This is a genomic window from Pseudomonas sp. AC169, from assembly GCF_979258515.1.
The window spans coordinates 5,986,525-6,044,195 of the sequence record NZ_OZ409866.1 but is presented as its reverse complement, the minus strand read 5'-3'; the positions used below and the strand labels follow the sequence as shown (position 1 = coordinate 6,044,195).

At 54.6% G+C, this 57,671-nt stretch carries 47 protein-coding genes (2 of these 47 only partly in view); 29 read left to right on the top strand and 18 right to left on the bottom strand.

From position 1 onward, the window contains the following. A protein-coding gene (locus ACZZ0G_RS26920) for a hypothetical protein (protein WP_463558249.1) crosses the window boundary here: on the bottom strand, window positions 1-586 show its 5' portion. It extends 14 nt beyond the left edge of the window; only the first 586 of its 600 coding nucleotides appear in the window; its start codon is at window positions 584-586; its stop codon lies off the left edge, out of view. 383 nt (window positions 587-969) lie between these two features. On the opposite strand from ACZZ0G_RS26920, the gene ACZZ0G_RS26915 reads away from it, so the two are divergent. The 3 genes from ACZZ0G_RS26915 to ACZZ0G_RS26905 all read left to right on the top strand — a co-directional run bounded on the left by ACZZ0G_RS26915 (window position 970) and on the right by ACZZ0G_RS26905 (window position 4,799). After that, window positions 970-3,852: a UvrD-helicase domain-containing protein gene (locus ACZZ0G_RS26915; RefSeq protein ID WP_463558248.1), complete on the top strand. Its 2,883-nt coding sequence runs from the start codon at window positions 970-972 to the stop codon at window positions 3,850-3,852. Between the two features lie 119 nt (window positions 3,853-3,971). Further along, window positions 3,972-4,619, top strand: a complete 648-nt coding sequence (locus tag ACZZ0G_RS26910; protein ID WP_463558247.1) for a DCL family protein — start codon at window positions 3,972-3,974, stop codon at window positions 4,617-4,619. 30 nt (window positions 4,620-4,649) lie between these two features. Then, window positions 4,650-4,799 carry a hypothetical protein gene (locus ACZZ0G_RS26905; RefSeq protein WP_463558246.1) on the top strand — a complete coding sequence of 50 codons (150 nt, stop codon included), beginning with the start codon at window positions 4,650-4,652 and terminating at the stop codon, window positions 4,797-4,799. Window positions 4,800-5,312: 513 nt separating this feature from the next. Here the strand turns inward: ACZZ0G_RS26905 and ACZZ0G_RS26900 are convergent. Together ACZZ0G_RS26900 and ACZZ0G_RS26895 are read right to left on the bottom strand one after the other, a co-directional pair. Next, window positions 5,313-5,960, bottom strand: a complete 648-nt coding sequence (locus tag ACZZ0G_RS26900; RefSeq protein ID WP_463558245.1) for a hypothetical protein — start codon at window positions 5,958-5,960, stop codon at window positions 5,313-5,315. After that, a complete protein-coding gene (locus ACZZ0G_RS26895) occupies window positions 5,957-7,246 on the bottom strand; it encodes an AAA family ATPase (protein WP_463558244.1) in 1,290 nt (429 codons plus the stop codon). The genes ACZZ0G_RS26900 and ACZZ0G_RS26895 overlap by 4 nt, the downstream gene beginning before the upstream one ends. A gap of 709 nt (window positions 7,247-7,955) precedes the next feature. Between ACZZ0G_RS26895 and ACZZ0G_RS26890 the strand changes: the two genes are divergently transcribed. Continuing rightward, window positions 7,956-8,660: a hypothetical protein gene (locus ACZZ0G_RS26890; protein WP_463558243.1), complete on the top strand. Its 705-nt coding sequence runs from the start codon at window positions 7,956-7,958 to the stop codon at window positions 8,658-8,660. On the opposite strand, the gene ACZZ0G_RS26885 is transcribed toward ACZZ0G_RS26890, so the two are convergent. Next, window positions 8,632-9,851 (bottom strand): IS3 family transposase gene (locus ACZZ0G_RS26885; protein WP_463558242.1). Its coding sequence is split into 2 segments (ribosomal slippage): window positions 8,632-9,506 and window positions 9,506-9,851, totalling 1,221 coding nucleotides; the frame shifts between segments, so codons are not numbered across the junction. The genes ACZZ0G_RS26890 and ACZZ0G_RS26885 overlap by 29 nt on opposite strands. Window positions 9,852-10,783: 932 nt before the next feature. On the opposite strand from ACZZ0G_RS26885, the gene ACZZ0G_RS26880 reads away from it, so the two are divergent. The 3 genes from ACZZ0G_RS26880 to ACZZ0G_RS26870 all read left to right on the top strand — a co-directional run bounded on the left by ACZZ0G_RS26880 (window position 10,784) and on the right by ACZZ0G_RS26870 (window position 13,847). Then, the gene (locus ACZZ0G_RS26880) at window positions 10,784-11,794 is read left to right on the top strand and encodes a hypothetical protein (RefSeq protein ID WP_463558241.1); all 1,011 of its coding nucleotides are present in this window, start codon (window positions 10,784-10,786) and stop codon (window positions 11,792-11,794) included. Window positions 11,795-11,969: 175 nt separating this feature from the next. Continuing rightward, a complete protein-coding gene (locus tag ACZZ0G_RS26875; protein WP_463558240.1) occupies window positions 11,970-12,644 on the top strand; it encodes a hypothetical protein in 675 nt (224 codons plus the stop codon). A 213-nt stretch (window positions 12,645-12,857) separates the two neighbouring features. Beyond that, complete coding sequence (locus ACZZ0G_RS26870) at window positions 12,858-13,847, top strand: tetratricopeptide repeat protein (RefSeq protein ID WP_463558239.1); 990 nt, start codon at window positions 12,858-12,860, stop codon at window positions 13,845-13,847. Between the two features lie 21 nt (window positions 13,848-13,868). Here the strand turns inward: ACZZ0G_RS26870 and ACZZ0G_RS26865 are convergent, their stop codons facing one another. Next, on the bottom strand, window positions 13,869-14,771 hold the full coding sequence (locus tag ACZZ0G_RS26865) for a DUF6685 family protein (RefSeq protein WP_463558238.1): 903 nt from the start codon (window positions 14,769-14,771) through the stop codon (window positions 13,869-13,871). A 204-nt stretch (window positions 14,772-14,975) separates the two neighbouring features. After that, entirely contained in the window at window positions 14,976-15,878 is a 903-nt protein-coding gene (locus tag ACZZ0G_RS26860; protein WP_463558237.1) for an alpha/beta hydrolase, read from the bottom strand. A 1,452-nt stretch (window positions 15,879-17,330) separates the two neighbouring features. Here ACZZ0G_RS26860 and ACZZ0G_RS26855 point away from each other — a divergent pair. Continuing rightward, complete coding sequence (locus ACZZ0G_RS26855; RefSeq protein WP_463558236.1) at window positions 17,331-17,822, top strand: KilA-N domain-containing protein; 492 nt, start codon at window positions 17,331-17,333, stop codon at window positions 17,820-17,822. A 302-nt stretch (window positions 17,823-18,124) separates the two neighbouring features. Next, window positions 18,125-18,688 carry a hypothetical protein gene (locus ACZZ0G_RS26850; RefSeq protein ID WP_463558235.1) on the top strand — a complete coding sequence of 188 codons (564 nt, stop codon included), beginning with the start codon at window positions 18,125-18,127 and terminating at the stop codon, window positions 18,686-18,688. Between the two features lie 90 nt (window positions 18,689-18,778). Here ACZZ0G_RS26850 and ACZZ0G_RS26845 read toward each other — a convergent pair whose 3' ends face one another. Then, the gene (locus tag ACZZ0G_RS26845; RefSeq protein ID WP_463558905.1) at window positions 18,779-18,898 is read right to left on the bottom strand and encodes a DUF7693 family protein; all 120 of its coding nucleotides are present in this window, start codon (window positions 18,896-18,898) and stop codon (window positions 18,779-18,781) included. 160 nt (window positions 18,899-19,058) lie between these two features. Between ACZZ0G_RS26845 and ACZZ0G_RS26840 the strand changes: the two genes are divergently transcribed. The 3 genes from ACZZ0G_RS26840 (at window position 19,059) to ACZZ0G_RS26830 (ending at window position 23,860) form a co-directional block, all read left to right on the top strand. After that, window positions 19,059-20,678, top strand: coding sequence for an RNA-directed DNA polymerase (locus ACZZ0G_RS26840; protein ID WP_463558234.1), 1,620 nt, complete (start codon window positions 19,059-19,061; stop codon window positions 20,676-20,678). Further along, on the top strand, window positions 20,675-21,430 hold the full coding sequence (locus ACZZ0G_RS26835) for a hypothetical protein (protein ID WP_463558233.1): 756 nt from the start codon (window positions 20,675-20,677) through the stop codon (window positions 21,428-21,430). The genes ACZZ0G_RS26840 and ACZZ0G_RS26835 overlap by 4 nt, the downstream gene beginning before the upstream one ends. 1,374 nt (window positions 21,431-22,804) lie before the next feature. Then, a complete protein-coding gene (locus ACZZ0G_RS26830) occupies window positions 22,805-23,860 on the top strand; it encodes a restriction endonuclease (protein ID WP_463558232.1) in 1,056 nt (351 codons plus the stop codon). Between the two features lie 230 nt (window positions 23,861-24,090). Here ACZZ0G_RS26830 and ACZZ0G_RS26825 read toward each other — a convergent pair whose 3' ends face one another. The 3 genes from ACZZ0G_RS26825 to ACZZ0G_RS26815 form a co-directional block, all read right to left on the bottom strand. Continuing rightward, window positions 24,091-24,780, bottom strand: a complete 690-nt coding sequence (locus ACZZ0G_RS26825; protein WP_463558231.1) for a tyrosine-type recombinase/integrase — start codon at window positions 24,778-24,780, stop codon at window positions 24,091-24,093. A gap of 457 nt (window positions 24,781-25,237) precedes the next feature. Continuing rightward, entirely contained in the window at window positions 25,238-26,530 is a 1,293-nt protein-coding gene (locus ACZZ0G_RS26820) for an ImmA/IrrE family metallo-endopeptidase (RefSeq protein ID WP_463558230.1), read from the bottom strand. 136 nt (window positions 26,531-26,666) lie between these two features. Further along, window positions 26,667-27,398, bottom strand: a complete 732-nt coding sequence (locus ACZZ0G_RS26815; protein ID WP_463558229.1) for a hypothetical protein — start codon at window positions 27,396-27,398, stop codon at window positions 26,667-26,669. A 202-nt stretch (window positions 27,399-27,600) separates the two neighbouring features. Between ACZZ0G_RS26815 and ACZZ0G_RS26810 the strand changes: the two genes are divergently transcribed. The 4 genes from ACZZ0G_RS26810 (at window position 27,601) to ACZZ0G_RS26795 (ending at window position 31,976) form a co-directional block, all read left to right on the top strand. Further along, window positions 27,601-28,002: an AAA family ATPase gene (locus ACZZ0G_RS26810; RefSeq protein WP_463558228.1), complete on the top strand. Its 402-nt coding sequence runs from the start codon at window positions 27,601-27,603 to the stop codon at window positions 28,000-28,002. Window positions 28,003-28,104: 102 nt separating this feature from the next. Next, a complete protein-coding gene (locus ACZZ0G_RS26805) occupies window positions 28,105-29,205 on the top strand; it encodes an ATP-dependent nuclease (RefSeq protein ID WP_463558227.1) in 1,101 nt (366 codons plus the stop codon). After that, window positions 29,198-30,265: a UvrD-helicase domain-containing protein gene (locus ACZZ0G_RS26800; RefSeq protein ID WP_463558226.1), complete on the top strand. Its 1,068-nt coding sequence runs from the start codon at window positions 29,198-29,200 to the stop codon at window positions 30,263-30,265. The genes ACZZ0G_RS26805 and ACZZ0G_RS26800 overlap by 8 nt, the downstream gene beginning before the upstream one ends. A 289-nt stretch (window positions 30,266-30,554) precedes the next feature. Continuing rightward, on the top strand, window positions 30,555-31,976 hold the full coding sequence (locus ACZZ0G_RS26795) for a Shedu immune nuclease family protein (RefSeq protein WP_463558225.1): 1,422 nt from the start codon (window positions 30,555-30,557) through the stop codon (window positions 31,974-31,976). A gap of 110 nt (window positions 31,977-32,086) precedes the next feature. Here the strand turns inward: ACZZ0G_RS26795 and ACZZ0G_RS26790 are convergent, their stop codons facing one another. The 3 genes from ACZZ0G_RS26790 to ACZZ0G_RS26780 form a co-directional block, all read right to left on the bottom strand. Next, entirely contained in the window at window positions 32,087-33,385 is a 1,299-nt protein-coding gene (locus ACZZ0G_RS26790; protein ID WP_463558224.1) for a tyrosine-type recombinase/integrase, read from the bottom strand. A gap of 1,282 nt (window positions 33,386-34,667) precedes the next feature. Further along, complete coding sequence (locus ACZZ0G_RS26785) at window positions 34,668-35,195, bottom strand: cupin domain-containing protein (RefSeq protein WP_463558904.1); 528 nt, start codon at window positions 35,193-35,195, stop codon at window positions 34,668-34,670. Window positions 35,196-35,343: 148 nt separating this feature from the next. Beyond that, window positions 35,344-35,592 (bottom strand): CsbD family protein, encoded by a 249-nt coding sequence (locus ACZZ0G_RS26780; RefSeq protein WP_463558223.1) that lies wholly within the window; start codon window positions 35,590-35,592, stop codon window positions 35,344-35,346. A 203-nt stretch (window positions 35,593-35,795) separates the two neighbouring features. On the opposite strand from ACZZ0G_RS26780, the gene ACZZ0G_RS26775 reads away from it, so the two are divergent. Further along, window positions 35,796-36,608 carry a DUF1206 domain-containing protein gene (locus ACZZ0G_RS26775; protein ID WP_463558222.1) on the top strand — a complete coding sequence of 271 codons (813 nt, stop codon included), beginning with the start codon at window positions 35,796-35,798 and terminating at the stop codon, window positions 36,606-36,608. Window positions 36,609-36,686: 78 nt separating this feature from the next. Here ACZZ0G_RS26775 and ACZZ0G_RS26770 read toward each other — a convergent pair whose 3' ends face one another. The 4 genes from ACZZ0G_RS26770 to ACZZ0G_RS26755 form a co-directional block, all read right to left on the bottom strand. Next, on the bottom strand, window positions 36,687-39,086 hold the full coding sequence (locus tag ACZZ0G_RS26770; protein WP_463558221.1) for a TonB-dependent siderophore receptor: 2,400 nt from the start codon (window positions 39,084-39,086) through the stop codon (window positions 36,687-36,689). Between the two features lie 67 nt (window positions 39,087-39,153). Next, window positions 39,154-40,104, bottom strand: a complete 951-nt coding sequence (locus ACZZ0G_RS26765; protein WP_463558220.1) for a FecR domain-containing protein — start codon at window positions 40,102-40,104, stop codon at window positions 39,154-39,156. Further along, window positions 40,101-40,610 (bottom strand): sigma-70 family RNA polymerase sigma factor, encoded by a 510-nt coding sequence (locus ACZZ0G_RS26760; RefSeq protein WP_038361341.1) that lies wholly within the window; start codon window positions 40,608-40,610, stop codon window positions 40,101-40,103. Before ACZZ0G_RS26760 ends, ACZZ0G_RS26765 begins: the two co-directional genes overlap by 4 nt. A 90-nt stretch (window positions 40,611-40,700) precedes the next feature. Continuing rightward, window positions 40,701-41,600 carry a helix-turn-helix domain-containing protein gene (locus ACZZ0G_RS26755; RefSeq protein WP_463558219.1) on the bottom strand — a complete coding sequence of 300 codons (900 nt, stop codon included), beginning with the start codon at window positions 41,598-41,600 and terminating at the stop codon, window positions 40,701-40,703. Between the two features lie 162 nt (window positions 41,601-41,762). Here ACZZ0G_RS26755 and ACZZ0G_RS26750 point away from each other — a divergent pair, with 162 nt between their 5' ends. From ACZZ0G_RS26750 to ACZZ0G_RS26715, 8 genes are all read left to right on the top strand, one after another. After that, window positions 41,763-43,121 carry a glutamine synthetase family protein gene (locus ACZZ0G_RS26750; RefSeq protein WP_463558218.1) on the top strand — a complete coding sequence of 453 codons (1,359 nt, stop codon included), beginning with the start codon at window positions 41,763-41,765 and terminating at the stop codon, window positions 43,119-43,121. A gap of 157 nt (window positions 43,122-43,278) precedes the next feature. After that, window positions 43,279-44,367: a polyamine ABC transporter substrate-binding protein gene (locus tag ACZZ0G_RS26745; RefSeq protein WP_463558217.1), complete on the top strand. Its 1,089-nt coding sequence runs from the start codon at window positions 43,279-43,281 to the stop codon at window positions 44,365-44,367. Next, on the top strand, window positions 44,364-45,665 hold the full coding sequence (locus tag ACZZ0G_RS26740; RefSeq protein WP_463558215.1) for an NAD(P)/FAD-dependent oxidoreductase: 1,302 nt from the start codon (window positions 44,364-44,366) through the stop codon (window positions 45,663-45,665). Before ACZZ0G_RS26745 ends, ACZZ0G_RS26740 begins: the two co-directional genes overlap by 4 nt. 162 nt (window positions 45,666-45,827) lie before the next feature. Beyond that, the gene (locus ACZZ0G_RS26735) at window positions 45,828-47,483 is read left to right on the top strand and encodes a PqiB family protein (RefSeq protein WP_463558214.1); all 1,656 of its coding nucleotides are present in this window, start codon (window positions 45,828-45,830) and stop codon (window positions 47,481-47,483) included. 17 nt (window positions 47,484-47,500) lie between these two features. Then, entirely contained in the window at window positions 47,501-48,052 is a 552-nt protein-coding gene (locus tag ACZZ0G_RS26730) for a PqiC family protein (RefSeq protein ID WP_463558213.1), read from the top strand. 219 nt (window positions 48,053-48,271) lie between these two features. Next, window positions 48,272-49,285, top strand: coding sequence for an iron ABC transporter substrate-binding protein (locus tag ACZZ0G_RS26725; RefSeq protein ID WP_463558212.1), 1,014 nt, complete (start codon window positions 48,272-48,274; stop codon window positions 49,283-49,285). Continuing rightward, window positions 49,286-50,884, top strand: a complete 1,599-nt coding sequence (locus ACZZ0G_RS26720; RefSeq protein WP_463558211.1) for an ABC transporter permease — start codon at window positions 49,286-49,288, stop codon at window positions 50,882-50,884. Further along, window positions 50,881-51,939 carry an ABC transporter ATP-binding protein gene (locus ACZZ0G_RS26715; protein WP_463558210.1) on the top strand — a complete coding sequence of 353 codons (1,059 nt, stop codon included), beginning with the start codon at window positions 50,881-50,883 and terminating at the stop codon, window positions 51,937-51,939. Before ACZZ0G_RS26720 ends, ACZZ0G_RS26715 begins: the two co-directional genes overlap by 4 nt. Here the strand turns inward: ACZZ0G_RS26715 and ACZZ0G_RS26710 are convergent, their stop codons facing one another. Then, window positions 51,940-52,785, bottom strand: coding sequence for a site-specific integrase (locus ACZZ0G_RS26710; protein ID WP_463558903.1), 846 nt, complete (start codon window positions 52,783-52,785; stop codon window positions 51,940-51,942). Window positions 52,786-53,232: 447 nt separating this feature from the next. On the opposite strand from ACZZ0G_RS26710, the gene arnB reads away from it, so the two are divergent. The 4 genes in view from arnB to arnD are tightly spaced (each overlapping or abutting the next) and all read left to right on the top strand, a layout consistent with a single transcriptional unit that may run on beyond the window. Continuing rightward, on the top strand, window positions 53,233-54,381 hold the full coding sequence (gene arnB, locus ACZZ0G_RS26705; RefSeq protein ID WP_463558209.1) for a UDP-4-amino-4-deoxy-L-arabinose aminotransferase: 1,149 nt from the start codon (window positions 53,233-53,235) through the stop codon (window positions 54,379-54,381). Beyond that, the gene (gene arnC, locus ACZZ0G_RS26700; RefSeq protein ID WP_463558208.1) at window positions 54,378-55,394 is read left to right on the top strand and encodes an undecaprenyl-phosphate 4-deoxy-4-formamido-L-arabinose transferase; all 1,017 of its coding nucleotides are present in this window, start codon (window positions 54,378-54,380) and stop codon (window positions 55,392-55,394) included. Before arnB ends, arnC begins: the two co-directional genes overlap by 4 nt. Then, window positions 55,391-57,382 (top strand): bifunctional UDP-4-amino-4-deoxy-L-arabinose formyltransferase/UDP-glucuronic acid oxidase ArnA, encoded by a 1,992-nt coding sequence (gene arnA / locus ACZZ0G_RS26695; protein WP_463558207.1) that lies wholly within the window; start codon window positions 55,391-55,393, stop codon window positions 57,380-57,382. The genes arnC and arnA overlap by 4 nt, the downstream gene beginning before the upstream one ends. After that, on the top strand, window positions 57,382-57,671 hold the 5' end (the start) of the coding sequence (arnD, locus tag ACZZ0G_RS26690; RefSeq protein ID WP_463558206.1) for a 4-deoxy-4-formamido-L-arabinose-phosphoundecaprenol deformylase. The gene runs 595 nt beyond the window's last position; 290 of the gene's 885 nt are visible here — the first part of the coding sequence; its start codon is at window positions 57,382-57,384; the stop codon falls past the right edge of the window. The genes arnA and arnD overlap by 1 nt, the downstream gene beginning before the upstream one ends.

The following is a 57,671-nucleotide window of genomic DNA, read 5'->3' as shown; positions in this document are numbered from 1 at the left end:
ACCAGGCAGGTATCCATACCTCTCTCTCAGTACTCGTTGCAGATTCACCGTATCTGCTCCCGAGCGTATCTTGAATCATCGCGACGTAGGCTTCAAAGGTAGGATGCTTGCGCCAATACTTGCCATGAATCGCAGCTGAAAGCGATCGATCAAACCAGCCGCGTAAAAGCATCAGAACGCCCTCGGCCCTGACCTCCACGGACTGATCAGATTCAGCCTGCGCTCGTCCATTACGTTTCATGAGCTCCCGTTGGACGAAGTTACCGGGTTGGTAGCCCAGCGCTACGCAAGCCTCGTGAAATTGCTCATGGATTTTGCGATGTGAGTGAAGATCCGCCTTGATGTCTGGAGCAAAAGTGAACTCACAGTAGGCACATTTGCTGACTCGGTCAGCATCCTCCGAAGGATGGACATGAAGCATGACCCACCTGTCGTACAGACATTGCGCTTCATGATAGTCCCGGACACCCAAATACTGCGTGGCTGCTTTGTCCAGCCGTTGGCCTAGTTTCAGAGTGGGGTAGGTGCTTTCAAGCTGTTTGGCCTGACGTTTGACCTGCTTGATATGGATAGAAGTAACTTGCATTACAGCTCCCGGAAGGGCTGTGCCTGGCGTCCACTACGAGGTCACCTGATTGGGGGTCAGGTTAGGTGTTTCGACCAATCACGATAGTGCAATTGCTTCGCCTATGTGGACGGCTGGTACCTACCGGATACCTTAAGGGCTGGAGAGTAGCATTCGGGAATAGGCGAATCAATTGATCAAAAATATCACCGTGTGTCTCCACGATCCGTGCCTGAATGATCGCTCAATGGCTTTGAATTGTGACCAAAATTGGAGGGGTGTGTGATAATGGCTCAATGGTGGCGCGTCGAGCGCTAATGTGGGAATCAGAATGGACTGAGCCTGCGGATTTGGATGACACCAGCATACGCTTATTGCGGATGCTGGCAGAGCAGGATAGCTAGATGACTCAAGAGGCGTTTTGTAGTTTTGGTTGGGTGAAGTGGCTGGGAGCCAGTTGTGCTTCGATTGATATCGCTTCCAATGGATTGATTGCGGTTGATTGGGCCGGCCAACCAACCACACTTACGGTGGCGGGGATGCCCAAACCACCTGAGTTGAATCGATGGCTGGTGCTGTCGCGTTTGAAGTTGAGTGCAGCCACGGGACCGGTAGTCGCAATCGGATGGGGCGTTAAAAAACCCTACCAGTTATGGCGTGCGGCACTGCGTGAGTGGTACGCCGACCGCATTCAATCAGTCACAAGTTCTTTGAACGCTTTCTTCGAAAGCGTGCGCAAAACTGGCTACTGTCGCCGCTCGCAATGGGAGCGCCTTCACGCCGAGTTAGTAAGACAATCCGCTCAGTGGCCTGCGCTACCAGATAGAGGGCTGGGCGTACTCTCAAGAGAAGAACGCAAGATCCTCACTCGTGCTTGGTCTTGGGTCAAGAATGGTGAGGTGTGCCTGCGCCGTTGGCGTGCACACTATGTTAAGACCAGTCTGAGCAAATACGCGGACCTTTTTGACCAAGTCGAGGCGATGCCACTGACACCTAAGCAGCGTCTGGCATGCATTATCGATGAAGACAACAATTTGGTCTTAGCGGGAGCAGGTACTGGAAAGACCAGCACGACGATAGGGCGAGTCGCTTTCCTTGTCAAAAGTGGTCAAGCACGTCCGGATGAGATCCTGCTCCTGGCATACGGAAACGACGCTGCGAAGGAAATGCGGGAGCGATTGGAGTCGCGCCTGGGCGTGAAAGGTGTAGAGGCGCTCACGTTTCATTCCTTGGGCAAATCGATATTGCAACATCCCTCCCTGTCCCCAATGGCTGACGATGAGGCGGCTCGCAAACGATTCGTACAATTGGCATTCGAGGAACTGCAAAATGAGCCAGATTACCGCAAGCAAATCCTTCACTATTTTGATCACTACCTTTACCCCATCAAGAATCCGTTCGACTTTGCATCCTTAGGCGAATACTTCCGCTATCTGGCAGAGCATGAGGTTCGCACGCTTAAGGGCGAGCGCGTCAAAAGCATGGCCGAATGTCGAATCGCAAATTTCCTGTTCAAGATGGGCGTCGAATATCGATATGAACCCGCGTACAAGGTGTCAACTCGAACGCCGGAGCGTCGCCAGTACCATCCTGATTTTTACCTTCCCGATTGCGATATTTACATCGAGCACTTCGGTGTCGATCGAAGAGGTCATACCGCGCCATATATCAATCGAGCGACTTATCAGAACGCTATGGAATGGAAGCGGCAACTGCACAAACAGCATCAGACCCGCTTGATCGAAACCTACCATTACGAGCAGCAAGCAGGCGTACTGCTCAAGGTGCTAGAGGAGCGCCTAGTCGCAGCCGGCGTAGCGTTTGAACCAATGCCCGAGGAGGCTCAGTTGGAGACGCTCCGTGAGTTTGGCGTCGTATCAGCGTTAGCCGAGCTCTTGGAGGAATTACTGACGTGCTTTAAAGCCGCGGATTTGTCGACGGTAGAGCTTGAGGCGCGCGTCAATACAGCGCCCGATCCAGATCAAATGCGCGCAGCATTGAAGCTTTTGGAGCCGATTTACCAAAAGTATCAGGCGGAGCTGGATAGCAATCAACAGATCGATTTTGATGACATGATCGTACGTGCGATTGAGCGAGTCGAAGAGGGTGGTTACACACCGCCTTGGCGCTTCATTCTCGTTGATGAATTTCAAGACACTTCAAATCCAAGGGCGCGTCTGGTCAGAGGACTTCGGCGCCTCCAGCCGGATGGATCGTTGTTCTGTGTGGGTGATGACTGGCAGTCGATCTATCGCTTCACAGGTAGCGACATCACCCTGACATCTGCATTCGACAAGTTCTTTGGTGCGACGGCGACCAGCGCACTGGATAAGACCTTCCGCTTCAACGATCGCATCAGTGAGGTCGCCAGCCGTTTCGTCATGCGTAACCCCGCGCAGCTCTTTAAGAGGATGTCCACCCATGTTGAAGAGGCGGATCCCGCAGTCTCATTGTTTCGTACGGAGCTGAAAGATGAGCAGGCATTGGACCAGGTTATGGCTCGTATTGATGCTCGAGCCGGTGCAGGCGCAAGTGTCTATATTCTGGCCAGGTTTTCCTTTGGGCTCCCGGACAAGAACAAGTTGGATCAGTTGGCGAGGCTGTATCCGAGGCTCATGATTCGCGTGGATAGCATTCACTCCTCCAAAGGCCAAGAGGCCGATTTTGTGGTGTTGCTTGGAAACAAATCAGGAAAGTTCGGCTTGCCCTCAGAGAAAATGTCCCATCCTCTGGTGGATGCGCTGCTGCCCCCGCGGGAAAGCTTCACTCATGCAGAAGAACTACGCTTGTTCTACGTGGCGCTTACTCGGGCTAAACAACGGGTCTATCTCGTCGCCGGTGAGAACAAAGTGTCCAGCTTCGTCAAGGAGCTGCTTGACGATGAATACGACCTTGAACTCAATGAGTTTGGCACTCCGGCCCCGATTGTTGAGGGGCCGCCTTGCCCTGTATGCGAAGCCGGTGAGCTAAGGTTGCGTAAACAGACTAGGAGGGATGAGTATTTTTACTTTTGCTCACTTTCTCCGCATTGCACGCACACTGAATCGGCGTGCCCAGATTGCCGCTCGCCAATGCATCAGCGTGGGCTGTACTTGATTTGTGCGCAGAACTGCGGTGGTTGGATTGCATTGTGCAAAAAATCGGGAGGTCGAATGGTTTGGCAGCAAACGGATAGACCTTTCTGGGGCTGCTCTGACTACCGAGGGACGGAGCCTGGCTCTTGCACGCACAAAGAACCGCGCATTAATCCGCCTCAAGGCTGCAAGGCGAGGGCGGTGACTCAGTAGCGTTGACAGGCAGCGGGGAAAGCACCCGCTGCACCTTGGCGATAATGCATGGGGTAACACGCGATCACGTTGCCGATGGGGGACGGATAACAGCGTCAGATGTCATGGAGACGACCAAAATGTATTGGCTGGGACCTTTCGAATACAAGTCCAAGAAAGAGCTATTGGATCGATTTAAAAGCTATTTGCAGCGTGCTCAAACTGGTGAGATTCGCGACCGACACGCAATCAAACATCTGCATTTGCTGATCACGATGCATCCTGATGCGCCAAGGAAAATCGGCGTGGGTGTTGACCATTTCAAGATCAAAAGAAACGTGTTGGGTGCTGGGCGAGGTTTTTGGCTTGTTCGTAGCGACGGGAGCGAAGACAGCTTTTCTTACGAGCAATGCATTACCGGTGTCCCGCAGTCACCTCATGGCAAGGTTTGTGAAGCCTTGCGATTTGCAGTGCGACCACAAATGCGTGCTTTTCGTGATGCTATAGGTTTGCCGGTTCAGTGTGCAGGAAGTGGTGTTGAGATCACTGATCGTAAAGATCTGCATATCGATCACAAGACACCCTTCTGGATATTGCTAGAGCGCTTCAGCCATGACATGCATGTCGACTTGAGTACCCTGGTGACGAGAGGGAATGGTGAGACATTGGAGCTCGTTGATAAAGACGTCGCACGCGCGTTTGAAGAGTATCACCAATGCCATGCTGACCTGCAGCCTACGTTAAAAGAGGTGAATGTCGCGAAGGGTGGTCGCATTGCGTTTCGCTGATAGCCAAGTTTAGATTAAAGGGAAAATAGTTTGGATATCGCAGATGTAATAAAAATCGCTTCGGGTAGTGGTGTGATCGCAGCATTGATGACTTCAGGAATAGGCTGGATTAAAGAGAAGTGGCAGCGTGAGGAGCAGCGTCGACTTGAGGCCGAGATTGAGGCAATTCATTTAATCTAGAAACTCGATGCACTTGCTGCGCAGTGTGCGCGTAATTTTTGAGAGTTTCACCGACAGTGGGGCGAGATAAGGTCCGGCGAGTCTGCTGTGCGGTTTAACGGTTGCATGCAGCCCGTGCTGGTAATTGATCCGAGCGGGCTCTCGAAAATCGATAGAGCATTAGCCTGCAGAATTGCATGGATAGAAAATGACATTAGGCTCGGAAGCGATGGTATCCGCGCTCGCTGGTAAGTCTATCTCGATTCAGATGATGCTATGGAGGCGGACGCAAATCTGGTTGGCTATTTTGGGTATGAAGCATTGCAAATATCGAAGGCCTTGATCCAATTATCACCTGAGCCATACAGGCGCTCAATGGGGTATCCCAAGAATAGAAGAGCAGTTGCGAGAGTGTTCCGAGAAAACAAGGAAATTCTTCGCCGATAATGATTGAATTGATGTTGAGGAAATCGAGATATTTTGAGGAAGTTTTCTAGTCGCAGCATTTCTCGATTTCGTATCACTTAACGAAGGTTATTGTCGTGTCAATCGGTTTTGACGTTGCATTTCACGAGCTACAAAGGGAAATCGCCGTGAGAGCCAGTTCAATTTGATATCTTCATCCCAGAATGCTTCTATATATTCTTCTCTAACATCAATACAGTCTTTGTCATTTAGTCTGAGCTCATTAATAGTGTGCTGAACGGTTTTCGCAACTGAGGCATCTAATCCGGGGCGAGGTATCACTTGAAATCCTACAAATTCGAGTTCGAACCACTCATCTTCAACGCTGATAGGGTCGAGGAGGTCTTTCACTCCTTTTCTTGAGTTCATTAAAGAGCATACTAGTCTGTAATTAGTCCACTCGTAGGCGGACTGCCAATCTTCAGTCTTCGCCATGCAATGATCTACAGAGGGAGCCCCAGTTACTTTCTCAATGTAGAAGGCCATGTAAGCGCAAAGACGGCCATAAGCATCAAGTAGATCGGGGATGATCTCAGTCCAGTAAGATGGAAAATCGGAGCCCTTAATATCCTCACGCAGGTCTGCAATTTTATTGAATTTTTTCCCGTGGGTACGCTCGACTTCTTCTCCAACCATCTCACTCAGCGCACGTAATCCAGGGGTTCTGACTTTTGCATCAAAGTCTGCAGGTTCTGGAGCAAGTTCAACTTTTATCATTCTTCAGCCAAAGCCTCATCGCGAAAGCTACTCCAGCGAACCCAGAAACGATCTACGTCGCTGAGCGATCCCCGCAAGGCGTCATCCACAGCCTTGATGTTTGTTTTATCTTTGCGTGTAAATTTTTTGTTACTCGGTGAATTCAGTTCGCGTAGAATTTTATGAGCTGATAAAAGAGCTCGTTCAGCTTCAAGAGATCGAGGTTCTCTTAGGTTGAAAATGTCTGAGGAAAGCCAGCCATTGACATCACCTTTGCGACTGAAAGGAATATTTCGAACGCTGACCTTTTCACCTGTTAGATCAAAATCCAAAATACAATCCGCTTTCACGTCATATAGAGGTTCTAAAGATGTTAGAACAAGTGGAGAGTGGGTGGCTGCCAATACTTGGACAGGAATTTTTTTATCGTTTGTTAACACTCCCATTACCTTTAAAAGTGCCGGAACAATGCGTCTCTGCCACTGTGGATGAAGGTGGCATTCAATTTCGTCAATTAGAAGTATGATCTCGCGAGCCTGCCTGACGCCGTACTTTTTTGAGGCCATGACATGTTCCCGCCATGTCCACACAAGTAAATATGCAAGCGCACATACTCGACGCATTCCTGCAGAGGCGAGAGGGAGAGGCACCTGCTGTCCATAGGGCATTATTAGTGATGGGACCTCTTGCACATCATCTCCAATACGCATTGGCTCTCCTGGAAGGAGTCTTTCTGACTCACTCGGAGACAGCACTTCCAATACCTTTATAAGATCTTCAAAGGCAGGTTTTCTTCCGCTTTGCCAGAGTACCCAGTCCTGTATCAGACCTACACAATGCGTCACGCCTTTAGTATCTACTAGGCCTTGCCAAACTTGATCAGGACTAAAGTCAAAACTCTTAGGGGGGGCACGACCATCCTCTTCGTCATTCTTCCAGTAATTTCGAGCGGGGTCCCATACGGAAAAACTACCATCCACCCCAGCATAGATAACGACGCCGGGAATGGAAGGGCGTCCCTGTTTCAATGGCCACGATTGTGTTCTACGAACAAATTTACTGCTGTCTGTGAGGTCACCTGCAGAGGATTTTGTGTAGGTAAAGCCAATAGAAGGCTCGTTAGCCTCTTCATTTGGAACAGCCTTAATTCCTCTAGCCCACGTTCTGGTCAGTACCCACCAAGCCGTATCCAGAACGAAGCTTTTGCCTAGCCCATTATCACCGGTCAAGAAATTGAGGCGAGAAGTAAACTCGAGAGTTAACTCCGGAGTCGGTCCAACACCTTTCAAATCCAGTTTTTTGAGCATGCCGCCTCTTCATTTAGCTGATATTCATATGGCTGATATTGCACAGATTTCACGAAAGCAATCCTTTCAGCCCCAAGTCGTAGCTGAAGGCGTCGATGGTCGATCAAGCCTTTATCTAATCATACCGCAAGGCGGTTTGAACTGCCTGCTTGCTGGGTATTATCGACAGCCCTTAGAGAGGATTATGGTCGGGGACGATTCGGTTACCGCACAGCAAGAGAGCAAGATCACTCGGATCATCGATGACTACAATCTCAAGGAGCTAAGAATTTAGGAGCGAAATCAGACCAGAGTGCTAGGGCCGCTTGGTGCTATCTCGGTAAGAAGGGGTTACAACGGTCGCAGCACCCAGACGCGGCACCAGCATTTTCCAGTTGTCAGTGACCGAAGCGGCAGCGACCTAAATGAGGACTGCCGCGATGCTGAGACTAAAAAGGCCATAGTTCAAACCTGATCTGTACTGATCGCCAATGTAAGAAGCCGCGAATCCGAAGGGTATCGCTGCAGAAACGAAGAGCAACGCTTACTAGTAGGTGAAACCACGTTGACGCTAAGGGTGATGGTGACTTGTAGCAATGTGGCAGCATAGGACTTGAACAGATCGAACAGATACTTCAACGGAACATCCTTGTCATTTTTGAGTGGCGCTATGCCACTATGCCGATGACAATCAGAAAAGCTATCTGGCGTCTTGAAGGATTAAACGTCAATGAAACTCACCACCGGGTGGTTGAAGCCGCCTTCTGCGAGTAAAGGGATCGATCACCTAGGCACGCAGGCGCCCTGTGGAATGATCTATGGCCAGTTGCTGCCAAGCATCACCAACGTGACCGATCGGGCGCGTTATTACTCTTTCTATCCCTGTCTGGTTTGGTCATACGACCAGCGCTATTCGAAAGAAAACCCAGCGCATTTTGTTGAGTATTTCCGGCGTGCAGATTGCTTGTTCACGCTGATTGCCGAGCGACACTCCCAAGTCGATGATCAAGATGATGAGCGACATGGCATCGCGATGGTTGGTCGCAACAAGCTCGTTACAGCATTGACTCGCTTGGAGGCTGGGGGAGTCCTGCTTTTATCTCAGTACGCAACGACCGATTCCATGGAGGACCGGTACTTTGTGAGTAGGTTGGGAGGGCTTTCTCAGTACTACGCAGGCACCTTGGCCAATCTGCTGATCATGCAGTCGTCTACAACCTCATGGACTAGGTACAGCACAGAATACGGCAGTCTATTAGCGCAAGACTTCGACACCAACGTTGCAGGAACGCTTTTCTGGGAGAAGATTGAAGGTGACGAGATCACGCTGGCGGATCTGGATGAACTCAGTGGTTTTTGCGCTTGTAACTGGACTTGCCCCTACAAAACCGGACACCAACTCCCCGTTAAATTGATGCCGCCGCCAAGCGCCTGAACTCCCTCGGTGAGCGGTAGTTCAAGGCGCTGTGCGGATGCTGCTCGTTGTAGTGCTCGAAGGCAATTGCCAGGTTACGCAACGCTGTTTCTCGATCCGGCTTGGGCATGTGCGCCACGTAATCTCGTTTAATCGTCTTCACGAAGCTCTCGGCCATGCCGTTGCTCTGCGGGCTGCGCACAGGGGTGGTTACCGGCTGCAAGCCGATCTGTCGAGCAAACAGGCGTGTCTGTTCGGCGGTGTACGCCGAGCCGTTGTCGCTTAGCCATTGCACTGGCGTGGTGGGCAGTTGATCACCAAAACGCTTCTCCACGCTTTCCAGCATCAAGTCGCGGATGTCATCGCCGCTGTACCCGGTCGGACTTGCCACCCAGCCGATGGCTTCGCGATCACAGCAATCGAGGGCGAAGGTCACGCTCAGTTTGGCGCCGTCCTCGCATCGAAACTCAAAACCGTCCGAGCACCAACGTGTATCGCTGGTTTCCACCGCAATACGGCCTTCGTGCCGACGCGGCACGCCGGGTTGTTTGATCCTGCGTTCAAGCAGCAAGTTGTGATCACGCATCACCCGGTAAACCCGTTTCACGTTGATCGCCGGCAGCGACCGCTTTTCACGTGCACGACGCAGCAGTCCCCAGACGCGGCGGTATCCATAGCTGGGCAGTTCGCTGACCTCTTGCTGGATCTCAGCGACCAGCTCTACATCGTTCACAGGCCTGCTTCGCCGCACTTTGGGCGATACCAATTGCTTGATTCGAACCGTTAATTGCGAGCGCGCCACACCGAGACATTCGCTGACCAGCTTCACTGGTCGTCCCCCGGCAACAAGGGTGAGTGCGCAATCCATTTTCGCGACCGGGCGATCTCCACGGCCTCTTTGAGGATTTCTGCTTCCATCGTCTTCTTGCCCAGCATCCGTTGCAGTTCACGGATCTGTTTAAGCGCATCGCTCAGCTCGGACGCTGGCACCACCGCTTCACCGGCACTGACTGCCGACAAGCTGCCGTCCTGATACAGCTTGCGCCACAGGAACAGCTGATTGGCATTGATGCCGTTGCGCCGAGCGACCACCGACACACTTTGCCCTGGCTCAAGGCTCTCGCGAACCATGGCCAGTTTTTGCTCTGGGCTCCAGCGGCGCCGCCGCTCCTGGCCCAAAAGCTCCCCACTCTTATCGTTGCTGTTAGTCATAAACATAACCGTTTGCCTATCCCTTATCGTAAGGGGGAAACGGTGTTCTGTCTTTCATGGGGCTCGTTCATTCCCATACTGGGCCAACTGATCCCTACATGCCTGGTTTTCACGCTGAATATAAAAGTGGTGTCATTGATCTAGCGATTCCCACCTGCCCCCTCCAATTGAATCACCTTAGGCCAGCCTTTCGAGTCATCGTGTGCCAACCGCTTAGGCAGTTACGATGCAAGGTATGTGGCTACGTTGTTAAGCTACGTCTCATTGGCTGGTTAACATCGCTCCTTCGGGCAAGGCCCAGCTCACGATGGCTTCTTAAGCTGCGTTGATGTGCCCGGCATTCTCACCAATCGCCCACAGAGCGCCGCGAACGTTGTCCTCAACCTCAGCGTTCCACTGCGATTCTACATGGAGCGTTAACTCTATCAATGACGCCTCTAGGGCTAGCTGCTTTTTGATACATCCTTCCAGGACATCTGACAGCAAGTATTAACTTCTATTTTTCGACCACTATTTGGATAACACGGCAGAGAGACCCGAAACCAAGCTGCATAATTCGCTTGCAAAAATACTGCTACAACCTGCAGGACGTGATCAATGTGCTACCCCCGAGCCGATCGCTGCGAACCCGCTGTCCAATCTAACTCTGTGCGCCGCAAGCCCCGCTAGGTCAAGACGTACTCGCTGTCAGATGTGCTGGAAAGGATTTATCAGAATCAGCTCGCCCTAGAGGCGGCGTTGATAGAGTTAACGCTCCATGTGGAAGACCAGGGAAACGCTGAGGTTGGAGATAACATTCGCGACGGACGCTTACCGTACACGGTGCCTGGGGTAAAGATTACGTAGTGTTGCAATGGCAAAAGATCATCAATCTGCTAATACATAGTAGGCCAAAGTCATGTGGCTGTGAGGCGTTCTCCAAGGGGTGGGGTATGAAGAGAGTTTGTGCAAGTGGAATCATCGCCTTTCAGCTAGCAGGATGCTCTGTAATTGGAGGCCCTGGCAGTGCAATTGGCTGGAATGACGCGATACCCCCGGTGGGAAGTGGCGTAGGCCGATTGGTCGAGCGTAACAACGGATACAAGTCTCTCGGCCCTGCTGCCTTTCCTGTAGGCCCTGATCAGATTGAGGTACTGGACACTTACGGAGCGGTAACCGTAGAGGAGGAAGCGAAGTTCAAAGGAAGGACGGAAGCCGTCTTCACCAAGATCACTGCGAACGCTGGACTTGAGAGATCTTCTTCGAATTTGAGCACATCCACAGGTTGGAGGGTGCTCCAGCTGAAAGACTTTTCCACAGCGGTGGTGGGTAAAGAATTTGCATACAAATGCCTCACCGCTGAGGAATTTAGTTACGAGGGTGGTAAAGCTGTAAACGCCGGCGCTGGAGTGGATACAACCGTGGTTGCCAAGGCTTTCGGGGTTGCGGCAGGAGCAGTCCAACTGGACGGTGGCGTAGATAATCAGACGAAGATCACCATCGAAAATCCCAACGTTTGTCTCTCATTTGTCTCGGCAAAGCTGGTCAGGGAGCGAAGCTGGTGGACTAAGTCTGACAGCTGGATTCCATTTCTCCGAGGGAAAGAGAAAAAGTTTGACTTGGCTATTGATAAGCCAGGTGCGAAGGCTAGCCCGGACTTCGGGAGCCGTGCGGTTAATACCAAACCAGGGTATCAATTGGCGGCTGGGTCGCTCAATGGAGAGGCGATCCTTAAGGTACTCATCGATAACCACGAAACTGATCAGGATATTCCCCCCAAGATCCTCAAAGAGACCTATCCAGGCGTGTGGAGCAAAACGTTTCCAGTCCACACGTTCCATATCGAAGATGACATCTACGCCGTTATGTCAGTAGACGTGACTGCCAGACGTACCGATCAGAATACGATCGAGGTTGAGTCTGCCTCGTTGAGCTCTCCTGAATACAGACTGATCCGCAACTGATCTTCTGATGAACGTGGTTGTTGTTGGTTAAGAGCAGCTAACAATTGGGAGCTAACCCTTGGATATCAGACACATTCTTTGGCTCGGAATCCTTGTCAGTTGGTCAGCGCACTCACAGCCTGGCGATGGCGGCAACACCATTGATCGAGACTCTTTTTTTAAGAACTGCGAAAGTATGGCAACTGACAAGGTTAGCTTCAGAGCGCTAGACCGGGACGTAATGGAGCGATTTGCACTACGAAGCACGGCATTCAGTGGACAGGCCAGAAAAAACATAAATCTCATTTTTGATGAGATCGAGAATGTTGCTCCGAAGCCCCTGGATCTTAAGCAAGTCGCCTACGTGCTGGGCACAGCGTACCGAGAAAGCCACGGATCAATGTCCCCAGCGACAAAAGAAAAACTCTGGTGCCTCTCAGATGAGTCCTGCGAGAAACAGAATCGCAAGCTAAAAGAGTACGCTCGCATTGACCGTCAGACTGGTCACAATTATGTGGGGAGGGGGTACGTCCAGCTCACATGGGCAGACAACTACAAAAGATTTGGGCAGATTTTGAAGCTCGAACCGAGCACTTTGTTGTACACAGACCCTGACCTAGCACTGAAGCCCGAGTACGCCTCGAGAATCCTAGTATCGGGGATGTACAAGGGCCTATTCACTCGTCATAAGCTCGGTGACTACTTCAATCAGCTATCTGAGGACTGGTACACGGCGAGGAAAATTGTTAACCCAAAGTCGCCGCGAAAGGCAGTTACTGCAGGGTATGCAATGCTGTTTTACGGATGTTTGGGAGGTGTGCCGAAATTCCCGGTCTCTGCTGGCAATACCTTAGTTGGGCCGTGGCATTAGCCGAGTGTCTTGTCGCCTACCCAGCACACGCTTGATCGAGGCAGCTCTTGCTCCATGACTGATTGCGGCAGCCATAAATTGCGTGGGTGGCCCATTTGAGATTCGGTATGCATCGCACGAGTAGACACGGCAATCTGACGATATTTGCTTGGCTTCAACCGAGAACTCGATTCAATAACCGTTCCTGGTATTGGTCAGGCTTTCAGGAGCGCGATGTGCCTCGATTCTGCGGCGATGGGGCTCGTCAAAACCAGATCTCAGATAGTAGAGCTAGAGAAGCCTTTCCTGCATGTCAGTACCATGGGTTACGGCGGCCTCTACAGTCTTTCCAAGTCAAAAAAATGGGCTATTTCTTGGAGGGACTCAGACCCTGCTGCCGGTAGGGGAGGGCAGCGTGAAAGTGGGCTTGGCGAATATATTCTTGCTGACCTAGCAGGTGATCTCGTATCCGCGCATGGAAAGATGCAAAGGCCCAATAATGGATCTGTCGCAGACAATGGTTCATTCAGTCTTGAGGACTGGCACTTTGGAGATACGCTGTCAGAAACCTTCAACGTCTTCGGCAACACTGGCAACCCCATCGTGACCAAAGAGTTGACGGCGAACATACTCGACAGCGGTATCTCTAGGAATGGCATGCTTGCCTATCGCGCGACAGCCAATAGCAAGACCGAACACAGTTACAAAATTTTCCTGTTTGACCTAGAGACCGTTGAGGAACTGATTTGCGTTACCCCTAAAAGCGGAGGGATGGAAAGCTACGCATTTGACGAGGATAAGAAGCTACTGATTGCGGACGTGAAGGGAGTCGGTAAATTCAGGTATGACAGGGACGGTAACTTTGTCGACGCTGGTAACCTGGACGAGGCCAATCTTGGCTCATCAGATTACAGTCGAGTCATCCGCGCGGCTGAAAAAATACTGGAGGAGCCAGGAGTCTCCCAAGCACGTGCTCGAGAAGTTCTTGATGCAGTGATTCGAGCTCGTTCGCTTGGAGCTGATGCCAACCCTGCATGGAGGCCAAATGCTCTCAAAGTGCAAGGTCTCGCGCATGAGATGTTGGACGATCCGCATGATGCCATTAAGGTTTATGAGGAGGCGATCGTTTTGAACCCCAAAATAGGGGTAAAGCGGATACTGGATGCTTTGAAGAAAAAGTTGCAGGACGGCTGTGATTTCGCGAAAAGGACTCCCCTAAAATAGCTGGAGTCCCATGCTGATCAGTCAGCGCGTGCTGATATCTTTCAGATAGCAGCCGAGATCTTGGAAAGCCGATGCGTGTAAAATCTCGGCAACTTTGGCTGACTTTCTCTCTGCTTTTGGTAGGAAAACCGCACATTGTTCAGTGTATGGACGTGGGAGATCCTTCCAGTAGTAGGTTGCCTTGAAGCTCTGCATAGCTCTGTGAAATCCCATTTGATGAGTGTGATGAGACGACATCACGAAGATTTCGAAATCTCGAGTGAGGCTCTCCAAAGCCACTCGATTGATGCCGTGAACCCGGTACCTTCCGCTTAGAGGTACCTCAGTGTTGAGGCGTTTCGCGATGTACTTAGATGCAGCAAAATGATGGGAGCCACCGCTATTCATCAAGAAAACTCGCCCATCCCACGAAAAAGTCTGAAAAAAATCATGATCCACACGACTTATGATTCGGATTTCATCCCAGGCCAAGTTTTCGGCTAGTTTCTCTGGGGTGATCTCATCAATCATCTCTTTCGAGTTTTTCTCCACCATCGCATCCATGCTTTTGAACAAGTGGAGCTCTGACTTGGAAGCCGAAAAGCCATCTACGTCCTGAATGTCGCATTCCCATCTCTCCACCTCTCGAGTCGTGCCAAGGTTGAGTAGGTCATCACGGCGTACTGACACGCCTCCATAATTACGATGAGCGCCAAGGCAGTAGCCAAATCCGTTGAGGCTGCCCTTACATGGCCGGCTCCGTTCATAAGATAGGTTGCCGAACTCATGCCATTTCACGACTTCTTCGCTGGAGATACCTTTTTCGTATTCGACCAAAGGCTTGTTGAGACCCGGTTCATTGGTAATCAGTTTTATCAAGGAGGAGGGGTGTCCAAATTCTTCTTGGATAGCACCTACAACGAATTGAGCTGCCGCTTTGATCATGAGGTTTTCCTTTGTGATGGGACTTCGTTTATTAGAATGCAGTCATTGGTAAAGCAATGCACCTCAACCCAGTGTCAGAAACGACATAGCTCTACAGTTCTGATAGGAGAAACCTCCATGAACTCTCATCAAATAGATTTGATAGCGCCGGCAAGAGTCATAGTCGGCTTCGCTTTTGCGAGGTCGACCTATTAGTTGCGGCAGCTATGTGAGTTCCCAGTAACCTTCCTCTCGCTTGTTGATGCCTGCGCGCTGGTCAGGCCTGTGCCTGTGCCTGACGACGTAAAACAAATCACGGATTACCTTGGACACACTAGCTATGTAGCTATGACCTAAGCCGAACATGTCCTTGCCAGCAGCAGATACGTCTACGGTGGCCAAGGAGCTCATAACCAGTGCCCGGGGATAGCTGTGAACGAATCTAGATGCTGCAATCGCTCTATCATTCCGGGAAGCGTAGAGAGTTACTTGCTCAAAGGTATCGAAGACCTGCCCGAATTGTCTGAACCGGCTGGCGTCAACATCTGGCGCCGCAAGAATGATTTGGTGGATAGGCGTAGTGCCAGGCTTGTGCTTCCAATTTTCTAGAACCGCCAGGAGCGCTCTGCTACCCATGCTATGTGCGACGATGTGTAAGGCTGACAATCCAAGCTGCTCTGTTACATCCCTCAAATACTGTCTGAGATTGCTTGCTGACCACTCTACCGTTGCTTCATCAGCGGGATAGCCACCCGGCGTACCAAGTGACGCCCACGAGAAACACAGCATCAGGCCCGGGAATCTCAAGTCGTGACAGAGTTGGGCTGCGCGCCACAGCGCGGCATCGAAGCCAACGTTATAACCATGGATGAATAGGAGGCCTTCATTCTTGGAGGGATTCTGACCTATTCCCTGGTGGCTCAGATACTCCTTGGCGCTTGTGAACCATGTATCCAAAGCCAAGAGCTCATTGCTGTGGACGACAATGTGTTTGTTAGGATTGCCCTTTGTCTGGGCGGGCCACAACCACGGTCGTTCAAGCTTGCCCTCATGGTGGATATCAGGGATAGAAACCTCAGCGACGCCATAAGCGATCGTGTCTTTGTAGTGGTCTATGAAACCGGTCACCCATTTAGGCGAGAATGCTCGCCATATAAAGGTGTCTGGGCTACGTGACGGCTCAAGAGTCGCAGCGAGCCATCAGTCATTACCTGATGCACAGGTAAAACTAGATTCGACCGCACCAATTCAACGATGGACTGGCGCAGGCTTAGTCCGAGAAAAAACTTAACGTCGTGTCTGGGATTAGTTGACCACTAAAGGTGCTCGCTAAGGTTAGGTGCTCATGTCTTACAGTGATTGGGAAAGAAATAGGGTGTGGCTGCGTGCCAAGGCCAAACATGCAAGATGCCTCTCGACTGAAGAAGAGAAGTATTTAGATCGCGAGCTGGCGATCAAGCTCCGCGAAAGGATGGAGTATGAAGCCTCGGTTCGATGGTGGCAGTTGTTCGGGGTTGAGGGACATCGCTTGGATTGCATTGAGGCAGAGGCCCAGTTCATCGGCCACTTGGACGACATTTTTAAATGCCCGCCCGCGAGCCAGTTTCTTGCCCCGACCGAGACGAAGCGGCGACTTCACCATGCTTATCATTTCAGTCGGCGGGGGATCTATCATGGCGTTGAATATATGGCGCCTCCCACGACACGTCTGCTTGAGCTCATGCTGTATGGGTATTTCCCATGGGGACATACCTGGATCTACCTAGACAGGAGATCAGAGCTGAGCTCCGACGGGTATAAGAAACCTAAGCAGTGGCTCGCGCTTCCCCGAGGAGAGACGCCTCGAGATAGGCTCGGCATTACCATCGAGATCAGCTTATCTGGCCTCACGCCGATCCGTTCGCAATCACCGGCGACACTGTTCAGTAGCTTGAGGCCGTCGGAGAAAGAGAACTTGGCAAGGGAATATGGTGCGGAAGGATCTCATGAGCACTGGCTCGAGCAGATTGCGGAAAGTCTGTTCGCTGAAAGAGGTCGTCGAGCGAGAATCAGGATCAGCTATGCAGGCGAGTCAGAGGGGGATCACCTTACTCTTGCTGAGTTGATTGCAGAGGGAGGCCGCATTCCAGGTAAAAAAGTGATCATGCACGACGGGAATTATCTCAACTGTGAGCCAGGCAATCTCGTGACACGCTCAAGCCGGGGTCGGACAATGAGTTGTAGAACCTGCCGCCGCCCCACAACAAGAGACCAATCTGAGCTTACTAAGGACTCCGCCGGTTCAAGTCTTCGCGTCTGCCATTCCTGCCTACGATGGATGACTAGAATCTCTGAGTAGAATAGTTCTATCAGGGGCTTGCGCAAAATGAGCACTTAAATCAATATAAACCCTATGATGTGGTATCTGCATCAGCAAGACATAGAGACCGGCTTTTCGCCGGTTTTTTTGTGTCTTGGTTTTCTCCTTTCGCCGCATCCCGCGGCTGTTTCATCCCTAAATTTACGTGTACATGGCTAGATCACGATCGTTTCTTCGTGAGGCCTACGCACGCCTATCGAAAATGGGTGGAGACCCCTGATATGAAAAATTCGATCCAAGTTGAGTACCAAAACAAGACCATCGTTTTCAGCATGAGCGGATGGTTGAACGCCAGCCATGTGGCTGAGCTTTACTCGGCTTCGATAGACAGCTGGCTGAGATCATATGAGACGAAGGAGTACCTAACTGATGTTGCTACGGTACTGGGTGTCGAAGGGCCTCAAGAGCTCATCCAAATCAGCGCGGAAAGCATCTGGCTGCACCCGAAGGTAGCGGTGGAATTTGCCAGGGATATTGATCGTAAGCTTGCTCGTTGGTGTGACATAGCCATCGATAAGATTGCGCATGGTAAATTTTCGATGAAAAAGCGTTTCGACGCTGCGTGTAAGGTCTTGGAGGAGAGTCGATGTGAGGCAAGCGAGCACGGTAGGGGGCTGAGAAAGTGGAGCTTAGAGAAGCGCGGGCTTGAATATCATGTGGCTCACCTTAAAGAACAGATGCAGCTTTCGTTGGGGCTTGATAACCCCAGCTGAAATCGACGAACGAAAGCCCGCCTAGTGCGGGCTTCGTCGTTTCTGGGGCAGGCCAAATTATGATCAGGAACGATTCGTCCCAGTCGCCTGGCTCTGAGCCTGAGCTCTCATCGCTGCACTGCTCAAGCTCAGCGCAGGCTCAAAAGGCTGCAGGTTCATCAGGTTTGCATCGAGACAGCTTTTTCTAGGCAGTGCTCTGGCCTAGATAAGCCTCATCACTGTTTTCGCCGGTAGCAGCACTCTCAATTTTGGATCAGCTCAGCCGAAACAGCGGTGAACTGTCCGCGCCCTTAAGGGAATATATGAAACGAGTCGAACGGGATTTCATCACATTGTTTAATTGTCTGTGGTACCGGGATTTCCCGGTGTCTGAGGCGCATGCCCTGGCAGGACGTGCCGACTGGACAATCCATCTTGGACTGGTCATAAGACAGTGCGCCACGCTACTTGGAGCTAGGGCCCTGTTTGAGCAAGGAGGACGTACAGACGCGGTAATCCGCTACAGCGACACAGATACGCTTTCGTTTGTGGAGTGGGAGTGGAAGCGAGCTCATACCGATATCAATGAGTTCTCCAAACTGCTTCAAAAGACCGATGGGGCCGTTTTCCAGACCTTCATTGGCTACAGCAAAGTTGCTGATCTCAAGATGACGACAGATCAGATCTGCGAGCACTGGCAGACCGCAAGCAAGTCGCTGGTAGCTTTCCTGATCACCTATGAGATGGTCGGCAGAAACCGGCGTTTCAAGGAACTGCAGACCTACATGTTCGCCAAGGGCAAATACAAAAAAATCCGCACTCAGCCTGCTTTACCCTGGGAAGTTAACCGAATTAAGGCAGATAGCGATTCTGAGGAGGCGGCATGACTAGCCGACGTGGTGGTTTTAACACGGTGGAGAGCCACCGTTTCTCCACTGTTTCTGAGTCGACAATGATAACGTGCTTTGCGGGCGGGCTCAGAGCGCCGCGAGTAAACGTTCGAGCAGCTCACGCTCCCAGACAGTCAATAGGTCGATAACATCAGTTCCGTCGCGTTGCCAGAGTCCTGTTGCACCGCGTCGTCGGTCAAAGCTCAGAAGGCCCGGTGGCGCTAGCTTCCACGCTTCGAAGGAGGTATCTCCTCCGAGATGCCAATCGGCCCGATTTATTCTCCCGCACTATCAACACTTTATGACTATGCTCGTTGAGATATAGGCCCTCTGAGGGCGCTAATCCTTAGATTGGGAGCATACTGACTTGTTAACGATAGAGCACTTCAACAGAGCTATTGATGATATCGCCGCGCACGGAGACAACGATACTCTTCCCTTCGACGTAGATTGTCGTTTTGTAGCTGAGTCTAAAGATCCCCTAATAAGCGTGGCTGAAAAAATTGCGGCAGCCTTAGTGAGGGGAGGTAAAGAGTTTGCGGTACATAAATTCAACGAAATATCTTTCTTTTCAGAGCGCCTGTTAACTCCTGCTGGGCCTACTGGATTTAGAGTAACCACAAAGATACACCCTTTCTGGAATTTTTATTTTAATGCTCTAGGTGTTGCTATAGCTCAACGTCATGAGCCGCAACGAAGTGAGCGTGCCCACTCTTACAGGTTCTCCGATAAGGGGCCAGGCTTATTTGATGCGAGTCAAAGCTGGCGAAATTTCAAGGAGCGGACACTTGAAGATTGTCTCTCGGCTCCTGCAACTGCGGTCGTTGTGCAAACGGATATTTCTAGCTTCTATGAACATATATATCATCACCGAATTCAAAATTTTATTGATGAACTGTTTCCTGATTCTCCTACCATTTCTGCACAAATAGATCGTATGCTGAGCAGCTTCGCTTCAGGCCGGTCATTCGGATTGCCGGTAGGTGGACAGTGCTCTAGGGTTTTAGCCGAGCTCTTAATGTCGAAGATTGACCAGCGGCTCACGGATGAGGGAGTTGTATGGCGGCGATATGTCGACGACTTTGTACTGGTGGCTGAAAGCCAAAGCTCTGCTTATAGAGTATTAGCCGTTCTATCGCATGCTTTAGCGGATTATGGTCTCTCACTAAACAAAACCAAGACAAGCTTCTTAGCTGTTCCTCATTACGTAGACCTTGTGAAGGTGCAGCTAGGTGGAGATGATGAACACTCTAATGCTCTCCGGGCAATAGATTTGCGATTCGATCCGTATTCTGATACCGCCGAGGCTGACTACGAGGAGCTCAAAGCAGCTGTACAGCACTTGGATGTGATGAGACTTGTAGGTGGGGAGCTGGAGAAGTCGCAACCTGATAATTTTATCGTCACTCAAGTAAGTAGAACATTGAGATTGCTGGCTCCGTCGGTTGCGTTAGAAGTTTGTACAGCCCTATTGACGGGGGTTAATATGCATTCCTTTCGTGCATCGTTTTCAAAAATTTTGAGGGGCGTTTCCCAGCTTAGAGATGAGCCAGAATACGCCTCGATTCACGAAGCTGTTGATAGTCTTTTAGACTCATTACCACTACATTCGAGTCATTTACTTTCTGTAGACAGTAACTGCTTGCATTACTTACGGGCTCTCAGGTTTCGCCGTACAGATGCTCGTGCTAAATATGTGGCCAGCCTTTACGCATCTGGGCACACAGAGACTGTCGGTCGAGCCTGTATTGACTGTTGGCGAAGCTGGAAAGACAGAGATCGATTTATAGCGTTGCGTTCGCGCTGGACAACATTTGGAGCAGGGGAGCAGAGAATGGTGTGGCTTGCCGCTACAGAGTTTGGGGATGATGGCGCCTATATGAGAAAGCAATTGCGAGCGTCAGTATTGAGTGCATGGGGGCTAGGGTTTGATAGCAGAGGAACAGATCAATTCGCATCTGCTTACGTTAGGTGGTGTGAACAATGAACGGCACTCGGATGGGTGGAGATCCTCGTACAGTTGCGCGGGAAATTTCAGGGGTTTTTGAAACTATCTTTCCACACCTCATCCCTAGGGTTGTAAACTACATTAATCGTTTAAGCGTTAAAATTCCGGCATTCGAAATAATTGATCTTAAGCTTTTATCTGAAAGCAACCTTCAAAAATCTATGCTTTTTGAGATAGCATCTGCGGTCGCTGAAAGTAGTTTGGTTTCCGGTTGTTTGCCGAATTGGGATGTCCTGTTGTTGAATGCGGTTGCTAAACAACGGTTCCACTATGATGCCGAAATACCTTTGATTTTGGCAGAGGGCGATAAGATCGTCGCTAAAGTGACGGGGGAAAATTTAGTCAGAGGTTTGGCAAGCTTGGCGGGTTCGAAATCTCTGCCGCTTTCGGATGTGGTGATTGCTCCAAAAATCCCAGGATATGGTTGGATATCATCTGGTGTCGGGGATTTCGCAGTTGGAGACTGTTTGGTTGAGGTAAAATGTTCTGCTAAAAATTTTTCCTCTGCGGATTATCGGCAGGTACTTATGTACTGGCTTATGAGTTATCTGCACGCCATCGAAACAAATTCTACTGAGTGGAAGTCATGCGTGTTGATTAATCCAAGAGTCAATAAAATGGTGACAATTAATTTTGATGAAATAGTTCGGTTAGTATCTCCAGGAGGGTCAAAGCTTCAGCTAGTAGAGAAATTTCGCGCCTCGATTGAGGTGGGGCTTAGTAGATTTTGAACGTGCCTCCCTGGATATGATAGTAGCAATTAAAAGCATCCTGACCACCGGAAATCCGAGACGATTCACGGGCGATGAGAGGAGAGGTTGTGTTCAAATTATTCTGCGCTCGAGTCATCGCTTGCCCGGCTAAGCGGCGGTGTGCAGAGAATGGAGAGATCGCTCCTTCTGGCCAATGGGCCGGGCTCACATAATCAGCCGAGCATTTCCTTAATGATGGATGCAACGTTCCTGGCATCGTCGATTCCTCGGTGATAAGTACCCTGCCATTCCAGGCCCAACGACTCTACCGGTTGCTTAAGTGATTTAGGTCGATCGTCGTATAAGCCGGCATGCCATTTCCTGGCATTGAAATGTGGCAGGCCCTCGAGCAGGGAAGGGCATGCAGCAAAGTCTGCATCGCGCTGAAGCTGTCTTGCATCATAGTCACCCCACGACGCCCAAGCCGCGTTGGGATATTGCGCAATAACGCTCCTAGCTCCTGACCAACCTCCATATAAATTCCTGCACCATCTACGTCCGCTTGCTGAATCGATGTGAGCTGGAAGGGACTGGGCGAATGGGTAAGATGAAGATCAGGCTAAAGAAAAGCGGCGAACGACGCTTGTGGAGCTGTATACCCGTCATGAATTCATCTACGGCGATTGAGTAATTTAAGCCCCTTCCTCCTATATCTCATGCGACTAACCCAAGCCCAACCGTAGCCGGAACATACCACCCAAATATTGCGCTCAGCCACTGAGACATCAAACCAAAAATCTCGAAGCCAATCCCAGCACAGGACAAATAAATCCACCTCCGTAATCCTTCTCTTAGGTGGTACAACCGTGTGCCGAGTGGAACGGGATGCCATGCTCCCCGAGGGTTACACCTAGCCATCCATCCGATGCAGCATTCGGCGCAAGAGCAAAAAACTACATAGCAGTGAGCAAGCCGTCACACTTTCTTCGCTGCCGCTACTCGTTGCTCTGACAATGACACTACGACCGAGCTCCGGTTTGGCACTGATTTAGTTCAACCTAGTCAGCGCCGTCGTGGCAGACGATCCCGTCGTGAAGGAGCAGGATGATGAGGATGAGGGGATACATAGCTCCAAGGGCGATTGTCCGAAATAGACGCGCGAGTACGCGACCATCCTGGTTAACCCTGCGCACAGGCTGCTGCCCACGAACCTGCAAAATCCCCACTATGAGTATAATGATCTAGTCGCGAGGCTATAGATATGGCTTGCAGGTCGCCCTATCTAAAAGCTATCGCAGAACACCGCACTCACTCAATCAGAAGCCTGGCAACTGCAGAGGAATGCCCAGCGCCAAGCTATCCTTAGATTGCAGCTTCGATGACCATAAAATATTTCATAGATCGAAAAGGCTAATGACAAGAGAATTTACGGGTAGAGCGACATTCAATGGATATGCGCTCGAGTTACTTTGCGGAAAGATACTCAAGGCGAACGGTTGGAACATCGAAACTTCTGATGCAGGCGAATATTCCGGATTTGATATCGTCGCAAATGAAACAGGAGCGCATTCCAGGGTAGCATTTGAGATAAAGTTTACGCGAAATTCAAGTTACCCAACTTCCGCCTTGCGCATTTCGGCAAGCAGGCTCATGGAAGGGGCTAGTTTGGCCGGAATCAACAAGGCTGTGTTAGTCATTGCCACTGATGTCCACCAAAAAATTAAAAATAAGATTCAGGAAGAATTTAAAGTTCAAATTATAGATATAAATGAACTATTGACTCTGGCAAGCGCTGACTTAGAACTGCTAGTGAGCTTAGTGAAACTATGCGAAGTGGATCTTTCTGATCGCCCGATTGACAAAAGTATCAGTAGACTCATAAATCCGGAAAGTTTCTCAAAGGAGGTTGTTCTTGGTATTCAAAAAGCGAACGGGAGTCGCGGACACGAACTCATCGACAAGCTCAAAGCTGTTCCTTATGGAAGAGATGGTTGCTATGACTACGAAGACATAGCCAGCGAGATACTGAAATATCTTTTCGATGAAAATTTGACGGGCTGGCATCCGCAGGCAAAGACTACAGATGCCTTACATCGATACGACCTTGTATGTCGCGTGATTGACTCGACTACAATCTGGAAATTTGTTGCTAGAGATCTCGACTCAAGGTACGTCCTTTTTGAATTCAAGAACTATTCAGAGAAGATATCTCAAGGTCAGGTCTACTCAACTGAGAAATATCTTCTAGACAAAGCTAAGCGTAAGGTCTGCTTCTTAATCTCTAGACACGGCCCGTCAGATAATGCTTTTGTGGCATGTCAAGGCGCTATGAGGGAGCACGGCAAGTTGATCATATGCCTAGACGATGGCGACATGGTACGGCTCATTGAAAGCCGTATGCTGGGCAATGACCCCAATGAGATTGTATTTGAGAAAATAGACCGCTTTTTAATGGAGCTACCTCGCTGACGTATTGCTTGATATAGCTGCTCTCCGGATGGCAGGGCAGCTCAAATCTTCGAGCGCATGAACATGGGTTGAGCACGATTCGCCAAGAGACTGCGATTGCTAGTATTCCTCTACTGAAAATGGGGGCTCGGCCGGTTTATCTTCTAGGCATCTAAAGTCTCGAGGGTTGCTAATACAGATCAAGCCTACAGCTGACATCACTAACCTCGGTGAGCGTGAGCGGGGATAAATCACGGCTTCTCCAACTGTACGCTAGCCCGGGCGGCGAGCCCTCCGAACGATATGCTGGAGTCGACATATCGCAATGCCGACTTCATGTTCTTCCAGCCCACATATCCCATCAACCCCTTGATGTCCCAGCCGTTCGCAGAGGCCCAGGTCGCAAAGCCTCGCCGCATCGAGTGGCTGCTATACAGCTCCGCTGGCAATCCTGCATCTTTGAAAATGCGGCGGAGCACGGGGATCAGACTATGCGGTTGCATGGCTTTGCCTGACAGATTGCCCCAGCGATCAATTCGCTGGAACACCGGGCCTTTCGCGACCCCGGCAACTGTAATCCAGTTGATGTAGGCCTCCACGGGGCAGAGCATGGCGAGTGCCGGCGTTTGGAACGTTGTTCCTTCATGCTGACGGTCACCCTTTGTATAGGGCAGAAAGAAGGTAATGCATTCACCGCTTACGGCTTGGGTGTCTTCCACCGTTAGCCTGGCTAACTCGTCGCCTCGAAAGCCACGCCAGAACCCGATCAAAATGATCGCCACTGACCGACGGTGACGTACCAGCGATTTGTAATCTCCGCGTTCAAGGGCGACTGCAGCTTCCCTTTCAAGCCATGTGACCGCTTGCTCCAGGTGCTTCAGCAGTAGCGGGGCGGCCTGTTTAACCTTTGCAGGGTGTACGACCCTGATGCCTTTGATCATTTGGCGAACGTCAGGCGCCTTGGTCGGATCAGGGAAACTCTGAGTTATGTGCCATTGCGCAAGAGCTGCCAGACGCTGCTTCAGCGTATTGATGGAGAGCTTGTCGGCGTACTCCGCCAGGTAGCGAACGACGCCTCCGCCTGTCGTGGGCAGGTACCCACCCCAAGTCACCTCGAAGTGCTCGATCGCCGCCCGGTAGCTTTTTCGGGGGTTTTCCCGGGTGCCAACGCTTCAATAATCTCAACGTCGTATCACTTGCTACGCAGTTTGGAGTATCCGATTCGGCAATGACGTTGCGACTCAAGGAGCTTGGTCTAGTACGCTGGCCGTAGCTTGGCGCTTGAAAGTAGGCGCTAGGTATCGATCGGAGTGCAAAAGAGTGGCAGGGCGATAAAGAAATGTACGCTCAAGCACCGCCCGACCATGCGTCATAAACTCCCCGTGAGATGCAGATCAATCAATCTTGCCGACCATCCTCGACCAGCAGTTCCAACGCCCTCATGCGCAATCGGATCGCTGTCTTCGAAACGTTAAAATATTCGCTCAGGGAATTGCACACAGCATGAAACTGGATGACGTTCTCCCGCTGACTGTCCAGGTACAGATGGCCGTGACCACGGTTTCGGATGCCAAGATGCTGTAGTAACAACCCAAACGCAGCCTGAAAGTCCTCTTTAGGCATCAAAAGACATGAAGCGAACGTATTTGCTTGCCACTCCAACCGCTCGACTTCCCCTTTAGGGATGGTGATGAGCTGGCTCTGGTCAATGTCCTGTGCTCGGATGGCCTCTCGTGTCATGTAGCGCTTATGACCTAGAAAGTGATGCCCCAACTCATGGGCGAGTGTGAATCGGGCCAAGTGGGATTGGCTATCTGCCGCGAAGATTTTGATCTCAAGCGGGGTGAACGTGATAGTGCCGAGAGCTGAGCCCGAGTCCTCAATGAAGCTCACGGACAGTCCACTGACATCAGCTTCCCTGGACACTAGCTTGGTTAGATCGACCTCTCCCCGGATGTATGAAATGGATTTCAAAGCCTGCTGCGCCAAGCGATCTATTCTGTCCCGCGAAATGAACGCGACCCTAGGTGTTGCGATAAGCGTGGGCTGACGAATCAGACTCAGGCTCTCTTTAAAAGCACTCTCCAAGTCGAGGCCTTTCCAGATGCCTTCCCAGCCATCCGTAAAGCCGGCAGGAGTTACGGCATAGGCGCTATAAACGGTAGGCCGAAAATCCGTTTGAGTTAGGGCGTATTCAATCTCTGCACGCTTACGGGCTCTAGCGCTACGCGCCCCGGTTAGCTGGGCGCGAGGAAGCTCCCATCGAAACTCAGATTGATCGAAGTAACGCAAGACACCGAAGCCTCGGTTCCTGGCAATGTTGAACGTGCCGGACTGAAACGCACTGGCGGACGCAAAAATACCCTTGGCATTGAAGCCGGCCACTTGACGTATCTTTGAACCAAACTCTTCGATGTCCCCCACAGGCACTTTGCCGCTGTAGTTCTTACATTCGATGAGCACAAGCAACGATGGGGTTTCGAAACCAGGCAGGAATACTTCGACAGAAATGTCAAAAATGATGAAGTCTTCTCGGTCACGCGAGTAGTAACCCTTCTTCCTGTAAATTTTGCAGCACTCAGGTCGGAACGCATAGAAGCGACCTTCATTGATCTCACGAGACAGGAACTCAAAGACCTGCTCCTCGAATCGGTCGCCCTTGGCATAGGTGCTGAGCGCTTCAATTTCCATATGTGGGGCAGGCTCCTGTTAACGGGTCAGAAAGTCAGTCGTACGTGAATAGATGGTGCTCAAGCAGCTTAGGTTTTAGAGGAGAAGCGTGTACTGCATGCTTCGCGTCACACAATTCGCCTTTTTTCCGCTGAAACTAGCCGAGCATTAAAGATATGCTGCCGAGAAGAAACATCAGGATGATGCCTACGAGGTTGACCAAAAAGCTCAGCCCTCGATGCCCTCCGTAAAGCGCTCGCAACCCTTCATTACTATTTCGGGTCGTCAGGTGCAGCAGTCCGCCCAAAGCACAAAGAACGGCTAAGTGAAACAACGGTTCGGTCAAGTTACTGGCGTCCGGCGCATAGGTAGGTTTTCCCGCACCGACCCACCATTTGATCGCTTGAAATAGGCCAAACCCGTATATCGCAAGCCACATCCCCCATCCCGACGTATTGACGACAAAGAAAAGGCAATGCGGCATGCTGATAGTGGGAAACCATCTCCTCAGCAGCCGGATCGCAGCACAGTGGAATCCCCAGCGTAGAACACTAACGCTATACAGCAATATTACGGTCGAAGCAGTGACCAACACCCAAGTCATATTTTTGAGGCGACCGAGGATCGTAAATGCCTCGGCAACCGACACTCCAGACCCAGCAGAGTTTCCATAAGCCCACTCTAAAATCAGGCCGGCTAAAGCTGCCCACACACCTGCAACAACCAAAGGCAATCCCCAGAGCCCCTGGAGCCGCAAATGGATCGGTCTATTGGTAGAGCTAAAGTCCAAGGGTTTTACAACGACTGGAGTAATCAGAAGCAGGGCATATCTACTAGCCTTATGGTCGCGAACCTTAGACCAAGCAAACTTTAAAACGGACGGCGACATCGTTACCTCTCGGAGGGGAACAGTGGCTGAGCTGCTCGCGCAGCGCATTATCAGGCGTTCTCGACTGCCCGGTAATCAAGTAGAGGCAAGGAGGGCGTACCAGAATATGGCTGAGTCGACAACGAAGCAGTTCGCTTATAGCATCATGCAGAGCGGCCATCAAAACGCCATCTAGCGGAACCTCTGCCAAGGAACGTCGAACGTGATCACCAAAATCCGTATCCATGGGTACCGTATCTACAAAGAGTTCGTGCTGAGACCTAACCCGAACGCGAACATCCTGGTCGGTGACAATGACGCCGGCAAGTCCACGCTGATGGAGGCAATTTCGCTGGCGCTTAACGGGCGGATCGGTGGGAGAGGGATCCTAGAGGAGCTCAACCCTCACTGGTTCAACACCGAGATGGTGGCTGAGTTTCTTGCCCTCAGGAATGCGGAGAAAAAACCTAAACTCCCAGAAATCCTGATTGAGCAATACCTGAAAAACACACGTGATCTCCAGGTATTGCTAGGCGCCGTTAACGCGGACGTTCCCACGAACGCTTGTCCTGGAATCGTTCTGTCTATTGTTCCCAATGAGGAGTATCAGAACGAGTTGGATTAATGGCTAAAAACGCCATCTGCGCTGCTTCCCGTCGAATATTACACCTATGAATGGCGCTCCTTCGCTGATAGAGAGCTCATACGGCGACCACGGGCACTCTCTGTGGGCACCATTGATTCTCGCACAGTCAAATCCGCCGCCGGCGTTGACTACCATCTTCGCCAGATCCTGAGCGACCACTTGGAAACATCCGAGAAAGCACAGATCTCGCTGGACTACCGCGGTATCAAAGCATCTATGACGGATGGTGCGCTGGCGCCGGTGAACAAGCGACTTTCCGGACTGGACGCTGCGCTGCAGTCAGAGCCCATGGGGCTAGCAATGGATCAGACGTCTCGTACGTCTTGGGAAAGCGTCGTAACTCCACATGTCGACGGACTCCCATTCGCGATGGCAGGCCAGGGGCAACAGCCGGCTATCAAGATCTCGCTCGCAATGAAGCGACATTCCTCGAAGGCGAACATCGTATTGATCGAGGAACCTGAAAACCATCTATCTCACACCAGCCTGACGACCCTACTCAATCGAATCGAAGACCTCGCGACGGAAGAGCAGCAGCTTTTTATTTCGACTCACAGCACCTATGTATTGAACCGTCTCGGCCTCGACGCATTGCTGCTTCTTCATCGCAACAGCGCTTTCAAAATGACAGAACTTAGTCCAGACACAGTGAGCTATTTTCAGAAGCTGCCTGGTTACGACACCCTCCGCTTGGTACTTGCGAAAAAAGTCGTCTTGGTCGAGGGGCCATCCGACGAAATCATTTTTGAACGCGTCTACAAAGATTGCTTCGGCGCACGACCAATGGCCCACGGGATAGATGTCATCAGCATGCGTGGGCTGGCACTGGCGCGATGCCTTGAGCTTTGCGCAGCGATCAACAAGCCGGTAGCTGTGATGCGTGACAACGACGGCGTTGACCCGGGTATCTTACGAGCACCGGTTCTAAAGTGGTTAGACGTGAAACGCAGAGAGCTGTTCATCGGCGCCGTCGCTGACGGTAACACGCTCGAGCCCCAGCTTATTACCGCGAATGGCGAACCTCAGTTGCGCAAAATGCTCGGGATCACTGCGGCAGCAAGCCTTGTAACCTCGATGGCGCGCGAGAAAACGGAAGGAGCAATTCGACTCGCTGAGTCGGCTGAGGTGCTCAGCCCACCTGCGTATATGAAGGCTGCGGCGGAGTTCATCCACCATGCCTAACCTTCTGACATTGGCCGTCGCTGGTGGTAGAAAAACTCAGGGACTGGTCGATCACTGCAATGCGCTACCTACCGAACGACGTGTGCTCGTTGTCACGTTCACCCAGACCAATCAGCAGGAACTGATCCATCGCCTCGGCTCCCAAGCCGGCGATCGCCACAACATCGAAGTTCTGGGCTGGTACACATTCTTGCTTCGCCACTTTGCAAAACCGTTCCTGCCATTCAAATTCCCAGGGGAGCGGGTAGGGGGCTTCAACTTCGAGGGCCGTCCCATCATGTTCGCGAAGGACAGGCAAAGGTTTATGGACGGTAGTAACCAGATCTACGCTTGCGAACTCGGCCGCCTCGCGCGGGAGCTTATGGCGGCCACCCCAGCGTTGATACGCAGACTTGAGTGCCTCTACGACGAAATTCTGATCGACGAGGTACAAGATCTCAGTGGCTACGATTGGGAAATCGTCCATGAATTACTTGAGTCGCGGATCGACGTCCGCATGGTTGGTGACGTGCGCCAAGCGGTGCTCTCAACAAACCCTCGGGGACAGAAAAATAAACAATATGGGTATGCAGGTGCACTTGAATGGTTCCTTGCACGCGAAAAGGGAGGGCTGCTTAGCATTGAGTATGCGACCACTTCTTACCGCTGCCGAGCTGAGGTCGGGACATTCTCTGATTCCATTTTTGATGCGTCATGGGGCTTTCCAGAAACAACGTCAGAGAACCACGTAGCGTCTGAGCATGATGGTGTGTACTTGCTGCACTCCAAGCATGTCGACCAATACGTTGAGCGGTACCGGCCTCAATGCCTACGCAGCACTATAGCTTCTGGCAAAGAGTTCCCGTTGGACTTCATGAATTTCAAAGTGTCGAAAGGCGCCACATTCCAGCGTGTGCTAATCATGCCTACGGCGCCAATAAAGTCCTTCATTCAGAAACAGATCTATTTGGAATCAACATCAGCGGCTGCCTTTTATGTTGCAGCTACTCGGGCCAAGCAAAGCCTGGCGATCATCATCGATAAACCTTGGAGTTCGAAACTGCCGGTTTGGGCGCCGTAACTGAGAGCAGCAGGGCGCCTGCGAGGGGGCAAACTTTAATTCTAGGCAACAACCTATATTGTCTCTGGCGCAATCACTATATGGGGTTACCTCAGGGACTGATTAGCTAGGCGCGGCGTTTAGGGTCGCAAGGGCTGACAGGGCAAGTCCCCCGGCTCTTATGCTGTAAGAGCATTGCACTGTCAGCTCAACCAGCCTTCGCTAGGCAATATCGCGGACAGTCCTTGGCATGTGAGCTTCATGTTCACCAACCAGCGATACCAATAACAATCGTCATGGAGATAGAGCAATGGAAGGGCCTAAGCAAACCTCGCAGGACATGTGGAATGGGGAGGACGTGCTTGAGCCCAGCTTCATCACCACTCGCCGGCCGTTGGAAAGCGGCTTTTGCGTTGACCTGTATCTTCAGGTCTTCGAAAAAGTCTCCATGGACAAATGGCGGTCACTGCCCGAAGACAGATGGCATCACCTAGCAACGATCGAGCCTGGCTGGATTACGATGTATCCCATCTACACCAACCCACACACTCAGCGCTATCGGAGCCCTAAGAACGGAAACGTGGGTTGCATCCTGTACAGCCATCAGTCGACGCGCGACTTTCCAGACACTCCGGATGATGCCGTGCTCTACATCGACGTAAGTCTCCCTCGCAAACTGTTTGATTCCTGTGATGAAGGGCTAGGGCTTGTTAAACAGCTCACCCCGCTCTGGCGAGGCTTACGATTCGCTCCTGGTTTAAAAACCCTAGTCATATCGGATGATAGTGACACCTCGATCACAGACGACATTGTCTTTGTGAGTGAGGCGAGGGTGGATGAATGCCGTAGAACATGCATGCGGATTACCCGGGCCCGAAAAAAGAGTGAGACGTCAGCCCAGTTGCACTGGGTGATGAGCCAGGTGTTTCCGACGCTGATGCCCAACGTGGTGTTCGAAGGCAGCCGCCCTGTGCTGGCGAGCGATACAACAGCTCGTAGAGTCAACAACTCGATTGCACAAGCCGCTGTGAGAGCCCGGCGTCACCAGCTTAGGGAGGTAAAGGTCGGCGTTGAGATGCTGGCCAAAGAAGCGCCTCGCGAACTTTTCGACCTGCGAGCGGAAATCGAGAGGGTCACTCTGGCTGTGATGATCGAAAAGTTCGAGAACATGCTTGGCCAGAACCTCAGCGAGGCACACTGGCAGCAGTTCTTCGAAGCCAACCTGTTCATCCTAGGAATGGTGTTCGCGCGCCCAGTAGCGCTTCTGCACACTCAGTTCCATGCCCGGGGATCCATGTTGAATGGAGCTGGCGCTCACATCGGCGACCTGCTTTTCTCGCAGGGACGCGAGCTGGCCATCGTGGAGATCAAGAAGCCTTCCACCTCACTCGTGCAAAGCCGGCCGTATCGCAATCGCGATGTATTCGGCCCTCATCTGCAGCTTAGTGGAGCGATTACTCAGGTACTGCATCAGCAAGGCCTGATGCGCTCCAACTGGCTGTCACACCTGCAAGACCCGACGATGCGAGACTTGCAACCAGACACAGCGAGGTGCGTCGTCATTGCAGGTACCAAGCCAACCGAAGAGGGCCGCCGGCGCAGCTTCGAGATCTTTCGCAACGCCTGTAAGGACGTCGAGGTCGTCACCTTCGACGAGTTGCTTGGTAAGCTGCGGATGCTGGCTCAGCATCTGGTACCCGTAGATCCAGTCGACATCCCAGACATTTTCTGAAGAGCAGGCCGCGTGAGATCTCGAATGAAGATACACAGCGAGGGAACGCCGCGGCCTATCAGATACCTGCCTGCATTTCTGCACATCGGCACGTCTGGAGCTAAAGACGTTTACCCACGATCGCGTAAACCTAGGCGCTTGATTGAATGTGCACGTTCCTGATCGTGTGAGTGATAGTACGTGTTTTGAGTCGTTGCCAGGTTGGAATGCCGAAGATCACTCTGCAAGTCTTTGGCGTTCCGAAACGGTGCATCAAACGTCGCCGAAGTATGGCGCAGCCAGTGCGAGGAGGCTGCCCGCAGGCTGTCCATCTCATAAGCTTCACGGCCTTCAGTGCGCATGCGGTTCAGGGCGTTGTCAAACACCGCCTGGAGGAGGGCGCGCACTTGTCGATCGGAGAGGCCAGATCGACCAGACAGGGTGGTGATCAGCGGCGTCTTCTCTTGATACTCTGGCAATGGCGACAGCCCCAAGAATCGACGGTAGCGCGTGAGGTAGCAGGTGACGTAATCGTCTCGCACGGCGATCTTGGCAGATTTATTGCCCTTACCAATGACATGGAACCACCAGTTACCTTCTTGGTCACGGCGGAAGTCGCCCATTGTCGGTTTCCAGTTACTGCGACCTGCAATATCCGAAATCCGGAGATACATACTGAACATCGTAATCAAGATAAACAACGTACGCTCATGTTTATCAGGCTCAGCGGCTGCCATAACCTCAGCGGTATCCAATACATAGTCCCATTGTAGTGGCGTCAGTGCACGGGTAACTGTACCTTCATCAGGAGTGGTACTGTATTGATTCTTTTTGGTGACTTTACGGAACGGATTAGTCCCCGCCAGTTCTTCCTCAATCAAGTACTCATAAAAACCGCTGCAAATTTTGAAGACATTGCCCATAGACCCCTTGGACGAATGATACTCCTGAGCCGCTTGGTCGCCGGAATTAACTAAATCATCCCGGAATTGTTTCGGCGTCTTTTGCGTAAACGGCCTCCATTTGGTATTCATAACAACAGGGTGTGCCAGTGCAGTCTCTGAGTTGTCATTATCCAGAAAGCGATTGCGGATAATGGGCCCAACCCAACTAGCCGGCGGATTCTTACAAAACTCCAAAAACGCCTCAGCATCAAGACGTTTAAGCTGCGTGATCGGCTTTTTAAGAACATTCAAAGACCATAGTAAAAGACGCTCGACTTGGCAGCGATAGGTACTAAATGTCAGGGTGTTCTCCGCATAATGCCGCAGATAGGCGCGTGCGGCCAAGTACCCGTCGATGGCCAGAAGCTCTTTATCGAAAGTCTCCAGATAGTCATTGACGCTGCGTATAGATGACCGACCCACAGTAAAATCCTGATCGATAAAATCATCATGGGATTCAAATAGCGGGTGGGTGAAAATGGTCATACAAGCAACAGCCCAGCACGAATGAACGGTCTGACGAGAAACTTCCTATTCTGACTGTTCTAGGAAGTTTCAATCCTCCCTTCCCAATTCAGCGCCTCTTCAGACCGACATTACAGTTAATCGGAAACCCGATACTACCTCCATCTTTACAGTCCCGCAATATCCACCATCTATCTGGCAGATCGCCCATCTTGCTTGACACGCTTCAGATTGTTTCTTATGCGCACGCGAGCATTCATTTCTATGTCGATTTTTGCAACCGCGAGATCGCATCAATAAAAACATTCGTCGGCGCGCCGCGCGCCGACAATTAAAGCAATATGTTTACCAGCTCCCCATAAACAAATAGCCAATAATGACTGGGTACTTAAGCCGCGAATAAGGGGCAGCAAAGCAAGGCAATTTTATCCATATATTGAGTGACCCGTTCCACGATCGGATTTTGTCCTTAATACGTGAATGAAATCCTCCATTCGGATTTTGTCCTTAATTCGACCAAATAGATGAATGCCCCGTCGGTAGGGGCTTCGCCTGGTCAGGCAGCGTCCAAGCGTTGCGGTTTTTGTCCTGAATTCGTCAAACGAGCGCTTCGGGACAGGTCGTAAATCAAGACAACCCAGATTTCCGTGGGAGTGCTTCCACGGCAGCTGAACGTTTAAGAAAAATGCTGAAAGCCCCGAAAACAGCGGCTTGTCAGCTTGTGAAAACCATTTGAACGCCTTAAAGGAATCCCAACGGTCTCCAGACATTTTTCGTTTTTTGTCCTAGATTCTCAAAGTAGGCCGGCGACTCGGTTTTTGTCCTCAATCCTCAAAAAACGGCTAAACGCCCCGGTTCCACGGGGTTTCGAGGGCCCAGAAACGTCGCGTACGCCCGACAGGTGTGTCCGTAATAACGCAAGCGTGGAAGAAACGCCCCATACAACCGTTTGAACTTGACTCGTTATAAATCAATGAGTTACAGGAACACGATCAGTCAGCCTGTGTCCAGAATTCGTAAAAAAGTGAGTTTTTTTGAGGGTGGTGAAATTGGCTGAACACCTTTATTTTCGGGGCTTACAGCGCAGCGATGACTCGTTTTGTCCACGATTCGCAACGGTCACAGGTGCATGTAAGTGGACATGCTGCTAGGGCGCATAGCCGTAATATATGATTTAACATAATATACATTACACGTAACAAGATGTTTCGAGATTAGCCTCGTTGCCCACGAGATTTCATTGTCCTGCACAGCCTCAAAATGGCTTTCCCTTCAATCTGATAATCCTTTGAATCTGCATCGCTCAATCCTCACCCCACGTCAGCTTTTCAATCAGCGCTCGATGCTGTGGAAACGTCGTCGTGAGTTTCTCGCGACTGCCCATCTCCATGTCAGCGAAATCAAATCCTGGCGAAACCGCTTCACTGATCAATCCAAATCCGTTTACGCCGTCCAGCAATCGAGATGCTTTACAGATGCCGCCCGGTACGTGCAATTGCAGATGCTGTCCTGCCAGAACGTCGTTGCCCATGACGACTGTCTGCATTGATCCGTCAGGATGGATCAGGCTGTATTCGATGGCGTCGCCCAAATGGAAATAATGCAGGATGTCAGACTGGTTTAAATGAAACTGGCCCATCGGTGATTGCTTGGTCAGCAGATAGTAGATCGACGTCATCAGGTAACGCGGGCCTGCAGCGGTTTCGAGCCAGTCGCGATGGTCAGCCTGATAGGTTCTGCGAAAATAGCCGCCTTCGAGGTGAGGCTCTAGATTCAACGCATTGATCACGTCTTGTGCGCTAGGTTTGCCTTGAATCACCGCCCGCTCCATTGATTGGATGATGGCTTTTTGATAGCTCAACTAAACGACCATTTAGTTGAGTTGTAAAAACGGGCTTGCAGATCCCTGGTAACAACCCTGCGTCTGATCCGCCGCTTCGATACAGGGATGCCCGGCTGGGCAGTCCCTGCTTCCGGGCTCAGCGACGCAATAGACGATTGACCAACAGCACCACAGCCGCGCCAATGGCGAGTGCGGCAACGGGTTTCTCTTTAGCGAACTTCGAGACGCTGTCGAGTGTATCGCCATAGGTTTTGGTCAGTTGGCCCGCAGCCTGGCGTCCAGCCCCCTCCGCTTCCAGTGCCGAATCACCGATCAGTCTACCAACTGCGCTCTGCGCCTTGCCGGCCAGCTTTTCTGCTACACCTTCTACCTGTTCGCTTTTCATGATTGATCAACCCTGCGTGTGTGATTGGGGAGTGCCGACAGCCCTACCCGCGTGGCTATCAGCACGACATTAGGGGCGCACGCCTGATGATTAGTTCAAAGATGATGAGCTGCAGATGCTGTCTCCGATGGTTTTCCCCTTGCCAGTAGAACCCCTCCCAGTCAAAGGGGTCTGCTCTTGCATCACTCTCGGGAATCGATCCAATGTCCACGCAACGCAGCCTTGTCATACTCGCTCGGGGAGGCTACGCCGCTCGTGGTGTGCTTTATCTGATCATCGGTATCTTTGCATTGCTGGCCGCCCATGATTCGACAAAACCCAAGGACAGCCACCGCAGCCTCGAGGCCTTGCTGGCTCAGCCGTTCGGCTATTTTCTGGTTGGGATTGTCGTAGCCGGCCTGCTCGCTTTTGCCGCTTGGCGGTTCCTGCAAGCGATCCGCGATGTCGACCATCACGGTAATAACTTCAAAGGTTTGGTGATTCGCGCCGGTCTGTTCGCCGGCGGCCTGGTCAACGGTGCTCTGGCATTGTTTGCCTTGGGCTTGCTGGTCAGCGGCATTAAAAGCTCGGGTAATTCCGGCGGGCAAACCAAAGACTGGCTGGCGCATTTTTTGTCTTGGGATTACTCGAATTTATTGGTGTACCTGATCGCGCTCGTTCCGCTGGGTGTTGGCATTGCTCACATCATCAAAGGCTGGAAGGCCTCATTCGAGCAATATTTCGAGGCCGACGAAGAGGTCATGCGTTACGTCCGTCCGGTGTCTCGATTTGGTCTGATCGCCCGTGGCGTCGTATTTATTGAAATTGCCGTGCTGCTGGCCGTCAGCGGTTCCGCTTATAAAGCCATGGACCCACCGGGTATGAAGGAAGCCCTCGACGCCCTGCAGAATCTGCCAGCGGGATGGCTGATATTGATGGTGATGGCCGCGGGGCTGATTGCGTTCTCGGTCTACAGTTTTTCTGAAGCGTGCTGGCGCAAGATCAATATGGATGTGCCGGGCGTCTCGAGGCAGTAGAGCGCTGCGCCTTTCTCTCGAAGCTTGTCCAGCCCGGCGGTAGTGTGACTGCCCACGCTCGGTGAGCAGTACATTCAGTCAGAAATCCACCGTGGCTGACAGCAGATACGTCCTCGGTGTCGACAACGTCAAACCCGGCTCACTGTCATCCGACGCCCCGGCCGAACTCCAGTAGCGTTTATCCAGCACGTTCTCGATATTCCCGCGCAAGGTGATGGTCTTGTCGTCAACCTTGAAGGCATAGCGCGTGCCCACATCGAAGCGCTCCCACGAGTCGATTTCCTTGTCGTTGGACTGATCCAGATACTGCGAACTCGAATAGATGCCCCGCGTTGTCAGCGTCAGCCCCTGCACCGTCGGCACGTCCCACTCAGCGCCGAGATTGACGTTGTATTTCGGCGTCGCCGGCGCACGGTTGCCGTCGAAGGTGCCGTTGGTGGTCTTGGTCAATTCGCTGTCGATGTACATCACACCGCCAAGCAAACGCAAGCCTTTGAGCGGTTCACCGAACACGCTCAGCTCCACGCCATTGTTCTCGCGCTTGCCATTGGGGCCAAACACCCGCGTGGTCGCATTGGTTTCATAGGCTGGCTGCTTGATGCGGAATACTGCAGCCGTCAACGCATACGCGCCGGCGTCGTACTTGGCGCCGACTTCAACCTGACGGCTGATGAATGGCGGGAAGATTTCGTCCTCGTTCACCGAGGTCGACGGCGCGATCTTGCCCTGACTCAGGCCTTCCATGTAGTTGGCGTACAACGACAGTTTGTCGGTCGCCTTGAACAGAATGCCGCCCGATGGCGAAACCTTTTCCTCGTCGTAAGCGGTGTCGCCTTTGATGTCATCGCTCCAGTCATCGACTTTCACCCGCTGCCAGCGAGCGCCGAGGGTCAGCAGCAATCGATCGTCGAAAAAGCCCAGGGTGTCGGACAGCGCTACGCCGCTGAAGCGGTTTTCGGTGTAGACCTTGGCGTCATAGCGCGTTGGTGTGCCAGGCTTTGGGATTTCGACAGGGTCATACAGATTGCTGCGACCGGCCGCATAACGCGCGCCGCCGTTCTCGAAATCCATATAAAAGTAGCTGGCCGCCAGATTGACTTCATGGCTGACCGACCCCGTATGGAACCAGTTTCGAACGCCGGCCGTGGCGGTACGGACATTTTCATCGCGAGTGAAATCACGCGGTTGCACACTGAAGTCGCCGGCATCGTTGGTCACGGAAACCGCATGCCGAAGGAAGTCGTGATTGCTTTTCCGTGCACCGACGCCGCCATACACCATCACCGAATCACTGACGTCGAACTCAGCGTTGAGCGTGCCGAAAGTGTCCTCGGTCTTCGCCTGGCTCCACGGTTGCGCGTAGTTGCGATGCACGCTATTCGCGCTCGGAACCTTGGCATTGGCCGCGACCTGCACACGTTCCTGCGGTGCATCGGTATCGCGTTCGGTGTGGCCAATATCGGTCGAAAGTCGCAAGCGCTCACCGCGAAAATCCAGGCCGAGCACAGCCATGTCGCGGTCGACACTTTGATGATCCCACTCAGTGTCACCGGACTGTTTGACGCCGTTGAAACGCAGACCGAACTGGTTGTCCTCACCGAAACGACGGCCGACATCCACGGCACCACCGACTTGATTATTCGACGCGTAATTGGCGGTCAACGAGGTGATCGGCTTATCGGTAGCGCGTTTTGGCACCACGTTGATCCCCCCGCCCACACTGCCCCGCGGCGAAATCCCGTTAATGAGTTGGCTCGGGCCTTTGAGGATGTCGACGCGATCGGCCATTTCCATGTCGATCGTGTAGGTCGGCAGAACACCGTACAGGCCGTTATAGGCCACATCGCTGTTGAACAGGCTGAACCCACGGATGGTGAATTGCTCGTAACGTCCGCCGGCCGGGTTGGTTGCACGAACCGAAGGGTCGCTGGCGATCAGATCGCCAAGCGTGCGCGCCTGTTGGTTTTTCACCGTTTCACTGGTGTAGGTGGTCATGCTGAACGGGGTTTCCATGAAGTCTTTCGACCCCAGCAAACCCTGCGAACCACGACGCGCCACTTGGCCACCGGCAAATACATCGGCACCCGTCGAATCGCTCGCGCCGAGGATCGAAGTCGGCGCCAGTTGCAGGCTGCTGCCCTCCGGCGCAGGAATCAGGGTGAAAGCGTGATCGCCCAGCGGCTGCAGTTGCAAGCCAGAACCCAGCAACAACCGGGTGAACCCCTCCTCCACGCCAAATTCGCCCGACAAACCACTACTGTTGCGCCCGCTGACCAGCGCTGGATCCACCGACAGATTGACCCCAGCCAAACCGGCAAACCGCGTCAACGCTGCACTCAGGCTACCGGCCGGCACCTGATAACTACGCCGGGCGTCTTCGGCCCAACTGGACTGGATCAACACCGGGCTGGCACTCAGGCTCAGCAGGAGGCTCAACTGCAACAACGGACGCGAACGACTTGGGAATACTGCGGGCATTGGAAGAAGCTCTCGATTTTGTTCACTTACCTGCAATGACCGGTGAGGCGAAAAAAAGGGACAGGCTTCAGCCAACATTTTGCCGAGGAGTAAGGGAAACCCAGAACCGGGTGCGGGTGTGGACTTCGATCGGCAGGCTCGCCGCCAGCAGTGCGAGGATTTGATCGGTATTATCGAGGCGGAAACTACCGGTGATGCGCAACGCTTCCAACGCCGGATCCCAGCGCAACAGCCCGGAACGATAGCGACTCAGCTCACGCAGGAAATCCCCCAACGGCTGGTTCTGCGCCATCAACACACCGTCACGCCAACCCGGCATTTTGGCGTCGAACAGCGCGATCGGTCCGACGCCGGAGGCCTGCAAATTGACCTGTTGCCCGGCGTTCAACTGCAGCGCCGGGCCGTACAACGGCTGCAATTGCACCGAGCCGCTGACCACCGACACTTGGCAATCACGCTCGTTGAGGCGCACGCAGATTTCGCTGCGGCTGACGATGATCCGACCGTACGCAGCGTTGACCGTCAACGCCGTGCTGCCGGGGACGTTGAGCGCCATCTCGCCACGCACCAGGGTCAACTGATGGCTGGCCAGATCGACGTTTACCGCACTGGCGGTGTTCAGTTGCAAGGTGCTGCCGTCAGCCAATCGTGTTCGGGTGTGCTCGCCAGTGCCAGTCTGTAAATCGGCGCGCCAGACGTCGAGCGGCAACTGACGACTGATCAACCACGCCGTCGGCACCAGCACCGCCAGACCCAGCGCTCGCTTCAGTGCTGCACGCCGCGCCAGATCCGGGCGATCCAGCGTGGCCATGGCCAATTCCGTCGGAAGACTGGAAAAGCGCTGACGCAACAATTGAATCTTTTGCCAGGCGTTTTCATGGCGGCTATCGCTGTCGCGCCAATGCTTCAGTCCCACGTGATCGGCTTCACTGGCCTCGCCGGATTCGAGCAATGCCAACCACTGTGCGGCGGCACGCGCCACATCACGCGCTTCGGTATTGGGAGCGACACGCATCATAGATCCAACATCAAACAATGCTCGTAAGCCATTGCCATATAACGTTTTATGCTACGTTCCGAGACCTGTAAACGTTCGGCGATTTCACGGTAACCGAGGCCTTCGAGCTGACTCAAGAGAAAGGCACGACGCACCGCTCGCGGCAAACCATCAAGCAGTTCATCCAGCGCTTGCAGGGTTTCCAGCAGCAGCCAGCGCTGCTCCGGCGACGGCACGCACTCCTCCGGCAGCTGCGCCAAGGCTTCGAGGTAGGCTTTTTCCAGACTGCGGCGGGTGTAGAAATTGCTCAGCAGACGCTTGCCGACGGTCAGCAAATACGCGCGCGGCTCGCGCATGTCGGCGATCGGTTGCGCACTGCAGAGTACGCGCAGGAAGGTGTCCTGGCTCAGGTCCGCCGCATCCCACGCGTTGCCCATGCGCCGCCGCAGCCAGGTTTCCAGCCAGCCTCGGTGATCGCGATACAGTTCGTGCAGGTGCTGCGGCGATGGCGTCGCTGCTTCTGTCATCTCAAGAGTCCTGCGCGAAGTCAGTTTCAAATGAGAGTGATTCTATTTAACTTGAGCGCCGACACAAAGCCTTTTTATCCGCAGCCGCGTTTATGAGCGCTTCAGCGTCTCGCTCGGCAACTCCTTGAACAACGCCCGGTAACTGCTGGAAAACCTTCCCAAATGCCAGAACGACCAGTGCATGGCCACCTCGGCAACCGTCGTTTCCGTGGGCCGGCGCTTGAGCAATTCGCGGTGTGCGCTGTTCAATCGGCGCAGGCGCAGCCAGTGGCTCGGGGTCATCCCGGTGTAGGCCTTGAACGCCTGCTGCAATTGCCGCAACGGCACCCCTGCCACGTGCGAAAGCTCAAGCAGATTGACGGTGTCTTCCGGCGAATCGGCTGCCCACTCCCCGACCCGTTTCATGATCATCCGTTCTTCGGTGCGCCGCTGTATTCCTCCGCGATCGAGGCTGGTGTGAGCGTTGTCCAGAATGAACAAACAGTCTTCGAGCAGCTGCTTTGTCAGCGAATCTTTATCAAGCGGATCAACAGCTTGCGACAACTTCGTGAGAATCGAGCTTAACCAGCGACTGAACAGAGCGTTCTGCCCGCAATTGAGTTGCGTCATGAACAACCCTTCCAGTTTGGCCACATTCAGCCCGTGCTGGCGGACAAACTCCGGGCCGAAGACCACGGCGATTTCCTGGTAGTTCTCCGGGGTAATCCAGATGTTGCGGCTCTCTTCATTGAGCAGATACAGCGCGTTGTCGCTGCGATCAAAACAGAACGCCAAGGCACCCGATGGCGCGCTGAAATTCTGCTCGACCCGGGTGTTCATCTGCTCTTCATAGACCTCGACGCCCTGCAGATCCAGATAGCGGATCTGCCCGGCAAAATGCCCCGGCGACATCTGTTGGTAATGCTGTACCCAGCCCGGCGTGGCACGGACTTGTTCGGCGACATCGGCGGTGTTGAACGCTTGGACTTGTAGCGGATTACACGTTGTCATGGGGTGACCTTGCGCACTCTTTTGGTGCGCTTTGGTGCTGCTTAAAGTGGATAGATGGAACCGCAAGGCTCGCCCAAGATAGTCGTCAACGCGCCACAGGGGAAGGGGCGGAAGATGAAACCCGCCCTCCCCGGCGTCTATAAAACCAATAACGAGGTCTTTATGAATGCCCCTTTCGATCAGCTGTTCACGTGGCTGAAAGATCACAAGATTACCGAAGTCGAATGTGTGGTCAGCGACCTGACCGGCATTGCCCGCGGCAAGATCGCACCGACCAACAAGTTCCTGCATGAGCGAGGCATGCGCCTGCCGGAAAGTGTGCTGCTGCAAACGGTAACCGGGGATTTTGTCGACGATGACATCTACTACGACCTGCTCGATCCTGCCGATATCGACATGGTCTGCAAGCCAGTGGCTGACGCGGTCTACGTGATTCCATGGGCGATCGAACCGACCGCCATTGTTATCCACGACACCTTCGACAAGTTCGGCAACCCGATCGAACTGTCGCCGCGCAACGTGCTGAAGAAAGTCTTGCAGCTCTACACCGACAAGGGCTGGAAGCCGATTGTTGCGCCGGAAATGGAGTTCTACCTGACCCAACGCTGCGAAGACCCGGACTTGCCACTCAAGGCACCGCTGGGCCGTTCGGGCCGTGCGGAAAGTGGCCGGCAGTCGTTCTCAATCGATGCCGCCAATGAATTCGACCCGCTGTTCGAAGACGTCTACGACTGGTGCGAACTGCAAGGTCTGGACCTCGACACACTGATCCACGAAGACGGCCCGGCGCAGATGGAAATCAACTTCCGTCATGGCGACGCACTGGATCTGGCGGACCAGATCACTGTGTTCAAACGCACCATGCGGGAGGCCGCACTCAAGCACAACGTCGCCGCGACGTTCATGGCCAAACCGATCGGCGATGAGCCGGGCAGCGCCATGCATATTCACCAGAGCGTGGTGGAGATCGCCACCGGCAAGCCGATCTTCGCCAATGCTGACGGGGCAATGAGCGAACTGTTCCTGCACTACATCGGTGGTTTGCAGAAATACATTCCGAAAGTGCTGCCGATGTTCGCGCCCAACGTGAACTCGTTCCGCCGCTTCCTGCCGGACACCTCGGCACCGGTCAACGTCGAATGGGGCGAAGAAAACCGCACCGTGGGTTTGCGTGTGCCGACCTCCAGTCCGGAAGCGATGCGCGTGGAAAACCGTCTGCCGGGCGCCGATGCCAATCCGTATCTGGCGATTGCCGCGAGTTTGCTCTGCGGGTACATCGGCATGGTCGAAGGCATCGCGCCAAGCGCTGCGGTCCAGGGCCGCGCCTACGAACGCCGTAATCTGCGTCTGCCGATCACCATCGAAGAAGCGCTGACGCAAATGGAAGAGTGCGAAACCGTGGCGCGATACCTCGGCGACAAGTTCGTTCGTGGCTATGTCGCGGTGAAGCGCGCCGAGCATGAAAACTTCAAGCGCGTGATCAGCTCGTGGGAGCGTGAGTTTCTGATGCTGAGCGTTTAACCCAACCCAAAAGATCCCCTGTGTCGATCGTTCCCACGCTCTGCGTGGGAATGCAGCCTGGGACGCTCCGCGTCCCATCCAAAGCCGAACGCGGAGCGTCCGTTGAGGCATTCCCACACAGAGCGTGGGAACGATCATTCGAAGAAGAGGTGTCGAAATGCGTCTATTGAAATCCGTACTCCCGGTCGCCCTGAGCGTGCTGTTCAGCGCGGTAGCCCAAGCCCAGCCCCAGGTCAGCGTCTACAACTGGACCGACTACATCGGCGAAACCACCCTCGCCGACTTCCAGAGCCAAACCGGGATCAAGGTGATCTACGACGTTTTCGACTCCAACGAAACCCTCGAAGGCAAGCTCCTTGCCGGTCGAACCGGTTATGACGTGGTGGTGCCGTCCAACCACTTCCTCGCGCGTCAGGTAAAGGCCGGCGCGTTCCTCAAACTGGATCGTTCGCAACTGCCGAATTTCAAGAACCTCGACCCGAAGCTGCTGGAACTGCTGGAAAAGAACGACCCGGGCAACGAACACTCGGTGCCGTACCTGTGGGGCACCAACGGCATCGGCTACAACGTCGACAAGGTCAAGCAAGTGCTGGGCATCGACCACATCGATTCCTGGGCGGTGCTGTTCGAGCCTGAGAATCTGAAAAAACTCAGCCAGTGCGGCGTGTCGATGATGGACTCCGCCGACGAAGTCTTCCCCGCCGTGCTCAATTACATGGGCATGGACCCGCGCAGCGAAAACCCGGAAGACTATAAAAAGGCTGAAGCGAAGCTGCTGAGCATCCGTCCGTACATCACCTATTTCCACTCCTCGAAGTACGTATCGGACCTGGCCAATGGCGATATCTGCGTGGCCTTCGGTTATTCCGGCGACGTGTTCCAGGCGGCCAACCGGGCCAAAGAAGCCAAGAACGGCGTGAACATCGCCTACGCCATTCCAAAGGAAGGCGCCAACCTCTGGTTCGATCTGCTGGCCATTCCCGCTGACGCCAGCAACACCAAGGAAGCCCACGCCTTCATTAATTACCTGCTCGATCCACAAGTGATCGCCAAGGTCAGCGCTTCGGTGGGTTACGCCAACCCGAACCCGGCCGCCAAGCAATACATGGATCAAGAGCTGGTCAACAACCCTGAGGTTTATCCATCCCAGGCTGTGCTCGACAAGCTCTACATCTCCTCTACCCCGCCCCAGGCGATCATGCGACTGATGACCCGGTCCTGGAGCAAAGTGAAGTCGAACAAATGAATCAGTACACCCAGGAACACGCCCGCTCCTATTACGCCGCTTCGGCTCGCGCGAGCACACCCTATCCGCTGCTGGACGGTGATCTGAGCGCCGATGTCTGCGTGATCGGCGGTGGATTCACCGGGGTCAACACCGCCATCGAACTGGCTCAGCGCGGTTTGTCAGTGGTGTTGATCGAAGCGCGGCGCATCGGCTGGGGCGCCAGCGGGCGCAATGGCGGCCAGTTGATTCGCGGCATCGGGCATGAGGTTGAAGGTTTCGCCAAGTATGTCGGTCAGGAAGGTGTGCGTTACTTGCAGCGCGCCGGCATTGATTCGGTTGATCTGGTTCGTCAGCGCATCGGCGACAACGGCATCGAGTGCGACCTGCGCTGGGGATTCTGCGATCTGGCCAACACCCCTGCGCAGTTCGCTGCCTTCAAGGATGAGCTGGTCGACCTGGCCGAACTCGGTTACGCCCACGAAACCCGGTTGATCGGCCCGGAGCAGATCCGCCAGCAAGTGGTGAATTCCGACCTCTATGCCGGCGGTCTGATGGACATGGGTTCCGGGCACCTGCACCCGCTCGATCTGGTGCACGGCGAAGCGCGGCTGGCGGCTTCACTCGGCGTGCGGATTTTCGAGCAGAGCGAGGTGCTGGAAATCATCCACGGCGCGACCGTGCAGGTACGTTGTGCAAACGGCACGGTGCGCGCCGGCAGTCTGGTGCTCGGCTGCAACGCGCATCTGGACGACCTCGAACAACAACTCAGTGGCAAGGTGCTGCCGGCGGGCAGTTACATCATCGCCACCGAGCCGTTGTCCGAGGCGCGCGCCGCGCAACTGATTCCGCAGAATCTGGCGGTGTGCGACCAGAAAGTCGGCCTCGATTACTACCGGCTCTCGGCCGATCGGCGCTTGTTGTTCGGCGGAGCCTGCCACTATTCCGGGCGCGATCCGGCGGACATCGCCGCGTACATGCGGCCGAAGATGCTCAAGGTCTTCCCGCAACTGGCCGACGTGCGCATCGATTACCAGTGGGGCGGCAAGATCGGCATCACCGCCAACCGTTTCCCACAGGTAGGCCGGCTCAAGCAACACCCGAACGTGTTCTACGCACAAGGCTATTCCGGCCACGGCCTGAACGTCACGCACTGGTGCGCAAAGCTGCTCGGCGAGGCGATTCACGCCGGCCACAGCCAGGGCATGGACGTGTTCAGCGGCGTGCCACACATGACCTTCCCCGGCGGCCCGGCCCTGCGCTCACCATTGCTGGCACTGGGGATGTTCTGGTATCGCTTGCGGGAAATGCTCGGCTGAACGTGAACGCTCCTTCCCCCTGTCTGATCGTTCCCACGCTCTGCGTGGGAACGATCAGACAGGGGGCGCTATTCACATTTGCTCTATCGCCAAGCACTTCTATATTGATGAGGTGCTTTTGCGTTCCTGACGCTCAGTGCCCATTCAATCGAGGAGACATGGATGAAGTCGTCAGCCACCGACGAGCCGCGAGCGCCAGGCCAAGCCCCCGTGAAAACCCGCCGTTTCGGCATCTCGCTCGTCTGGATCGTTCCGATCGTTGCCGTGCTGGTGGGTATCTCGCTGGTGGTGCACAACATCCTCCAGGAAGGTCCGACCATCACCGTCACGTTCAAGACCGGGGATGGTCTGACCGCCAATAAAACCGAAGTCAAATACCGAAACGTCGTGATCGGCCATGTCTCGGATGTCGAATTGGCTGAAGATCACAAAAGCGTCAACGCGACGATCAAACTGGCCAAGCAGGCCGAAAGTTTTACCCGCGAAGATTCGCAGTTCTGGGTCGTGCGCCCAAGAATCGGGGCTGGCGGCGTCTCTGGTATCGACACCCTGCTATCCGGCGATTACATCGGCGCCGACATCGGCGAGGCCAATAACCGCGCCAAAACCTTCAAAGGCCTGGAAAACCCGCCACCGATCACCTACGGCGAACCGGGCAAGACGTTCACCCTGCGCACCGCAGATCTAGGCTCGCTGGACATCGGTTCTCCGGTCTATTACCGCAAGATCCCCGTGGGCCAGGTGGTGTCTTATGCGCTGAACCCCGACGGCAAAGGCGTGAACATCGAAGTGTTCATCCATTCGCCCAACGATGCCTACGTCACCGAAAACACCCGTTTCTGGAATGCCAGCGGCGTCGATGTCAGCGTCGGTGCCAATGGCTTTGCGGTGAAAACCGAATCGCTGTCGACGTTGCTGGTCGGTGGCATCGCGTTTCGCGCGCCCGACTACAGCCCGAACGACACCGCTGCCGCCGAAAACAAGGACTTCGAACTGTTCGCCGACCAAACCGCCGCCCTCGCCCCGCCCAACGGCAAGGCGCAATACCTGAGCCTGCGTTTCGATCAGGCGTTGCGCGGGCTCAAAGTCGATGCGCCGGTCGAGTTCCTCGGCGTCGAGATCGGGCGCGTGGTCGCGGTCAATCTGGACTTCGACGAAGTCAAACGCACGTTCCCGGTCAACGTCGGTATCGTCATCTATCCGCAGCGCCTTGGCCGGGCGCACCAGAAAATGCTCAAGGCATTCAAGGGCGATGAAAACGACGAAGCCACCGGCGCACGCCTGATTGGCACCTTTATCGACAATGGCCTGCGCGCTCAGGCGCGTAACGGCAACTTGCTCACCGGCCAGTTGTATATCGCGCTGGATTTCTACCCGAAAGCGCCAAAAGTCGCGTTTGACCCGACCGCCCGCCCGGTCAGCATCCCGACCATTCCGGGCAGCCTCGAACAGTTGCAGGAAAAACTCGAAGCGATGGTCAACAAGATCAACGCGCTGCCGGTGGAGCGCATCGCCAGCAACCTCGACAGCAATCTGGTCGAACTGCGCAAAGGCCTGGCCCAATTCAACGCCAAGACCTTGCCGGGCGTGCAGAGCACCCTCGCCGATGTCAGCAAGACCTTGCAGTCCGCCAATTCAACCCTGGCCGAAGATTCGCCGCAACGCGAGAAGTTGGGTGAAACCCTCGAAGAGCTCGGGCGCATGTCGCGCTCTCTGCGTGAACTCTCCGACTATCTCAGTCGTCATCCGGAATCGCTGATTCGTGGCCGTCCCGACAACGCCGCGCCGCTGGACCTGAAAGGACCGCCACGCAATTGAGCACAGGAGCTGAACCCATGGCATCACCGCTGAAGATTACTGTGCTCGCTGCCGTTATGTTGCTGAGCGCCTGCCGCAGCGACCCGATCAGCTTTCATACGCTGACCCCGGTGCAACCGGGCGCCGGCCGCAGCGGTGCCGACATCGCGATCGAGGGCATCACCGTGCCGCCGCAAGTCGACCGTGCACAAATCGTCATACGCGAAGGCAACAGTGGTCTGGCGATTCTCGAAACCGAATGGTGGGGCGCCAGCCTTGCCGATGAATTGCGCAGTGCGCTGGTCGATCAACTGAGCAACGCGGCCAGTCAGCAAAGAATGTCGGTGCGCGTCGATGTTCAGCGTTTCGATTCGATTCCCGGCCAGTACGGCTTGATTGACGTGAAATGGCGGCTGCGTCCGCTCGGCGCGACTGACAGCACCCTACTCACCTGCCGCTCAGTGCTGCAAACCCCCTCCGGGCCGAGCATCGATGAACTGGTGACGGCGCAGCAGAATAACGTCAAACGTCTCGCCGCACAGATCACCCAAGCCGCCGGCAGTGCACGCGGCTGCCCCCCCGCCTCCTGATTCCCCGCCGCAAAAAACCTCGCGTTAAGACGCACGGCCCTCGTGCGTCGTCGCGTCGCTGCTAACCTGAATAGGAATGACATGTATTAACGGTTTTTTTAACGTTTTTTTCTCATTTGCCTGCTTACATTGCCTACGACTCAATATCTGCAAACCATTCGCATCAACGTCCGGCGCAGGTTTGCCCATAACGTCTAAAAAGCCAGGAGCCCGCCCGCCATGAGTCCACATTTTCCCGCCTTCCTGAAGCGTGCCTTATTGGCCAGCGCCCTGCTCGGCGCCAGCCAGACCTATGCTGCCGATGGCGTTGGTTTGCTGGTGTACAACGCCCAGCACGAAAGCCTGACCAAAGCCTGGGTTGCCGGTTTCACCGAAGAAACCGGGATTCCGGTGACGATTCGCAACGGCGATGACACGGAAATGGGCAACCAGCTCGTGCAGGAAGGTGCGTCGTCGCCGGCCGATGTGTTCCTCACCGAAAACTCCCCGGCCATGGTGCTGGTCGACAACGCCAAACTGTTCGCGCCGATCGCCCCCGCCACGCTGCAACAAGTGGACGCGGCATATCGTCCGGCCCATGGCCAGTGGATCGGTATCGCCGCACGTTCAACGGTATTCGTCTACAACCCGGCAAAACTGGCGGAAAAAGACCTGCCGAAATCCTTGCTCGATCTGGCCAAACCCGAGTGGAAAGGTCGTTGGGCCGCTTCACCGGCCGGTGCCGACTTCCAGGCCATCGTCGCCGCCGTGCTGGAGCAGAAAGGCGAAGCCGCCACCCTCGATTGGCTCAAAGGCATGAAAACCAACGCCACGGTGTATCGCGGCAACAGCGCGGTGCTCAAAGCGGTGAATGCCGGGCAAATCGACAGCGGCGTGATCTACCACTATTACAGCTTCGTCGATCAGTCCAAGACCGGCGAAAACAGCAAAAACACCAAGCTTTACTACTTCAAACACCAGGACCCGGGCGCGTTTGTCAGTACCTCCGGCGCCGGTGTGCTGGCCTCCAGCAAACACCAGGAAGACGCGCAGAAGTTCGTCAAATACATCACCGGCAAGGAAGGTCAGGAGATTCTTCACAGCGGCACTTCGTTTGAGTACGCCGTCGGCAAGGACGCGCCGTCCAACCCGAAACTGACGCCGCTGAAGGATCTCGACGCGCCAAAAGTCGATGCGTCGAAACTCGACAGCAAGAAAGCCGTCGAGCTGATGACCCAGGCCGGAATCCTGTAAGTGCTCCCCGAAACCCTACCTGCGCAGGTCGCCGTAGCCTCCTCCGCCGGCCTCCGGCTTAAACCCCGCGCCCTTACCGGTCGCGGTGGCGCGTGGGTGGTCGCGTTGGCGATCGGCGTTTCACTGTTGTCGCTGCTGCCGATCGCGTTTGTCCTCGGCGTGTCGTGGGCCACCGGTTGGGCGACCATCGAAGCGTTGGTGTTTCGCCCACGGGTGGCTGAACTGCTGATCAACACCGTGCTGCTGGTGTTGATCACGTTGCCGCTGTGCATCCTGCTCGGCACCACACTGGCCTGGCTGACCGAACGCACCAACCTGCCGGGTCGACGCCTGTGGTCCTTGTTGGCCGTGGCGCCGTTAGCGGTGCCAGCGTTCGTACACAGTTATGCGTGGGTCAGTCTTATTCCTTCGATTCACGGATTGCCGGCCGGTGTGCTGGTGTCAGTGATCGCGTATTTTCCGTTTCTCTATCTGCCGATAGCGGCGACGTTGCGTCGTCTTGATCCGGCGATTGAGGACGTCGCCGAATCTTTGGGCCTCAAGCCTTGGGCGGTGTTTTTCCGGGTGGTGCTGCCACAGTTGCGTCTGGCTATTTGTGGCGGTGCGTTGCTGGTCGGGCTGCACTTGCTGGCCGAGTACGGCCTGTACGCAATGATCCGCTTCGACACCTTCACCACGGCGATTTTCGATCAGTTCAAATCAACCTTTAATGGCCCGGCGGCGAACATGCTCGCGGGTGTTCTGGCGTTGTGTTGTCTGGCCATGCTCACCGTCGAATCTGCCGCCCGGGGCAAGGCCCGCTATGCCCGCGTGGGGTCCGGCAGTGCGCGCGAACAACGCACGGTGCGACTTGGTCGCAGCAGCATCGTCCTCGGGCTGGCTCTGCAGGCGTTGACCTGTCTGCTCGCGCTCGGCGTGCCGTTACTGACCTTGGGTCGCTGGTTGATTGCCGGTGGCGTTGAGGTCTGGGGCGGTGGCGAACTGCTGCCGGCGCTGCTGCAAACCCTGTCGTTCGGTGTGGCCGGCGCGCTATTGACCAGTCTGGCGGCGATTCCGATTGCCTGGCTGTCGATCCGTGCGCCGGGCAAATTGCAGCGTCTGCTCGAAGGCTGCAACTACATCACCAGTTCGCTGCCGGGGATTGTCGTGGCGCTGGCACTGGTCACCGTGACCATCCATTTCGCCCGGCCGATCTACCAGACCACCATTACCGTGCTGCTCGCCTATCTGCTGATGTTCCTGCCGCGTGCGCTGGTCAGCCTGCGAGCCGGTTTCGCTCAGGCACCGGTCGAGCTGGAAAACATTGCGCAAAGCCTTGGCCGGTCGCCGTTGCGTGCGTTGTGGCTGATCACCTTGCGCCTCGCCGCCCCGAGCGCTGCTGCCGGTGCCGCGCTGGTGTTTCTGGCGATCACCAATGAACTGACCGCGACCCTGCTGCTCGCGCCCAACGGCACCCGCACCCTGGCCACCGGTTTCTGGGCCATGACCAGCGAAATCGATTACGCCGCTGCCGCGCCCTACGCACTGTTGATGGTGCTGTTATCGCTGCCGCTGACGGCCCTCCTCTATCACCAATCCAGGCGCACCGCTGGCCGATGAACGCACTCGAACTGATCTCCCTGAACAAGTCTTTTGGCGCGCAGAAAGCGCTGGATGACATCTGCCTGTCGGTGCCGACCGGCAGCCGCACGGTGATTGTCGGCCCGTCCGGCTCCGGCAAAACCACGCTGTTGCGGATGATTGCCGGTTTTGAGTTCCCCGACGCCGGCAGCCTGACCCTCAACGGTCAGGTGCTGGTCGACAGCACCCATGCGGTGCCGGCTTATCAACGCCAGATTGGCTATGTACCGCAGGACGGCGCGCTGTTTCCGCACATGACGGTGGCCGCCAATATCGGTTTTGGCCTGACGCTGACAGGCACTGCCAGACATGAGCGAATCAGGGCATTGATGGACAGCGTCGCGCTGGACGCCAATATGGCCGAGCGTTGGCCCCATGAACTGTCCGGCGGCCAGCAACAGCGGGTATCCCTCGCCCGGGCCCTGGCGCAGCAGCCGCGACTGATGTTGCTCGATGAGCCGTTTTCCGCCCTCGACACCGGCCTGCGCAGCGCCATGCGCAAAATGGTCGCGCGCTTGCTGGCGGACGCCGGCGTCACCACGATCCTGGTTACCCACGATCAGGGCGAAGCGCTGTCATTTGCCGATCAATTGGCGGTGATGCGTGGCGGGCGTCTGGTGCAGTCCGGGCATCCGATGGATCTTTACCGATACCCACACGACGAGCAGACCGCACACTTTCTCGGCGAAGCCGTGGTAATGCCGGCGCGGATCGACTCCGGTCTGGCCCACTGCGAACTGGGTCAGGTGCCGGTCAACAGCAACGGTTTCATTGGCGATGCGCAGATCATGCTCAGGCCCGAACAGTTGCAGGTATCGGGCGCCGTGCTCGGCACCCAAGGCTGTCCCGCCGTGGTGACCGAACGCGACTTTGCCGGCAACACCTGCACCCTCACCGTCGAACTGCGCTCGCCCGTCAATCAGCAACCCGGACGCTCGTGGTTGGTCCGCAGCTCCGGCATGCACGCGCCGCCTGCCGGCAGCGACGTGCAGTTATCGGTGCTCGGTGCGGCCCACGTCTTCGCCGCCGCCTGATCACAGATCGAAGCGATCCACCGCGCGCCGCCGCTCGTTGTCATCACGCACATCGTAGTTGGCGGTGGTCTGGATGTTGCTGTGGTGCGCGAGCTTCTGCGCAATCGACAAATCATGCTCCTCGATCACCCGCGTGATGAACGAGCGCCGAAAATCGTGCGGCATGATCTTCACCCCCACCTGGGTGCCACGCTGGCGGGCGATGTAATAGATCGCGTGCTTGGTGATGCGCTCGCGGGTGATGTGGCTGCCACGGCGGATGCGATTGAACAGAAAGGCATCGTCACTCTCGCCGTCCTTGAGCTGCGAACGGCGCAGTTCCAGCCACGCATCGAGTTTGGCGAACGCCCAGGCTGGCGCGTACTTGATCAGTTGCTTGTTGCCCTTGCCGGTGACGGTCAGGCTGCGCTCGGTGAAGTCGACCTGATTCAAGTCCAGATCCACCGACTCCGATTTACGCATGCCGGTGCCGTACAACAGCGCAATGACTGCCGCGTCGCGCAGCCCTTGAGGGCGTGGATCGGCGGCGCACACTTCCATCAATTCGTGGATCAGGCTGCGTTTCAAGTTGCGCCCCTGCGCCAACCGCGTGCCGGCGATGCCCTTTACCGAACGCATCTTCAGCAGATGATCCTGACTGATCAGGCTCATGCGCCACGCTTCATTCATCACCCCGCGCACGGCATTCACATACAGCGATGAGGTATTCGGCGCATAACCGTCGGCGCGCAACGTGGCGACCAGTGCCACGACGTCTTCGGGTTGCAACCCGTGCCAGGGGATTTCTTCGATATCCACGTCTTCGAAACCGAGGCGGTCCGCCGCATCCTGCAAGACATAGCGCATGGTCAGTTGGCTGGAAGGCGCCAGTCGCGCCAGATAAAGCGTCAGCGGATTAGTGTTCGACGGGATGGATTCAGTACTCGACAAGTCAATCAAACGAAACGGCCTTGAATGGAAAACAGTTCAACAAAACAACTTAAAAGTGCAAAGAAACTTATATAGAGAGCGACTCTTGCGTAGGACTTTTCGACTAAAACAGCCGATGAACGGAAGAAGTCTGAACGGTGGCTGTATGGCTGACAGATAGACGAATCGCCGACCGTTTTTTCATGTTCCTTTGACAAAAACGCGCATAACCTTAGTTACAACAGGTTGCCCCGAAAGGCCTGCAACCCTGCCGGCCGCGGACTTGAAAGTCAATCAGGTATTCCCCGGTCGGTATCTCAACCCATTGAAACTCCGCGTTTTTTAGACAATCGGCTGAAGGACGGCTATCGCCCCGAGGTTCTTATGAGTCAAGCGTTTCTGCCGTTCTCCCGGCCGAGTATCGGCGAGGAAGAAATAGCCGCCGTTGAACAAGTATTGCGTTCGGGCTGGATCACTACCGGCGCTAAAAGCCAGGCACTGGAAGAACAGTTCGCCAACTATGTCGGCTGCAAACATGCAGTGGCGCTTTCCTCGGCCACCGGTGGCATGCACATCGCTTTACTGGCCTTGGGCATCGGCCCCGGCGATGAAGTGATCACGCCCTCGCAGACTTGGGTCTCGACCGCCAACATGATCTCGCTGCTCGGTGCCAAACCGGTGTTCGTCGACGTTGACCGCGACACCTTGATGACCGACGCCGCGCGCATCGAAGCCGCGATCACCCCACGCACCAAAGCGATCATCCCGGTGCATTACGCCGGCGCTGCATTCGATCTCGATCCGCTGTATGCGCTGGCCGACAAGCACGGCATCGCTGTTATCGAAGACGCCGCCCACGCCGCTGGTACCCGTTACAAGGGCCGCCACGTCGGCGCGCAGGGCACGGCGATTTTCTCCTTCCATGCGATCAAGAACATGACCTGTGCCGAAGGCGCGATGTTCGTCTCTGACGACGAAGCCTTGGCCAACCGCGTGCGCATGCTCAAGTTTCACGGTCTGGGCGTTGACGCCTACGACCGCCTGACCGGTGGCCGCAAGCCGCAGGCGCAAGTGATGGAGCCGGGTTTCAAATACAACCTCGCCGACATCAACGCGGCGATTGCGCTGGTACAGCTTGAGCGTCTGGACGCGATCAACGCCCGCCGCAGTGAATTGGCCGCCGCTTACCGGCAAAAACTCGAAGGCCTGCCGGTGCAACCGCTGGCCCTGCCCGCCTACGCACAAACCCACGCCTGGCACCTGTTCATCCTGCGCATCGACAGCGAGCGCTGCGGCATGGACCGCGAAGCCTTTATGAAGGGCTTGCAGGACCAGGGCATCGGCACCGGCATCCATTTCATCGCCACCCACCTGCACACCTGGTATCGCCAGCGTGATCCCGATTTGTACCTGCCCAACACCGAATGGAACTCGGCGCGGCTGTGCTCGATTCCGTTGTTCCCCGACATGAGTGATCAGGACCTTGATCGCGTGGTCGGGGCCATCGCCACCCTCATGGATAAACGCCTGTGAAACCCTATCCGATCCGCTGTGTGTCGATCGTTATCCCGGTCTACAACGAACAGGACAGCCTCCCGGAACTGCTGCGCCGCACCGAAGCGGCCTGCCGGATGCTGCGCCACGATTATGAAATTGTCCTCGTTGACGATGGTAGCCGGGACGAATCCGCGAACATTCTTGAGGAAGCCGCAATCTGCGAAGACAGTCCGTTCGTAGCAGTCATCCTCAACCGCAACTACGGCCAGCACGCGGCAATCATGGCCGGTTTCGAGCAGTGCAAAGGCGATGTGGTCATCACCCTCGACGCCGACCTGCAGAACCCGCCGGAAGAAATCCCGCGTCTGGTCGCCGAAGCTGAAAAGGGTTACGACGTCGTCGGCACGGTGCGCGGCAATCGTCAGGACTCGGCCCTGCGCCGCTATCCATCGAAACTGATCAATCTCGCCGTACAGCGCTCCACCGGCGTCGCCATGAGCGACTACGGCTGCATGCTCCGCGCGTACCGTCGGACGATCATCGACGCCATGCTTGCCTGCCGTGAGCGCAGCACGTTCATCCCGATTCTGGCCAACAGCTTCGCCCGCCACACCACCGAAATCGTCGTCGCCCACGCCGAGCGTGAACACGGTGATTCGAAGTACAGCCCGATGCGTTTGATCAACCTGATGTTCGACTTGATCACCTGCATGACCACCACGCCGTTGCGCCTTTTGAGCATTGTCGGTTTCGCCATGGCCGGGCTTGGCGTGTTGTTCGCCGCTGCGCTGATCGTGTTGCGTCTGGTGTTCGGTGCAGGTTGGGCCGGTGACGGCATGTTCGTGCTGTTCGCGGTGTTGTTCGTATTCACCGGTGGCCAGTTCATCGGCATGGGCCTGCTCGGCGAATACCTGGGACGCATGTACAGCGACGTGCGCGCCCGCCCGCGTTTCTTCGTTGAAAAAGTCTTGCGCGGCCAACCCGCCATGCCGCCGCGCGCCATCACCGTCGACGGTCTCTCCTCCTCCAATGATCAGGTTCTCTCATGAGCGCAAAAACGGTTGTCTTCGCTTATCACGATATCGGCTGCGCCGGCATTCAGGCCCTGCTCGACAGCGGCTATGACATCGCGGCGGTGTTCACCCACGCCGATGACCCGAAGGAAAACGCTTTCTACGCCTCGGTCGCGCAACTGTGCGCACGCAAAGGCATACCCGTACATGCACCCGAAGACGTTAACCACCCACTGTGGATCGAGCGGATTGCCAAACTGAATCCGGACTACGTGTTCTCCTTCTACTACCGCCACTTGCTGAGCGAATCGTTGCTGGCCGTGGCCAAGAAAGGCGCGTTTAACCTGCACGGCTCGTTGCTACCGAGCTATCGGGGCCGCGCTCCGGCCAACTGGGTACTGGTCAACGGCGAAACCGAAACCGGCGTCACTTTGCATCGCATGGTCAAACGTGCCGATGCCGGTGCCATCGTCGCCCAGCAACGTGTTGCCATTGAACGCAGCGACACTGCGCTCAGCCTGCATGGCAAGTTGCGCACGGCAGCCAGCGATCTGCTGCGCGACACGCTGCCAGCAATGCTGCAAGGCAAGATCAGCGAAACCCCGCAAGACGAATCGAAAGCCACGGTATTTGGTCGTCGCACTGCCGTCGACGGCAAACTGGTCTGGGCGCAACCGGCCGAGCAACTGTTCAATCTCGTGCGTGCCGTAACCCAACCTTACCCGGGCGCGTTTTGCGCGGTCGGTGAGCACAAACTCATCGTCTGGAGCGCTGAAGTTGCCAAGGGCAACGACGGTCAGGCGCCGGGCCGGGTGATCAGCGTCGATCCGCTGCGCATCGCCTGCGGTGAAGATTCGCTGGTGATCCTCTCCGGTCAGCGCAACGACAACGGCCTGTTCCTCAGCGGCCCGCAACTGGCCAACGAACTCGGTCTGGTCGACGGCTCGCTGCTGCGCGGTGCCGAATCCGGCCGTGCGCCGCGTCGCACCCGCGTGCTGATCCTTGGCGTCAACGGCTTTATCGGCAATCACTTGTCCGAGCGTCTGCTGCGTGATGATCGCTACGAAGTCTATGGTCTGGACATCGGTTCCGACGCCATCGAGCGTCTGCGCAGCCACCCGCATTTCCATTACGTGGAAGGTGATATCAGCATTCACTCCGAGTGGATTGAGTACCACATCAAGAAGTGCGACGTGGTGCTGCCGCTGGTGGCCATCGCCACGCCGATCGAATACACCCGCAACCCGCTGCGAGTATTCGAACTCGACTTCGAAGAAAACCTGAAACTGGTGCGCTACTGCGTCAAGTACAACAAGCGCGTGATCTTCCCGTCGACCTCGGAAGTCTATGGCATGTGCCAGGACAAGCATTTCGACGAAGACACCTCCAATCTGGTGGTCGGTCCAATCAACAAGCAGCGCTGGATCTACTCCGTCTCCAAGCAACTGCTCGACCGGGTGATCTGGGCCTACGGCGCCAAGGGCTTGAATTTCACCCTGTTCCGCCCGTTCAACTGGATGGGCCCGCGCCTTGATCGTTTGGACTCTGCCCGCATCGGCAGCTCCCGCGCCATCACTCAATTGATCCTCAACCTCGTCGAAGGCACGCCGATTCGCCTGTTCGACGGCGGTGAGCAGAAACGCTGCTTCACCGACATCGCTGACGGCGTCGAAGCACTGGCGCGGATCATCGATAACGATAACGACGTCTGCAACGGCCAGATCATCAACATCGGCAACCCGGACAACGAAGCCAGCATCCGTCAATTGGGCGAAGAGTTGCTGCGTCAGTTCGAAGCGCATCCGCTGCGTGACAACTTCCCGCCGTTCGCCGGTTTCCGCGATGTCGAGAGCAAGGCGTTCTACGGCGCCGGTTACCAGGACGTCGAACACCGCAAGCCAAGCATCGCCAACGCCAAACGGCTGCTCGACTGGACGCCAACCGTGGAAATGCGCGAGACCATCGGCAATACGCTGGATTTCTTCCTGCGCGAAGCGATGCTCGAAATCGCGGACAAGAAGTAATGCAGGCCGGTCTACGCATCGACGTCGACACCTTTCGCGGCACCCGTGAAGGTGTGCCGCGCTTGCTGGAAATGCTCGACGAGGCGCAGATCAAGGCAACGTTTTTCTTCAGTGTCGGCCCCGACAACATGGGCCGGCATTTGTGGCGCCTGATCCGCCCCCAGTTCCTCTGGAAAATGCTCCGTTCCAACGCTGCCGGCCTGTATGGCTGGGACATTCTGCTGGCCGGCACCGCGTGGCCGGGCAAACCGATTGGGCGTGATCTTGGGCACCTGATGCGTCAGGCCCG

Coding starts and splice junctions, on each gene's coding strand:
- ACZZ0G_RS26900 (WP_463558245.1), bottom strand. CDS start 5,960: ATGATAAAAGTTGAACTTGCTCCAGAACCTGCAGACTTTGATGCAAAA.
- ACZZ0G_RS26775 (WP_463558222.1), top strand. CDS start 35,796: ATGTCCACGCAACGCAGCCTTGTCATACTCGCTCGGGGAGGCTACGCC.
- ACZZ0G_RS26915 (WP_463558248.1), top strand. CDS start 970: ATGACTCAAGAGGCGTTTTGTAGTTTTGGTTGGGTGAAGTGGCTGGGA.
- ACZZ0G_RS26795 (WP_463558225.1), top strand. CDS start 30,555: ATGGAAGGGCCTAAGCAAACCTCGCAGGACATGTGGAATGGGGAGGAC.
- ACZZ0G_RS26870 (WP_463558239.1), top strand. CDS start 12,858: ATGTGCCTCGATTCTGCGGCGATGGGGCTCGTCAAAACCAGATCTCAG.
- ACZZ0G_RS26800 (WP_463558226.1), top strand. CDS start 29,198: ATGCCTAACCTTCTGACATTGGCCGTCGCTGGTGGTAGAAAAACTCAG.
- ACZZ0G_RS26865 (WP_463558238.1), bottom strand. CDS start 14,771: ATGATCAAAGCGGCAGCTCAATTCGTTGTAGGTGCTATCCAAGAAGAA.
- ACZZ0G_RS26735 (WP_463558214.1), top strand. CDS start 45,828: ATGAAGTCGTCAGCCACCGACGAGCCGCGAGCGCCAGGCCAAGCCCCC.
- ACZZ0G_RS26890 (WP_463558243.1), top strand. CDS start 7,956: ATGAAACTCACCACCGGGTGGTTGAAGCCGCCTTCTGCGAGTAAAGGG.
- ACZZ0G_RS26850 (WP_463558235.1), top strand. CDS start 18,125: ATGAAACGAGTCGAACGGGATTTCATCACATTGTTTAATTGTCTGTGG.
- ACZZ0G_RS26765 (WP_463558220.1), bottom strand. CDS start 40,104: ATGATGCGTGTCGCTCCCAATACCGAAGCGCGTGATGTGGCGCGTGCC.
- ACZZ0G_RS26760 (WP_038361341.1), bottom strand. CDS start 40,610: ATGACAGAAGCAGCGACGCCATCGCCGCAGCACCTGCACGAACTGTAT.
- ACZZ0G_RS26710 (WP_463558903.1), bottom strand. CDS start 52,785: ATGCGCTATGTCTTGCAGGATGCGGCGGACCGCCTCGGTTTCGAAGAC.
- ACZZ0G_RS26790 (WP_463558224.1), bottom strand. CDS start 33,385: ATGACCATTTTCACCCACCCGCTATTTGAATCCCATGATGATTTTATC.
- ACZZ0G_RS26895 (WP_463558244.1), bottom strand. CDS start 7,246: ATGCTCAAAAAACTGGATTTGAAAGGTGTTGGACCGACTCCGGAGTTA.
- ACZZ0G_RS26825 (WP_463558231.1), bottom strand. CDS start 24,780: ATGATCAAAGGCATCAGGGTCGTACACCCTGCAAAGGTTAAACAGGCC.
- ACZZ0G_RS26785 (WP_463558904.1), bottom strand. CDS start 35,195: ATGGAGCGGGCGGTGATTCAAGGCAAACCTAGCGCACAAGACGTGATC.
- ACZZ0G_RS26835 (WP_463558233.1), top strand. CDS start 20,675: ATGAACGGCACTCGGATGGGTGGAGATCCTCGTACAGTTGCGCGGGAA.
- ACZZ0G_RS26740 (WP_463558215.1), top strand. CDS start 44,364: ATGAATCAGTACACCCAGGAACACGCCCGCTCCTATTACGCCGCTTCG.
- arnB (WP_463558209.1), top strand. CDS start 53,233: ATGAGTCAAGCGTTTCTGCCGTTCTCCCGGCCGAGTATCGGCGAGGAA.
- ACZZ0G_RS26780 (WP_463558223.1), bottom strand. CDS start 35,592: ATGAAAAGCGAACAGGTAGAAGGTGTAGCAGAAAAGCTGGCCGGCAAG.
- ACZZ0G_RS26855 (WP_463558236.1), top strand. CDS start 17,331: ATGAAAAATTCGATCCAAGTTGAGTACCAAAACAAGACCATCGTTTTC.
- ACZZ0G_RS26880 (WP_463558241.1), top strand. CDS start 10,784: ATGAAGAGAGTTTGTGCAAGTGGAATCATCGCCTTTCAGCTAGCAGGA.
- ACZZ0G_RS26725 (WP_463558212.1), top strand. CDS start 48,272: ATGAGTCCACATTTTCCCGCCTTCCTGAAGCGTGCCTTATTGGCCAGC.
- ACZZ0G_RS26750 (WP_463558218.1), top strand. CDS start 41,763: ATGAATGCCCCTTTCGATCAGCTGTTCACGTGGCTGAAAGATCACAAG.
- ACZZ0G_RS26910 (WP_463558247.1), top strand. CDS start 3,972: ATGTATTGGCTGGGACCTTTCGAATACAAGTCCAAGAAAGAGCTATTG.
- ACZZ0G_RS26815 (WP_463558229.1), bottom strand. CDS start 27,398: ATGTCGCCGTCCGTTTTAAAGTTTGCTTGGTCTAAGGTTCGCGACCAT.
- ACZZ0G_RS26820 (WP_463558230.1), bottom strand. CDS start 26,530: ATGGAAATTGAAGCGCTCAGCACCTATGCCAAGGGCGACCGATTCGAG.
- ACZZ0G_RS26745 (WP_463558217.1), top strand. CDS start 43,279: ATGCGTCTATTGAAATCCGTACTCCCGGTCGCCCTGAGCGTGCTGTTC.
- ACZZ0G_RS26755 (WP_463558219.1), bottom strand. CDS start 41,600: ATGACAACGTGTAATCCGCTACAAGTCCAAGCGTTCAACACCGCCGAT.
- ACZZ0G_RS26730 (WP_463558213.1), top strand. CDS start 47,501: ATGGCATCACCGCTGAAGATTACTGTGCTCGCTGCCGTTATGTTGCTG.
- ACZZ0G_RS26830 (WP_463558232.1), top strand. CDS start 22,805: ATGACAAGAGAATTTACGGGTAGAGCGACATTCAATGGATATGCGCTC.
- ACZZ0G_RS26770 (WP_463558221.1), bottom strand. CDS start 39,086: ATGCCCGCAGTATTCCCAAGTCGTTCGCGTCCGTTGTTGCAGTTGAGC.
- arnA (WP_463558207.1), top strand. CDS start 55,391: ATGAGCGCAAAAACGGTTGTCTTCGCTTATCACGATATCGGCTGCGCC.
- ACZZ0G_RS26875 (WP_463558240.1), top strand. CDS start 11,970: ATGGCAACTGACAAGGTTAGCTTCAGAGCGCTAGACCGGGACGTAATG.
- ACZZ0G_RS26715 (WP_463558210.1), top strand. CDS start 50,881: ATGAACGCACTCGAACTGATCTCCCTGAACAAGTCTTTTGGCGCGCAG.